This window comes from Micromonospora haikouensis, assembly GCF_900091595.1.
GTDB lineage: Bacteria > Actinomycetota > Actinomycetes > Mycobacteriales > Micromonosporaceae > Micromonospora > Micromonospora haikouensis.
The window spans coordinates 170,904-216,885 of sequence record NZ_FMCW01000012.1 but is presented as its reverse complement, the minus strand read 5'-3'; the positions used below and the strand labels follow the sequence as shown (position 1 = coordinate 216,885).

Here is a 45,982-nt window from a genome sequence, read left to right as displayed (position 1 = left end):
CGCGGGGCGGGGCTCGCCACCGTCTGGATCAGCAGAGGGCACACGTGGCCGGCGGAGCTGAGCCCGCCCGACCAGGTCTGTGGCGCCGTGGAGGGGGTCGAAGAGGTGCTGTTCGGTGCCGATCCGGCGGGCGTGGAGCGGGGCTGACTGCGGTCCCGGGGCGGTGAGGGGCATGGGTATCAGCCGTCGCCCCTCACGCTCCGGGCGGTAGACGCTGCGGATCTTGCGGTTGTCGGTTGTGGTGTGGCCTGTGCGGGGCGTCGGCCGTGGGGTGACGCCCCCGCTGTGTGTTGTCGGTTATGCGGCTGGTCGGCGTCGGCGGGGTACGAGTTGGGCGGCGGCTTCGGCTTTGGCGCGTTCGACGTCGAGTACGGTGGGGTCTGTCAAGTTAACGGCTCTGGCTCACTTTCGGTGGTGACATTCTGTAGCGGCATCGCAGGCGCATGCGGGAGCCCCTGACGTCGGAACCTCAGGGCTGGCCGGCTTCGTGTGAAGGCTGCAAGCCATGGATTCGCTACGCCTTTTGCCCCAATGATGCAGACTTATGCAGGGCTGCCGTCTAGCCGACTGGTCCGCTACTCTCTGCTACCACCGAATATGAGCCAGAGCCGTTATTTGTACAGTCCCCCTCCGGTTCGCCCGTCTGCCCGGCGCGCCCCACCGTCGGGTACGGCGACTCGGTCGGCGTGCTGGTTGGGGACGGGGTCGGGCCGGTCGGTGTGGGACCGCCGGACCCGGTCAGTTTCCCGAGGAGCCGAGCTGTCGCGCCTCGGCGATCGCCGCCTCGACATGCTGCCGGGCGGTGCCGGTGCGCGCGACCACCAGGACCAGAACCTGCCTGATGCCGTCGAGGGACTGGAGCAGCGGACCGGGCTGCCCACCCTGAAGGATCATCGCAACGAGCTGCTGTGCCTCACCGACCTGGGCGATGACGCCGGCCGTGACGTCGCGCGCGCTGCCCACCGCGGCCTGAACAGGGCCCAACCCGGCGATCGTCTCCTGCGAGGTGGCCTCGCGCGGCACCGCCGCAGTCGCCTTCGCCGCCTCCCCGATCGAAGCGGAAACACTGCCCAGGCCGCCCTGAACCGCCGCGATGGCGCTGCCGACCCGCGTCAGCCCCGCCGCCACCGCGACGAAACCGGCACCCGCAGCCCGCAGCGCCACCTCCTGCGCCTGATCACGGGCAGCAGCCACCAGACCCTGCGCACGCTCGACACCCGCCGAGAGCGCACGCAACTCACCGGTGATCCTCTCGATGTGCGACACGAAGCCGACTCCCCGATCAAAGACAGAAACCGCATTCGACCCGAAACTACCGGGACGTCACCGCGACCACCAGCCGCCACCGGTGGACCGGCGGGACGCTCCCTGTCCTCGACACGAATGACTCACCGCGCTGGAGCTCGATCTCGCCGTGTCGGGCGTCGCGTTGATCGTGCCGTAGCGGGGTTGTGGGCGGCAGCAGGGGGACGGCTTTTTGGTCGGAACCGGGCGTCGTCTCACCGTGCTGGCGACAGGACGGGTCGGGTGGCTTCCGGCGGGGCCCGGCTGTCCACGCCTGCCAGGGAGCCGCCAGCGTCCGGAGCGTCCCGAGTCGGATGTCTCTGGCGAGTCGTCGCATCGAGGGCGCTGGAAGGGAGTGTGCGCTGCCGGCCACGGCCGGCAGCGCACACGTAACGCGACCGCAGTAACTGCGTTGAATAGGCGGCAGCTTTTCAGGCCGTCCGAAGATTCACTAATAGATCAAGTAGGGCAAGCCGATGGAGGCGAACCACTTGTACCAGGATGATGAACACATTGAGGCTGTTCCAATCTAAAGGACTTCAGTCTGAGTTCGCTCAACTACTCTGAGTGAAGTGCCGATGATTCGATGACGAGTTTGCAACGGTGGCCGTGAAGCCGGTATTGAAACCACGGCGAGACTAGCTCCCTAGGAGTGACAATCGATCTTCGGGGTGCCTGGTCGCATTATGCCCGAAATGGCGTATTTCATTTAACCTAGGGCATATGCCGCATTAATTAGTTCTTGAGCGTTATGAAAGCTGGATGCAATGCGGTTGTCTTCGGCGCTTGTCGAAGGCTCGGGCTGTTGACTGAATGCGTTAGGCTGATCGAAACCTGAAACGCCTAACGTCTATGTGAATCCTGATTCGGGGGGCGCGTGTGGAGGATCAGGTAGTCCTTGCTGTCGCCACGGCGTTGTCGACCAAGGGGGCGGAGGTCCTCGCGGCCGGCGCCCGAAGTGCGATCAGCTCGCTGTTCCAACTGGTCCGCGCCCGGTTCGGGGCGGAAACGCAGGAGTCGGCTGTCCTTGATGCCGCGATCGAGCATCCGCAGGAGCGTTGGCGACAGGCCGCGCTCGCCTCGGCTCTGGCTGACGTGATGGCCCGGGATCCCGACTTCGCCGCTGCCCTCGACGAAGAGTGGCGCAGGCTGTCGCGGGCGGGCGTCGTCGCTGTTCAGGGCCAGGTGGTGAACCACTTCAGCGGGACGGCCGGGAAGGTCGTCCAAGCGCGTGACGTGCAGGGGGACATCATTTTCTAGGCATGCCCTCAATGGGTCTTCGGCGAGTCGTATGGGGGCGCGGCGATTGGGAACGGAATTCCGCGGGGCCGGGGAAGCGGTAACGTCCGCCACGTCCAACGAGCAGTCGGGTCACGTGTCCGGATCCAGCATCCAAGCCGGCGTGATCCACGGGGGTGTGCATTTCAACGGCGTTCCCGCCGATCGTTTTCCGGTTCCCCGGCAACTGCCTGCCCCGTCGCGGAATTTCACCGCCCGACTGAGTGAGTTGTCAGCACTGGACAGCCTGCTCGCTGAGGGCGCAAACAGCATCGCCGTGCTGTGCGGGCCCGGCGGCGTGGGTAAGTCGGCGCTGGCGAGACAGTGGGCCCACGGCAATCGGGACCGGTTCGTGGATGGTCAGCTCCATGCCGACCTGCGGGGGTTCAGCGGCGACCGGCCGCTGGATCCGGGGGTGGCGCTGGGCGCCTTCCTCCGGGCCCTCGGGGTGGCGCCGGACCGCATCCCCGTGGACCTGGCCGAGCAGGTCGCCCTCTACCGTTCGGTGACCGCGGACAGGTCGCTGCTGGTGCTGCTCGACGACGCGTTCTCGGCGGGCCAGGTCAGGCACCTGCTGCCGGCCTCGACGTCCGCGGTGGTGGTGGTGACCAGCCGGCGTCGGTTGACCGGGTTGCTGCCCGACGGGGCCTGCATGCTCGACGTGGGTCCGTTGCCGGCCGAGCAGGCGGTGGAGTTGCTGGGGCGGGCGGTGGGCCCGGAGCGGATCCTGCGGGAGTCCGGGCCGGCCGGGGAGTTGGCGGGGCTCTGCGGCGGGCTGCCCATCGCGCTCGTCGTGGCGGCCGGCCTGCTTGCCTTCCGTCCCAAGCTGACGGTGCGACGGATTGTCGCCGAGCTGGCCGACGAGGCGCAGCGGCTGGCCCGGCTCTCGACGGTGGACGGTTCGCCGATCAGGGCGATGTTCCAGTGCTCGTACCAGGCGCTGACGCCGGAGGCGTCGGTGTTGTACCGCAGGCTGGCCCTGCACCCGGGGACGGAGTTCGGGGTGGACCTGGTCGCGGCGGTGGCCGACGCGGGGCCCGGCGACGCGGCCCGGGTGGCGGCGCTGGTGGGTGAGCTGCTGGACGCGAGCCTGCTGGACGAGGTGTCCGAGGACCGCTTCCGGCTCCACGACCTCCTTCGGCTCTGCGCCCGCGAGGTGGCGGAGCAGCACGACCCGGAGGCCGACCGGCAGGCGGTGGTACGCACGATGCTGGAGTTCTACCTCGCCGCCGCGCGCCGGGCGGACCTGGTGGTGACCCCCTACCGGCGGCGGCTGCCGTACACCTTCCTGCGGCCCCTGGAGGGGCCGCCCGAGTTCGCCGACCGCGCCGCCGCCCTCGCCTGGCTGGATCGGGAGCGGGGCAACCTGATGGAGGCGGGCCGGGTCGCCTTCGGCCTGGGGCACCACGAGCTGGCCTGGCAGCTCAGCGACGTGATGTGGCCCCTGCTGCTCTACGTGAAGAACTACCGGGACCGGCTGGAAATCGATGATCTTGGCGTGCGGGCGGCCCGAGCCTGGGGGAACGTGTGGGCCGAGGCGGACATGCTCAAGCGGCTGGCGCGGGCCCGCAGCCGGGTCGGCGCGTACGACGAGGCCGAGCAGCACGGGCGGGCGGCGGTCGACCGGTACCGCCAGGCGGGTGACGCCCAGGGGGTCGTCGACGCCGAGGAGGGCCTGGCCACCCTCTACGCCGACACCGGCCAGGAAGAACAGGCGGCGGAGGCGTACGCCCGGGTGCTCGCCGGGCGGCGGGCGCTGCCGGACGCGCGGAGCGTGGGCCTGTCCTGCCTCAACCTGGGCATGCTGCTCACCCGGACCGGTCGACCCGCCGACGCGCTACCGCTGTTGACGGAGGCCGGGGAGATCTTCGCCGGGCTGTCCGACGTCGACCCGTACAACGCCGTGCGGGTGCTGTCCGGGCTGGCCGACGCCCACCTCGGCCTCGGTGACCTGGCCGCCGCAGAGCGCTGCGCCGCCGAGGCGATGCGCCGGATGACCGACCTCGGGTCGGACAACGAGCGGGCAGAGGCGGTGGTGCTGCTCGGCCGCATCGCGCGGCGGCGCGGCGACGACGAGGCCGCACGGCAGCACTACCGGGAGGCCGCCGACGTCTTCGACCGGCTCGCCTCTCCCCGGTTGCCCGCGGTGCTCCGCCTGCTCGACGAGGCGGGCGGCGGCGCGGGCGAGGCGTAGCGCGTCCGGTGCGGTCCGTCGGTGGTGGAGGGTTCCGGCGGCCCAGCGGGTGTGCAGCAGCCGGGCCGCCGTGGCGAGCAGCCCGACGGTCAGCCGGCCGGGCGGGGCAACCTGGCCGAGATCCAGCGGCGGGCCGTTGCGTACGCCGACGGTGACGTCGTCCGCCGGGGTGCCGACGACGGCGAGGGCGATCCCGGGGTATGCCGTGAGCAGGCTCGCGCCGACCCGGGTCGGATCGCCGCCGGTGATGGTCACCACGACGTCGGCGAGCCGTGCCGCGCGGGGCAGTGGGCCACCCGGCGGCAGCGCGACGACGACGGGCTCGGCTGCGGCGCTCATGCCCGGCCGCCCAGCGGCACCGGCATCGGCACCGGGGCGGTCTGCCGGTGCCGGCCCGGCTCGGCAAGCTCGAGCAGCCGGTACATGGTGCGCCGCAACAGCACGCCGGCCTCCCCCGGCCGGGCGGTCAGCGCGGCCATCACCGCCTGCGGGTCGACCGTCGCGGCCGGGACGAGCTGGGGTGGCAGCGGCCGGTGCGGGTCCAGGTGGGTCGCGTTGGTGGCGAGCAGGTGCTGGGCCGTGCCGGCGGCGCTCATCGACCGGGGACCGGGCAGCAGCAGGGTCGGGCGTCCGATGGCGGCGGCGTAGGCGGTGACGGAGCCGTGATCGCCGATGACGTGGTCGGCGGCGACCACGGGGCCGCGCCAGTCGACGGTCGGATCGGGCAGCAGCAGCCCGCCGTCGCGGCAGTCCCGGAGCCAGGCGCGGATCTGGCGGTGCCCGTGCGCGTCCCACACGGCCGGGTGCAGGAGCGCTGCGATCCGGTACCGCTGCGGCGGGAGCTGCGTCATCAACTGCGGAAGAAGGTCCGGCCAGCGACCGAAGACACCGTCCCTGCCCCAGGTGGAGGAGACCACGACGAGTTGTTGCTGCTCGTCGAGACCCATCTCCCGCCGGTAGTCCGAGCGTCGGGGGAGGCTGGCGACGAGCCGGTCGACGCAGGGGTCGCCGACGACCACCGCGGCCTCGACCGCCTCGGGGCACTGCCGGCGCAGCACCTCCAGTTCGCCGTCGTGGGAGAGGGCGAGGGCCGTCGGGAGCACCCGCCCGCCATGGGTCAGCCGCTGCGCGTCGAGGCCGTACACGGGCGGCTCCGCGAGCACCGGTCCGCCGAACGGCGCGGGGCGCACCCGTTTGCTGTGCCCCGCCCCGTGGGCCATCAGCAGCAGGGGCGCGTGCAACTGGTGCAGCCCGCCGTAGGCGGCGGCGAGGCCGAGGTCGAACCGCTCCCGGACGGCCTGGTGCCAGGGCACCACGAGCGCGCCGAGCCGGTCGAGGAACCGCCGCACGTACGGGTTGAAGACGTCCGGTGCCACCGTGAAGACCAGTTGCACCCGGGGGTCGCTCTCGACGAGCTCGATCACGTCCAGCAGCCGCTGGCAGCTCGTGATGGTGTGGGCGACGACGAGCACCGTGCGACAGCCTGATCGACTCACCCAGCGATCCGCGTCGATTCCGATCGGGCTGGTTGACCATTCCAATGACGTCATTTGCTTCCCCTCCGGTCCGCTGTCTGGACGGGAATCAGCGTCGAGTGGCCGGTTGCGGATCACCTTGTCGGTCGACTTGCAGTGGGCTTGCAGGAGGCTGGGAAGGGCAATGTCTGATTTTGGACTCTGTGGAGAAAGGTCTGTGGCTTTCGGCCGGCCGGATCAAGAATTGATAGGTGAACGTCGATCAAGATCTAGTGGGGGGCGAGAGCTGATGGAGTTCACGATTCTGGGTCCCACTGAACTCACCGTCGACGGTCGGGCGATCCCGCTGGGGGCGGCAAAGCAGCGCGGCCTGCTCGCCGTCCTTCTCTATCACGCCGGTGATCCCGTGCGGGTCGAGACCATCGTGGAGTTCCTCTGGCAGGATTCCGCCGTCCACGCCCGCCGTCCGCTGCTCTACACGCTGGCCAGCAGGTTGCGGTCGACCCTGCGGCTGGTCGGCCTCCAGGATGCCCTGGTGCGGGTGCCCGGCACCGGCGCGTACCGCCTGGCGGTGGATCCGGAGCTGGTCGATTACCACCGGTTCCTGCGATTGACCGCCGAGGCGCGGCAGGCAATTGATCGGCATCAGCATGATCGGGGAATTGCTCTGCTCACCAGGGCAATCGAGATGTGGCGGGACGACCCGCTCGCCGACCTGCGCGGCGCGCGTTGCGAACACCTGCGGCGGGATATGCGGGAGAAGCAATTCAGGGCGGAGAAACTTCTGGCGGAGAGTGAGTTGGCCACCGGCCGGCACGAACGGGCGTTGACCCGGCTCGAACCATTGCTGATCGAGAACCCGCTCGACGAGGGGCTGGCCCGATTGTGGGCCGCCGCACTGCAGGCGGCCGGTCGTACCCAAGATGCGCGGGACTTCGTCGCCGTCTACCGGCGACGCTATCGCCGGGCGATGCGAACCGACCCGGTGCTGTACATGGCGGCCCTCGAAACCGCCGCGCCGGCGCGGAGCCAACCCGCCGCCGCGGACGCAACCGCGCCGATGCCCCGGCAACTGCCGAACGACGTACCCGACTACACCGGGCACGCGGCACTGCTCGACGAACTGGACGCTCTCGCCACCGGCGACGGCATTGCGAAGGCGGTCGTGCTGACCGGGATGCCCGGAGTCGGCAAGACGACCCTGGCCGGGCACTGGGGGCACCGCCGGCGGGGCTGGTTCCCGGACGGGCAGCTCTACCTGAACGCGGAGGCGCACGGACCGGCCCCGCCGGTACGTCCGCAGGAGGCGCTGCACCGCTTCCTCGTCGCCCTCGGCGTCCCGGCCGAGCGGGTGCCCGCCGAGGCCGAACGACGCCTCGATCTGTACCACCGCCTGATGAGCGGGCGGCGGATGCTCGTCGTGCTCGACAACGTCGTCGACTCCGACCACGCGCGGCAGCTCCTGCCCCGCTCCGACACCGGTTTCACGGTCGTGATCAGTCGCAACCGGCTTCCCGGGCTGAGCGTCCGGCACGGCATCCGCAGCCTCACCGTCGCACCGCTGTCGCACCTCGAACGACAGCGCATGCTCGGCCGGATCGTCGGAGCAAGACGCACCGGCGTGGAGCCCGCGGCGCTGGAGACGCTGGCCCGACTGTCGGGCGGACTGCCGCTCGCGCTGCGGGTCATCGGCGAGCACGTGGGTTCCCGGCCCGATGCGCGGCTCGGCGACCTGGCCGACGAACTGGCCGGTCGGCTGCTCGACGTCGAGGGCGACGACACCGACGAGATGACCCTGCGGACCGTCTTCGCCTGGTCGGTCAACGCACTCGACCCGATGCCCGCGCGGCTCTTCCTCGCGCTCGGCCTCTTCCCGGGCAGCACCATCGGGGCCGAGGCCGCCGCGGCGATGCTGGCGGTGGACGTCGCCGGAGTCGAGCGGGCCCTCGACCGGCTCGCCCGCGCCCACCTCGTCGACCACGACACCGTCCGCCGGTACCGGATGCACGACCTGTTGCGCCAGTACGCCGCCGACCGGGCCGGGGAGGACGTGCCACCCGAGCAGCGCCGCCTGGCGCTCCGTCGGCTGTTGGACTGGTACCTGCACACGGCCGTCACCGCCGTCGGCCTGCTGGCACCGGACCGGCCGGCCGTTCCCGACCTGCCCGAGCCCGGCGAGGTGACGCCGATGACGTTCGGCTCGGACTGTGCCGCCCTGCGCTGGTGCGAGGCGGAACGGCCCAATCTGCTCGCCATGGTCCGTCGCGCGGCGGCCGAGGGCTTCCACCGGCACGCCTGGCAGATCGTCGACACCGTCCACGAGGTCTTCGACCGGTCCGGCGACCAGGAGGACACGCGGGAGATGTTGCGGATCGCCCTCGACACCGCGACTGCCGACGGTCATGACGTGGGCCGGGCCGGCACCCTCGTCAACCTCGGCGCCAGCTACTTCACCACCCACGACTACCACCGCGCTGGCCGCCTCCTCACCGAGGCACTGCGCCTCGCCCGGGAGAACGGCTGCGCCGACCTGCAGCGGGCCTGTCGGCACAACCTCGCCTCCGTACAACTGCGCACTGGGGCGATCCGCACCGCCATCGACACGTTCCACGAGGTGCTGACCGACTGCCGCGCGGTCGGGGAAGCCACCGGGGAGGCGTACGCCCTCCATAACCTCGGCGATGCGCACCACCGGCTCGGGCACCGCGACGAGGCGCGCGCGTTCTATCGACAGGCTCTTGTCGTCTGGGACCGGGTCGGCTCGCTGCGTGGACGAAGCCTCACCCACGTCCGGCTCGCCGAACTCAGCCTCGATGAGGGCCAGCCCGAGGTCGCCCTTGCCCAGGGCCGGGTCGCCCTCGGCCTGCACGACCGGGTCACCGACGACACCATCCGGTGCGACGCCCTCACCATCTCGGCGGAGGCGCAGTTGCGCCTCGGCCGGCACCGCGACGCGCTGGCCGACGCCGCCCTGGCCAGGGCCGTCGGAGACGAACTGGCCGACCCGCTGCGGCAGGCGCGCGCCCTGGTCGTGTCGGCGGAGGCCCTCAGCGCGGCCGGCGACCACGACGGCGCCCTCGTCCGGGGCCGGGAGGCCCTCGGCCTCCTCGACGACACGGACCACCCGCAGCGGCAGGCCGTCCGGGACCGGCTCGCCATGTACCACGACCACCCGGGACGGAGGGAGGAGCGGTCGGCGTGAGCCTCCCGGGCGGCGGCCCGGATGCCGTCGGCCGGCGCGTCGAACGGGCATGTCGACCGGATGCCGTCCGCCGGTCCGGCGACGTCGGGGCCGGGGAGCTACGTCGGCGACGGCCGGTGCCGTGCCGGTCGCCTGGTCACCCGCCCGCCGGCGCGGGACCGGTCGGGCGGGGACGGGAGGGCTCGGGGAACACCGCGGGCGTGCCGGTCACCGGATCGGGCATGATCCGGCAGCGCAGCCCGAACACGTCGGCGACGAGGTCCGGGGTGAGCACCGTCGACGGGTGACCGGTCTCGGCGACGTGGCCGTCGCGCAGCACCACCAGGTCGGTGGCGTAGCGGGCCGCCTGGTTGAGGTCGTGCAGGACGGCGACCACGGTCCGGCCGCCGGCGTGCAGGTCGGCGAGCAGGTCGAGGACCTCGTACTGGTGGGCGATGTCGAGGTAGGTGGTCGGTTCGTCGAGCAGCAGGATCGGGGTGTCCTGCGCCAGCAGCATGGCCAGCCAGGCGCGTTGCCGCTGACCACCGGAGAGTTCCGCGAGCACCCGGTCGCCGAACCCGGTGGTCCCGGTGACGTCCAGGGCCGAGCTGACCGCCTGTTCGTCCTGCGCCGTCCACCGGCTCAGCGGCGATCGGTGTGGGTGTCGTCCGCGCAGCACCAGGTCGGTGACGGTCATCCCGGCCGGTGCCTCGATGCCCTGGGGGAGCAGCCCGACGGTGCGGGCGTACTGCCGCCGGCTGTAGCCGCGGACGTCGCGGCCGAGGACGGCGACCCGGCCCTCGGTCGGCCGCAACACGCGGGCGACGGTGCGCAACAGGGTGGACTTGCCGCACCCGTTCGGTCCGATGAAGACGGTGAAGCTTCCCTCGGCGACCCGCAGGGAGACGTCGCGGCAGACGGTTCGGCGGTCGTAGCCGACGGTGACCGAGTCCAGCTCGATCGCGGGCGGGGCGGTCATGGTTGCCTCCGGGGCGGCGGGTGCGGTGCGGGACGGGGGCGGCTCACCTGGGCCTCCCCCGCCAGGTCCAGGCCAGGACGAGAGCGAGGTAGCCGCCGCCGAGGACGCCGGTGACCGCGCCGACGGGCAGTTGTTGCCCGGGGACGAGTCGTTGGGCCAGCTGGTCGGCGGCGAGCAGCAGGGCGGCGCCGAGCGCCGCGCTCGTGGTCACCAGGGGGGCGGCGACCCGGGTGAGCCGGCGGGCCAGGTGGGGGGCGGCCAGCGCGACGAAGCCGACCGGTCCGGCGCCGGCGACACCGACGGCGGTGAGCGCGACCGCCAGGGCCGTCGCGGTGAGGCGTTGCCGGCGGACGGGTACGCCGAGGCTCAGTGCCTTGTCCCCGCCGTTCTCGATGAGCCGCAGCCCCCGGGCCGCCAGCACGGAGAGCGGCAGCAGCGCGGCGAGCGCGCCGAGCAGCAGCGGCAGGTGGTGGCCGCTGCCGTTGAGGCTGCCGACGAGCCAGACGGCGGCGTTCTGCGCGTCGGTCACCTCGGCGCGGGTCAGCAGGTACGCGTTGACGGAGGTGAGCAGGGCGGACAGGCCGATTCCGACGAGGATGAGGCGCTGCCCGGTCCCGCCGAGCAGCAGCGCCGCCGCGGCGACGGTGGCACCGCCGAGCACCGCGCCCACCGCCGGGGTGAGCCGGGTGTCGTGCAGGACCAGCAGGACGACGAGCGCGCCGGTGGCCGCGCCGACGGTGAAGCCGACGATGTCGGGGCTGCCGAGGGGGTTTCGGCTGGCGCTCTGGAAGAGGGCGCCGGCCGCGCCGAGGGCCGCCCCGACGGCGAGCGCGGTGCCGATCCGGGGCAGCCGCAGCTCGAACAGGACGAACCGCAGGCCGGGGTCGCCGCCCCCGGTCAGCGCCGGCCACAGGTCGTGCAGCGGGGTGGCGTACCGGCCGCTGGCCAGGGCGGCGACGGCCAGGCCGGCGCTGAGCGCGAGCACGACGACGCAGGCGAGGGTGGCGCGGCGGGTCTGCCGACGGAGCGTGCGTCGGCCCGGACCGCTGGTGGGGGCGGTGGTCATGGTCGGGGGATCCTCCGGGCGCGGACCAGGGCGATGAACACGGGGGCGCCGATGGCGCCCATGACGATCGCGACCTCGATCTCTCCGGGGCGGGCCAGGAGCCGGCCGAGCACGTCGGCGGTGATCAGCAGGATCGGGCCGAGCAGACCGCTGTAGGCGACGACCCACCCGAGCCGGGGGCCGCAGATCGCGCGGGCGGCATGAGGGACGGCGAGTCCGAGGAAGCCGATGGGGCCGGCCACGGCGGTCGCGCCGCCGCAGAGCAGGGTGGTGGCGACCAACGCGAGCAGCCGGGTGCGGCCGGGGTTGACGCCGAGGGCGGTGCCGCCGTCGTCGCCGAAGCGCAGCACGTCCAGCGGCCGGATCACGGCCACGGTGACGACCAGGCCGGCGAGCAGCGCGGGTGCGGCCGTGAGCAGGGCTGACAGCGGCTGGTCGGCGAGGCTGCCGACGGCCCAGAAGCGGTACCGGTCGAACGCGGTCTGGTCCAGCAGGGTGACTCCGGCGACGGCGCCGGTCAGGCAGGCGCCGACGGCCGCGCCGGCCAGGACCAGCCGGCCGTCCTCGGCCGTACCCGGGCCCCGGGTGCCGCCGATGACGGTGACCAGGCCGGCGGCGACGCCCGCGCCGAGCAGGGCGAGCAGGAGGTGACCGCGCTGGCCGGCCACCCCGACGAGGATGCCGGCCACCACGGCGGCGGCGGCACCGGCGTTGACGCCCAGCAGCCCGGGGTCGGCGAGGGGGTTGCGGGTCAGCGCCTGCATGAGGACGCCGGCCAGCGCCAGGGCCGCTCCGACGCAGATCGCGATCGCCGTACGGGGTAGCCGGACCTCCCAGACGATCAGGCTCGCCTCGCTGTCGCCGCGGGCGACGAGTTCCCGCAGCACGGTGCCGGGCGTCAGGGGCAGGGCGCCGACGACGAGGCTGGCCGCGATCGATGCCAGCAGGGCGAGGGCGCAGGCGAGCAGCCCGGCGGCGAGCAGGCGCGGGCGGCGTAAGCCGGTGGGGGTGGCGACCGACACTGTGACTCACTTCATGGTGGAACGTTCCATCGCTGGCTAAGGTAAACCTACCCTAAGCCCCATGGGAATCTCGTTTCGCCGCCCCTCAGAGGATCGAATGCCATGTCACACACCCGCCCACGCCGGCTGAGCACACTCCTGACCGCCGCCGCACTGATCCTCGTCACGCTCGTGGCCGGCGGTTGCGCCGCAGGTGAGGCGGGCCCGGCCGACACGACGTCCGGATCGTCCAGCGCCGCGTTCCCCACCACGCTCACCCACGCCTTCGGCACGACCACCATCGCCGCCAAGCCCGAGCGGATCGTGGTGGTCGGCCTCAAGGAACAGGACTACTTCCTCGCCCTCGGCGAGGTGCCCGTCGCGATCCGCGACTGGTACGGCAACATGCCCAACGCGACCTGGCCGTGGGCCCGGGAGCGGCTCGGCGAGGCCAGGCCGGAGGTGCTGGCCCGCGCCGAACTCGACTACGAACAGATCGCCGCGCTGCGCCCCGACGTCATCGTCGGGCTCTCCTCCGGCATGTCCCGCGAGGAGTACGACCTGCTCGCGAAGATCGCCCCCACCGTCGCCCAGCCGGCGGGGGACGGCAGCTGGGCGGTGACGTGGCAGCAGATGACCAGGGCCGCCGGGCAGATCACCGGCCGCAGCGCCGAGGCCGAGACGCTCGTCGCCGACCTGGAGAAGCGGATCGCCTCCGTCGCCGGGGCGCAGCCCCGCCTCAAGGGCGCCCGCACCGTGTTCGCCTCCACGTACGAAGGCCAGTACTACCTGTTCAGCCCCGAGACCACCGCCTCGAAGGTCCTGCTCGACCTCGGCCTGACCATGTCACCCGAGGTCACCACGCTCACCGACAACGCCAACCAGTCCGCCACCATCAGCCGCGAACGGTTCGACCTGACGGACGTGGACGTCGCCGTCTGGTCCGAGGCGGCCACCGACCCCGGCGTGGCCACCCTGCTCGGCGACCCGCTCTACACCCGGCTCGACGTGCACACCCAACGCCGCGAGGTCTTCCTCGGCACCGAGGCCAACGGCGCGCTGGCGTTCTCCTCCGTGCTGAGCCTGCCGTACGTGCTCGACAGGATCGTCCCCGCGCTCGCCGCCGCCGCCGACGGCGACCCCGCCACCGACTCGGAGTACAGCGCGAAATGACCGACACGCTCACCCGGCCCGGCTTCTGGACCGCCACCGTGCACGAGACCCGGCGACTGACCCCGCACCTGCAGCGGGTCGTCCTCGGCGGCCCCGACCTGGCCCGCTTCCCCGCCCTGGGCGTGCCGGACGAGTCGGTGACGCTCTACTTCCCCCGCCCCGGCGAGCCGACCCCGCCGCCGATGACCCTGCGCGGCGAGGTGTGGGGCTATCACGACGAGCCGCACCCGCCCACCGGCCGCAACTACTCCATCCGGGCCGTCGACCCGGTCGCGGCGCGGCTGACCGTCGACTTCGCCCTGCACGACCACGGCCCCGCCACGTCCTGGGCGCGGCGGGCCGAAGCCGGCGCCGGTCTCCTGCTGTGGCGCTGCCGCGCCTGGTTCCGCCCACCGGCGGACACCCGGTGGCTCGTGCTCGCCGCCGACCTGGCCGGGCTGCCGGCAGCCACCCGCATCGTCGCGGAACGGACGCCCGGCGTCCCGGTGCGGGTGCTGGTGGACCTGCCGGACACGGCCGACGCCCGGGACCTGTTCACCGTCGCCGCTGACGATCCCACGGTGCACATCGACGTACGGGTCGGGGTGGGCAACGGCCACGGCCCGGGTAGCCTCGTCGACCGGCTGCGGGAGACGAACCTGCCCGACGGCCCCGGCTACGCCTGGGTCGCGGGGGAGGCCGGCGAATGCCGCCAGGCCCGGTCCGTGCTGCGTACCGTGCACCGCCTGCCCCGCGACCGCGCCGTCTGCGTGGGCTACTGGCGCACCGACGCGGCTGACTGGGAACACCGCTACGCCCGCTTCCGTCCCCTCCTCGACCAGGTCTACCAGGACGCCCTCGCGGCCGGGCTCAACCCGGTGGAGGCCGGTGACCGGATGGAGGAGGCACTGGAACGGATGACCCGGTGACCGGCTCCGACCCCCGGGTGGAGTCCCGCCACCACAGGTGGACCGGGTGCTCGTAGACCCCACCCGGGCCGCCACCGATCAGTTCGTCGAGCAGGTCGGCGCAGCGGCGTCCGGCGTCCAACGGCGACAGGTCGAGCGCGGTGATCGGCGGTTGTCCCAGCCGCAGGGCGCTCGACTCGGTGGCGCTCGCCAGCAGGACGTCCCGCCCGACCTGGCGGCCGAGCCGGTGCAGCACCTGCACGGCCAGCGGAGCGGTGTCCACCGAGGCGCACACCAGGGCGTCCACCCCCGGCTGGGCGAGCACCTGTGCGACCGCCCGGGACACCTCCGCCGGCGAGGGCACCCACGGATGCTGCGCCACCACGGTGGCGACGCCGTGTCGGGCGCACCAGTCGCGGTATCCCGCCGCGAGCTGGGCCGCCCAGTCGCCGGTCTCCGGCGGCACCACCAGGGCGGGACGCCGGGCACCGGCGGCGGCCATCCGGTCCAGCAGCCCGGTGAGCGCCCGGCGGTGGTCCGCCCAGAGCACCACCTCCGGGCGCATGCCGTCCGGGGGCCGTTCGAAGCACACGACCGGCATGCCGCCCTGCATCAGGACCGCCACGAACTCGTCGTCCTGGTGCGGGTCGGCCACGATCACCCCGTCGAGCGCCCGCGGCGACCGATGCTCGGAGGCGGTCAGGATGGTGACGTCCCGGTCGCGGGCGGCGGCGCGCTCCATGATGCCGAAGACGAACCGCATGTAGAACTCCGAAGTGGACGGCACGCCGGGAACGTAGACCCCGATGATGCCGGTGCGGCCACCCCGCAACTGCCGGGCCGCGCGGTTGGGGACGTAACCCAGTTCCGCCATCGCCGCGCGGACCCGCTCCCGGGTCGCCTCGGAGACCCGGCCGGAACGCGACAGCACATTGGAAACCGTGGACTTGCCGACTCCCGCCCGGCGCGCGACGTCGTGCAGCGTGACCGGACGGGGCATCAGCCCAGTCTAGGGAACCGGGCACCGGCCGGGACACGGCACCACCACACCCCCCACGGAAGACGGTGACCCTCATGTCCGACCACCACCCCGCCCCGCCGCGTACGACGTCGCCGGTCGGCAACGACCACCGGCAGCGACCCGCCGTGCTCGGCGCGGCCGGCGACGGTTGGGTCGAGTTCGACCTGCCCGGCGTCGGGATCGGCACCGCCGAGTATCCCGACGGGCCGACCGGCGTCACCGTGCTCAGCATCCCCGGCGGCGCACGTACGGCCGTGGACAGGCGGGGCGGGGCCGTCGGCGTCAGCGGCGGGTTCCCGTACCACCATGCGTTGTGCTTCGCCGGCGGGTCGAGCTTCGGTCTTGCCGCGGCCTCCGGCGTCTACGACGAACTGCTCCGCCGCGCCGGCTACGCGACCGACTTCGGCAGCCTGCCGGTGGTGTCCGGGGCCGTCGTCTACGACTTCACCCCCCGGGACAACGCCGTCTATCCGGATGCCCAGCTCGGCGCCGACGGGCTGCGCGCGGTACGCACCGACGGGGTGGCCGTGGGCAGGGTCGGCGCGGGGGTCGGCGCGACCGTCGGCAAGGTCGACAACACCCGAGCCGAGTGGGGCGGGCAGGGTGCGGCCTTCACCCGCATCGGCGCGGCCCGGCTGCTGGTGCTGACGGTGGTGAACGCGATGGGTGTGATCGTCGACCGGGACGGCGGCATCGTGCGGGGCAACCTCGACCCGGCGACCGGCCGGCGTCGCCACCCGGCCGAGGACTACGCCGAGCTGCTCGCGGCAGCCACGCCGGACCCCGCGCCGGCCGGCGGCAACACCACCCTGACCGCCGTGGTCACCAACGTCCGGATGACCGACACCGAGCTCGCCCAGTTCGCCACCCAGGTGCACAGCTCCATGCACCGGGCGATCCAGCCCTTCCACACCATCGCCGACGGCGACACCCTGTTCGCCCTGACGACCGACGAGGTGACGGTGCCCTCCCCGTCGCTCCGGCTGGGCACGGTCGCCGCCGAACTGGCCTGGGACGCCGTCCTCGCCAGCGTCGACACCCCGCGGCGGGCCCCCGCCGCAACGGCCGGGGTCGCGGCGGGATAGTTCGCGCCGGGTGGGGAACCTGGGGGCATGCGGATCAGCAGCGCCCCGGCGGTGGCGGCGTCGAGCGAGGAGACCGGCCCCGACGGGGTGCGCCGGCCCGGCGGCGAGGTGCACGCCTGGCTGCCCGGGCAGAACCAGACCCTGTGCGGGCTGCCCCTGAGCCGGACCAGGCTGCGCCGCTTCCCGCACGTCCGCTTCGACTACTCCTCGACCGACGTGCTCACCGAGGCCGACACCGTGGGCCACGTCTGCCCGCGCTGCCTGGCCGCCACCGGCGGCAGCCGGGACCGCCGGCAGCGGCAGAGCTGGGTACGCACCTCCCCCCGCCCCTGACGTCCCGCTGGCTCAGGCGTGGGAGAGCGCGAAGGCGGTCAGGAAGCCGGCGACCGTGATCAGGCCGACCAGCAGGTGGGCGTCCTCGAACGCCTCGGGGACCATGGTGTCGGTGATCATCGCGAGGATCGCGCCGGCCGCCAGGGCGGTGATCGAGGCCAGCACCTCCGGCGGCGCACCGCCCAGCAGCGTGTAGCCGGCGAGCGCCGCGAGGCCGCTGACCAGCGCGATCCCGGCCCACAGGGCGAAGACGTACCGGCTGCTCCGGCCCGCCCGGCGCATCCCGGCCGCGCTGGACAGGCCCTCCGGCACGTTGCTGAGGAAGACCGCGACGACCGTGACCAGGCTGACCGGGCCGCCGGTGAGCAGGCTCGCGCCGATCACCACCGACTCGGGGATCCCGTCGAGCAGCGCGCCCACCGCGATAGCCGATCCGGAACCGGGCGCCTCCTGCTCCGACGGCTGCGCGCCGGAGCGCTTGCGGTGCCGCGCGCCCCGCCGGGCCAGCAGGACGTTCGCCCCCGTGTATGCGAGCGCGCCGCCGGCCGCCCCGACCGCGGTGGGCAACAGCCCGCCCTGCTCGTGCGCCTCGGCGATCAGCTCGAAGGAGACGGCGGAGAGCAGCACCCCGGCCCCGAAGGCCATGATCGACGCGATGACCCGGCGCGGGACGGGCACGAACCAGCCCAGCGCCGCCCCGAGCAGCAGCGCCGACCCGGCCAGCAGCCCCCAACCACCCGCTTGCGACCACTCCGGCACCCGCAGGACGCTACCCGCGCCCCGGGATCGCGAAACAGCACCCGCTCGCCGCGGCCAGGGTCTAGAAGTCCGCGAAGAGGTATGGCCAACGGCGGGGGAAGAGGCGGCGCAGCTCGGCGGCGGCGTCCGCCGGCACCCGCCCCAGGCCCCGGACGTCGACCTCCGCCGGGTCCAGCACCCCGTACGCCAGGGCGGAGAGCCCGGCCGCCGTGAGCGTCGCGGCCGGCACGGACCCGGTGGCGTCGCCGGACAGCTCCAGGCGGCCGGTCGCGCCGTCGAGCAGATGGGTGCCGGCGAGCCACCGGTCCCCGGTCAGCTCCACCCGGACCCGGCCCGGCCCGGCCGGGAGACCGGCCAGCGCGTCGAGCGCGAGCAGCCGGGCCATCGGCGCGGACGAACCCGGCCGGGCGACCTGCGCCTCGACGTGCACGGCCAGGTCGGTCAGCCACAGCTCGGGCAGCTCGTCCGCTGCGATCCGCAGGCGGATCCGCTCCACCTGGTCGACGTGCCGGGCGAGGAACTGCAGGATCAGGGCCCGGGCGTACGGGTCGGCGACCAGCAGGTCGTCGCCGGCCAGCTCGCCGCCGTGGTCGTCGATCCGGTACGTCAGCACGCCGACCGTCTCGCCGTCGACGCGGGCGGTGAGCTGCCACCGGTCGTCGTCGTCGCGCTGCCGCACCGCCCGGGTCTCGGGGAAGATCGCGAACCCGTGCCGTTCGGCCAGGCAGCGCTCGGTGAAGGCGCGGTGGTCGGCGTACCCGGCGCCGCTGCGGCCCCAGGCCAGCTCGCCGGGCAGGTCCGCGCGCAGCAGCGCGGCCAGGTCGGCCGGAGCGAAGACGGCCGTACGCGCCCGGGGCAGGCCGACGTACCCGAAGCGCTCGTAGAACGAGGCGCGGAACGGGTACAGCGCGGTGAGCGGGCGCCCCTCGTCGCGCATCTCGTCGAGGAGCTGGCGCAGCAGTTCCCGGACGTGCCCGCGCCGCCGCGCCAGCGGGTGGGTGGCGACCCCGGCGACGCCGGCCATCGGCAGCACCGCCCCGCGCAGGTTCTGCCGCATCGGGATGGCCGACGCGGTGGCCAGCGTCTCGCCGCCCTCCTCGGCGACCAGAGTGCGGGTCGCCTCGTGGTAGGGCAGGTAGCTGCGGAACTCCTCGGCCCGCTCGGCCCGCATCGGGGACGCCTCGAAGGCGTACGCCTGGAGCGGGAAGGAGGTGGCCGGCCGCTCTGAGTTGGTCAACCGCCGGATGGTCATGAGAGCGCCGTGACGTCGGAGACGACGACGGTGACGTTGTCCGGCGCGCCGGCCTGGTGGGCGAGCTTCACGAGCTGCTCGCCGCACTGCTGGCGGTCGCCGTACATGGCGAGGGCGGCGGCGATCGCGGCGTCGTCCACGTAGTCGGAGAGCCCGTCGCTGCACAGCAGCAGCCGGTCGCCGGCGAAGACGGTGAGCGTGCCGACCGCCGGGGGCGTGTCGGCGCCCTGCACGGCTCGGGTCACCAGCGACCGCTGCGGGTGGTGCCGCGCCTGGTCCGGGGAGAGCGCGCCCTGGTCGACGAGCGCCTGCACGAACGTGTCGTCGCGGGTGAGCTGGGTCAGCTCGTTGTCCCGCAGCAGATAACAGCGGGAGTCCCCGACCTGCGCGAGGACCAGGACGTCCCCGGCGAGCAGGCCGGCCGTCAGCGTCGTACCCATGCCCTCGCGCGCGGGGTCGACGGAGATGGCGGCCCGGATCCGCTGGTTGGCGGTGCTCACCACGGCCCGCAGCGCGTCGGCGGCCCCCTCGGTGGTGGTGGGCGGGTCCAACTCGTCGAGGATGCGGATGACGATCTCGCTCGCCACCTCACCAGCCGGCAGGCCACCCATCCCGTCGGCGACGGCGACGAGGCGGTCACCGGCGAGGGCGGAATCCTCGTTGTTGGTCCGCACGAGGCCGACGTCGTTGAGGATGGCCGAGCGGAGGATCAGCGTCATACGACAAGCTTGCCAAGAAGACCCGCCCGGCGTCTCTACGCACTCCGGGGTCGGCCCGAAAAGAATCTTGTGTCGGCGCGGGTGGCCGACCGGCCGGCGGCCCGACCGGTCAGCGGCGGGGGTAGCGCAGCAGCAGGCTCGCCCACACCTCCTCGTCGCCGATCGCGGCGTAGCCGTGCGGCACGTCCGACGTCCAGCGCAGGTGGCCGCCGGGCCCGGCGGTCAGCGGGGCGTCCACCGGCCCGGCGCGGAGCTGCCCGGCGAAGACGGTGACGTGCTCGGTGACCCCCGGCTGGTGCGCGGGGGAGAGCTGCCCGACGCCGGGGGCGACCCGCATCCGGTACAGCTCGTACGTCGCCCCGGCCTCGGTGAACACCTCCAGCAGGGTCGCGCTCACCGCCGCCCCGCGCACCGTGGGGGTCGCCGCCGGCCCGGAGAGCGCCGCGGTCAGCGGCACCCCGAGCTGGGCGGTCACGGCGTAGAGCGTCTCCAGGGTGGGATTGCGGGTGCCGTTCTCCAGGCCGGAGAGGGTGGCCTTGCCCACCCCGGCGAGCCGGGCCAGGGTGGACAGTGACAGCCCGCGCTCCTCGCGCAGGGCGCGCACCCGGGCACCGACCGTGCCGGCGTCCGTGGCTGCCTGCTCCCGGGCTGGCTGCTCCCGGGCTGGCTGCTCCCGGGCCGCTTGCGGGGTTGGTGTCGGCGACTCCATCCCGCTATCGTGCTACACGCCAGCGTTCCGTAAACGGAACGGCGAAGGGGGAGACGTGGCCGGCCTGCTGCAACCCGTGCTCGCCGGAGTGGTGACCGCGCTCGTCGGCTTCGCCAGTTCGTTCACCGTCGTGCTCGCCGGGCTGCGCGCCGTCGGCGCCGACGAACGGCAGGCCGCCTCCGGGCTGCTCGCCGTCAGCGTCGCGTCCGGCCTCTGCGCGGTGTGGCTGGGGCTGCGGCACCGGCTGCCGATGGCCATCGCCTGGTCCACCCCCGGGGCGGCGCTGCTGGTGGCCACCGGCCCGGTCCCCGGCGGCTGGCCGGCCGCCGTCGGCGCGTTCATCGTGTGCGGGGCGCTGATCGTCGCCGCCGGGCTGTTCCCGGCGCTCGGCCGGGCGGTGGCCGCGATCCCCGGCCCGATCGCCGCCGCGATGCTGGCCGGGGTGCTGCTGCCGCTGTGCACCGCGCCCGTCCGCGCCCTGGTCGAGGTGCCGAGGCTGGCCGCGCCGGTGGTCGTCACCTGGCTCGTCCTGCACCGGTTCGCCCGCCGCTGGGCGGTGCCCGCCGCGCTCGTCGCGGCGGCGGTCGCCATCGCGGTGACCACGCCCGGCGGCGTCGGCGCGCACGGCCTGCGGCCGGTGCTCGTCCTCACCGCGCCCGAGTGGACGGTGCCGGCGGTGATCGGGCTGGCGCTGCCGCTGTTCCTGGTCACCATGGCCGCGCAGAACGTCCCCGGGATGGCGGTGCTCACCGGGTACGGCTACCGTCCCCCGCTCGGCTCCGCGCTGCGGGTCACCGGCCTGGCCAGCGCCATCGGCGCGCCGGTCGGCGGGCACGCGGTCAACCTCGCCGCGATCACCGCCGCGCTGGCCGCCGGCCCCGACGCCCACCCGGACCCGGAGCGCCGCTGGGTCGCCTCGGTCACGGCGGGGGTCGGGCTGGCCCTGCTCGGCCTCGGCGCGGGCGTCGCCACCGCCCTCGTGCTGCTCTCCCCGCCGGTGCTCATCAAGGCCGTGGCGGGGCTCGCGCTGCTCGCCGCGCTGGCCGGCGCGGTGTCGGCGGCCGTCGCCGACCCGGCGACCCGGGAGGCGGCCGTGGTGACCCTCGTCGTCACGGCCTCCGGGGTGAGCCTGCTCGGCGTCGGGGGCGCGTTCTGGGGGCTGGTCGCCGGCTGGCTGATGCTGCTCCTCCTGCGCCGCCGCCACGAGAGCGACCACGCCGCGCCGGCTGCGCCCGTCGAGCCGGCTGAGACTGTCGAGCCCGTCGAGCCCGTCGAGCCCGTCGAGCCCGTCGAGCCCGTCGAGCCCGTCGAGCCGGCGTCGGCTGGGCGGGCGTCGGCTGGGCGGGCGGGGCGCTAGATCGACTCCATGTCGGCGACATGGCGGGGAAACTCACCCCGGGATACCGCGATGTCGCCGACATGAAGTCGATCAAGAGGCCCCGCGTCGATGAAGAGGCCGGAGTCGATCAAGGGGCTCGCCTCGATCAAGGCCCGCGTCGATCAAGGCCGTGTCGGCGTCATTCCTCGGCGGGCAGGCTCGTCGCGAGGACGTCGAGGCGTACCCGGCCGTCGGCGACGGCGGCGATCTGGTCGGCTAGCACGTAGACCGCGCCGGTCGGGGCCTGGTCGGTGGAGACCTTCAGGTAGCCGGTGCGCAGCAGGCGGGCGGCCAGGTCGGCCGGGACGTCCGGCTCCTCGGCCGCCGCGGATTCGATCAACTCGTCGAGGCTGCCGCCCGGGTCGGCGGTCGGGGCGGCGGTCGGCGCCTGCACGGTCACCGCGTTCGGGTCGCCCCGCTGGACGAGGTCCACGGTGCCGACCTCGGCGCCGGTCACGTCGACCACGGGCATCCCGGTGGTGACGCGGGAGATGGCCGCCTGCTGATCCGTCCCCTGCTGCTCCATCCCGAGGCGGTTCCCGCCCCGCCACCCGACTAAACGCCGCGCCGGTCAGGCCCGACCAGATGCCGCGCCGACCCCGAACACCGCCCGGTCAGGCCCGACCGAACGCCGCGCCGAACCTCGAACACCGTCCCGGTCAGGCGCGGGTGTCCGGGGTCGGCAGCCACGAGCCCGGCGGCCGGGGGGACAGTTCCCGCCACCCGTCCGCCCCGGCGAGCAGCGCGCGGACGGTCTCCTCGGCCTCCTCCGCGCTCGGGTACTCGTAGAACTGGGAGACCCCCTCCGCGCCCCCGGCGCGCTGCTCGACGTGCCACCGGTCGCCGTCCACCCGGAGGAAGACGTCCCGCCGCGCGAGCCGCCCCCACTTGCCGTTCCACCAGTGCTTCCGCTGTTCCATGGCGGGACTCTATCGAACATGTGTACGACAAGACCCGGCCCCCACGAGAATCCCGCGAGGGCCGGTGTGCGTCGGTGTGCGTCAGCGCGCGGCCGGGGGCTCCGGGTTGCGGCCGAGCACGTCGTCCAGGGCGCCCCGCTGCTGGCCCGGGGTGGTGTGGCCGGCGGCCACCAGCGCGTCCCGGATCTCGGTGAGCAGCTTGACCTCCTCGCTGGGGGCGGCCGGCGGCGGCTCCTCGCCGCGCTTGCGCCGCTCGGCCAGCCTGTTCATCGGGTAGACGACCAGGAAGTAGAGCGCCGCCGCGGTGAGCAGGAAGGTGATCGCCGCGTTGACGAAGGCCACCCAGTCGAACGGGATGCCGCGAAACTCGGGAGCCGTGCCTTCCAGGCCCTTGTCGCTGCCGGTGATCAGCACCACGAGGACGCGGATCAGCGGATCCAGGAACGACTTGGTCAACTGGGTGACCACGCCCGTGAACGCCGCGCCGATGACGACGCCGACCGCGAGGTCGACGACGTTGCCGCGCATGATGAAGTCTTTGAAGCCCTTGAGCATCCGTTACTCCCGTGGTGTCCGGTTCGGTGTCCCGGGCAACCTATTCCCCCGGGGAGGGCTCCAGGAAAGCACCAGCCTCCCGGGCTGCCAAGGCCGGGTCGCCGAGGCGGATGGCGTCCACCAGCCGGGCGTGGTCGACGTACCGCTCGGGCTCCAGCGCGTCGCCCGTCGCCTGGCTGATCGTGCTGCGCAGCGCCGCGCCGACCGACGCGTACAGCTCGGCGAGCATGCCGTTGTGCGCGGCGTTCACCACCGCCGTGTGCAGGGCCGCATCGGCCTCGACGAACTCGTCGACCCGGCCCGCGCGCCAGGCGGCCTCCCGGGCGGCGAGCGCGCCGTCGAGGGCGGCCAGGTCCTCCGGGGTACGCCGCAGCGCGGCCAGCCGCGCCGCCTCCACCTCGAAGGCGCGGCGCACCTCGACGACCTCGGTCATCCGGTCGTCGGTGAGTCGGCGGGCCACCACGGGGGCCAGCTCGTCGGTCGACACCACGTACGTCCCGGAGCCCTGCCGGCACTCCAGCACCCCGGCGTGTACGAGGGCGCGGACGGCCTCCCGGACGGTGTTGCGCCCCACGCCGAGGGCGGCGACGAGCTGCGGCTCGGTGGGGATGCGGCCACCCACCGGCCACTCGCCGCCGAGGATGCGGGCCCGGAGCTGCTCGATCGTCTGCCGGACGCGCTGGCCCCGGGGCGGCGGGGGCGGGGACCCGGGCGGCGGTGCGGAATCAACCGACGGTGGCACTGGTTACATCACCTGCCCAGGATTCATCCCATGATTGTAGGTTGAAGGCCATGACCCCGCCACCGACCGCCGTCGCGGAACCTGCCACCGGGACCGCCCGAACCCGCCCGACCGTCGACGTGGCGCGCGCCCCGGCCCCCGCTTCCACCCTCGTCGACACGACCGAGGCCGAGAAGAACGGGACCGAGAAGGTCGAGGCCGAGAAGACCGGGCGGCCCGTGACCGGCGGGCTGCTGGTCCTGGTCGGGATGCTGCTGGTCGCCCTCAACCTGCGCGCCGCCGTGACCAGCCTCGGCGCGCTGCTCGGCGAGGTCCGCACCGGCCTCGGGCTCTCCGGGGCGATGGCCGGGCTCGTCACCACCCTGCCGACGATCGCCTTCGCCGGGCTCGGCGCGCTCACCCCCTGGCTGGTCCGGCGGTACGCCCCGGCCCGGGTGCTCGTGGTCGCCATGTCGGCCCTCGCCGTCGGGCAGGTGCTGCGCGTGGTCACCGACTCCGCGTTGGTCTTCGTGGCCACCAGCGCGCTCGCGCTGGCCGGCATCGCGGTGGCGAACATCCTGCTGCCGATGCTGGTGAAGCAGCACTTCCCGCACCGCACCGGCCTGGTCACCGGGGCGTACACGATGGCGTTGACGACGGGCACGACGGTGGCCGCCGCGTCGGCGGTGCCGGTGGCGCACGCCTTCGGGTCCTGGCGGGCCGGGCTCGGGGTCTGGGCCGGGCTGGCCGCGCTGGCCGTACTCCCGTGGGTGCCGCTGGCGCTGCGGGCCCGCGCCGCGCGGCGGGCCGCCACCGGCGCGGTGGCCGTCGCCGCCCCGGCCCGGGTGCGGCCGGCGCGGACGCGGCTCGGCTGGGCGATGGCGGTCTACTTCGGCGCGCAGTCGCTGAGCGGGTACGCGATCATGGGCTGGCTGGCCCAGCTCTTCCGCGACGCCGGCTTCCGTCCGGAGACGGCCGGGCTGCTGCTGGCCGGGGTGACCGCGCTCGGCGTGCCGGTGGCGCTGCTGATGCCGACGCTCGCCGGCCGGCTGCGGACGCTGCGCCCGCTGGTGTTCGGGCTGACCGCCTTCTCGGCCGCGTCCTACCTGGGGCTGGCGCTCGCGCCGCGCGACGGCGCGCTGCTCTGGGTGGCCCTGCTCGCTCTCGGCCAGGGCGCGTTCCCGCTGATCCTCACCACCATCGGGCTGCGCGCCCGCACGGCGGAGGGGACGGTGGCGCTGTCGGCGTTCGCGCAGAGCACGGGGTACGTGATCGCGGCGCTCGGGCCGCTGCTGGTCGGCGTTCTCTACGAGGCGACCGGCGGGTGGACCGCGCCGATCGGGTTCCTGCTCGTCGCCCTCGCCGTGCAGACGGGCGCGGGCCTGGTCATCGCCCGCCCCCGCTTCGTCGAGGACGAGCGCTGAGCGGGACGGTCAGGAGGAGGCCGGCGTGGGGTCGCCCGCGACGGCCTGCTCCACCGTCGGGTAGGTGTGCAGCACCTCGACGAGCCCGCTGACCTCCAGGATGCGCAGCACCCCGCGCTGCGGGGCGGCCAGCCGGACCACGCCGCCGGCCTCGTCGCAGCTGTTCTTGGCGCGCACGAACACCGACAGCCCGGTCGAGTCGCAGAACGAGACCTCCGCCAGGTCGAACACGAGGCGGCTGCGGCCCTTGTCCAGCAGGTCCGTGATCTGGTCCTGGAGCTGCGGAGCCGTCGCCATGTCCAGCTCGCCCGCGACCGACACGACGACCACGTCGCCGCGCTGTTCCGTCTGCACCGTCAAGGACATTCGCCGACCTCCTGCTGGTATCGGTGGAACCGTATCCCACGAGGGCGGTTCGGCGCAGAGCCGGGAGCGCCGGGGTGCCGGTCGTCATGTCGTTGCCGTGGGACAAGTAGTTTCGTACTACCCGGTGGTAGAGTCCGGCCGACCCAGCTCAGAGGGAGGAACCCGTGGCGTTGAGCGCGGAGGAAAGCGGTCGGCTGGCCGGTCTGCTCGACGAGCACGCCGAACGGACCATCCAGCGCTGGACGGAGCTGGTGGGCGCCTCGCTGCGCGGCCGGCTCAGCCAGGCGGAGCTGCGCCGCCAGGTGCAGGAGCTGCACCGCGCCGTCATCGAGGCCGCCCGCGGCGGCGGGTTCGACCTGGAGTCCGAGTCGGCCGGCGAGCTGCGCGCCGTGCTGGCCGAGCTGTCCCGGGGTCGGGCCCGGCAGGGCTTCACCGCCACCGAGACGGCGATCAGCGTGTACGCCCTCAAGGACGTCCTGCTGGAGCTGCTGGAGGCCGACGCCACCGACACGGCGCTGCGCGACTACGTGGCCTTCTCCTCCCTGGTCGACCAGATGGGGCTGTTCACCTTCGAGAGCTTCGTGCGCACCCGGGAGAGCCTGATCGCCGACCAGGCCGAGCAGCTGCTCGAACTCTCCACCCCGGTCGTCAAGATCTGGGAGGGCGTGGTCGCCGTCCCGCTGGTCGGCACGCTCGACTCGGCCCGCGCCCAGGTGGTGATGGAGCGGCTGCTGCAGACCCTCGTCGACACCGGCTCGCCGTACGCGATCATCGACATCACCGGCGTGCCGGCGGTCGACACCCAGGTCGCCCAGCACATCCTCAAGACCGTGGTGGCCGCCCGGCTGATGGGCGCCGACTGCATCATCTCCGGCATCCGGCCGCAGATCGCCCAGACCATCGTCGCCCTCGGCATCGAGTTCGGCGACATCGCCACCAAGGCCAGCCTCGCCGACGCGCTGCGACACGTGCTGCGGCTGACGGGCGTGGAGACGGCGCGCCGCCAACCGCGCCGGGAGTCCTGATGGAGCGGGTGCCGGTCCTGAAGATCGGCGACATCCTGCTCGTCTCGATCCAGGTCGACATGTCCGACCAGACGGCGGTGCAGCTCCAGGAGGACCTGGCCGAGCGGATCGTCGCCACCGGCTGCCACGGTGTGATCATCGACATCACGGCGCTGGACATCGTCGACTCGTTCGTCGGCCGGATGCTCTCCACCATCGCCTCCATCTCCAAGGTGCTCGACGCCGAGACGGTGGTGGTCGGGATGCGTCCCGCCGTCGCCATCACCCTGGTCGAGCTGGGCCTGTCGCTCAACGGCATCCGCACCGCCCTCAACGTGGAACGGGGCATGGAGCTGATCGCGGCGACCCGCGACGACGACTACGGCTACGACGACCTCGACGAGCCCGGCGACCAGTCCACGGACACGAGGTGACCGCGGGCGTCGACCTGGGCGACCCGCAGGCCCAGGCGATCCGCAGCGACGAGGACGTGGTGCGGGTCCGCCAGTTGGTGCGTACGGTCGCGGTGGCCGTCCGGCTCTCCCTGGTCGACCAGACGAAGCTGGTCACCGCCGCCAGCGAGCTGGCCCGCAACACCCTGGTCTACGGCGGGGGCGGCAGCGCCGAGGTGTCCACCGTGGACAACGGCCGGCGGCGCGGGGTGCGCATCGTCTTCGCCGACGACGGCCCCGGCATCGCCGACCTGGACCTGGCCCTCACCGACGGCTACACCACCGGCGGCGGCCTCGGGCTCGGCCTCAGCGGCGCCCGCCGCCTGGTCGACGAGTTCGACATCGACACCGGCCCGGGGCGGGGCACCCGGATCACGGTCACCAAGTGGTCCCGATGACCCTGGACGCCGTGTCCGACCACGGCCTGTGGTTCCGGGTCGAGAGCGGCAGCGCGGCCAGTTCGGTCCGGCGGGCCGCCGAGCGGCTGGGCGGGCAGCTCGGCATCGGCGACGCCCGCACCGCCGACCTGGCCATCGTCGCCGCCGAGCTGACCAGCAACCTGGTCAAGCACGCCGACGACGGGGTGCTGCTGCTGCGCCCCGTGCGCGCCGGCGACCGGGCGGGCGTGGAACTCGTCGCCATCGACTCCGGGCCCGGCATGGCCGACCTCACGGTCTCCTCCCGCGACGGCCACTCCACCGCCGGCACGCTCGGCATCGGCCTCGGCGCCATCATGCGCCAGGCGGACTGGTTCGACGGCTACTCCCGCCCCGGCCGGGGCACCGTGCTCGCCGTGCAGATCTGGCCGAAGGGGCCCGCCCCGGAGCAGTCCTGGGCCGGGGCGCTGACCCGGCCGCTGACCGGCGAGGCGGTCAGCGGCGACGGGTACGCCGTCCGCGTCGCCGAGGGGCGGCACCAGGTGCTGGTCTGCGACGGGCTCGGGCACGGGCCGCTGGCCGCGTCCGCGACCGACGCGGCGCTGGCCGCGTTCCGGTCCGCCCCCGCCGCCCCGCCCGCCGCGGTGGTGCAGCACCTGCACCGGTCGATGACGCACACCCGGGGGGCCGCGCTGGCCGTCGCCGAGCTGGACGGGCAGGCCCACCTGCTGCGGTACGCCGGGCTGGGCAACATCGCGGCGGCCGTGCTCGCCGAGGGCGAGCGGCGGCGCGGGCTCGTCTCCCTGCCCGGCATCGCCGGCCACCAGCGACCCGTCGTCCGCGAGTACGAGTACGCCTTCCCCGCCGGGGCGTCGCTGGTGATGCACAGTGACGGGGTGGCGGACCGCTGGCAGCTCGACGACTATCCCAGCCTGGCTGGGCGCGCCCCGCTGGTGCTGGCCGCGACCGTGCTGCGCGACGCCGGGGTGCGGCGGGACGACGCGTGCGTACTCGTCGCGAGGGCGCCCTGGTGACGGGCCCGGCCGGCGGCCCGTCGCTGCTCCAGCTGGCGCTGCGGGTCGAGCACGACATCTTCCTGATCCGGCAGCGGGGCCGGGAGGTCGCCGAGGCGGTCGGGCTGGAACACCAGGACCAGGTCCGGCTCGCGACCGCCCTCAGCGAGGTGGCCCGGGACCTGCTGCGTCTCTGCGGCGGGGCCGACGTCACCTTCGCCGCCGTGGTCGAGGTGCAGGGCCCGGTCCACCTGCGGGTGGACCTGGCCCCGGTGCGTCCGCTGCCCGACGGCCGGTACGAGCCGCAGTCCGGCGCGGTGGCACGCCTCGTGGACATGCTGGGCGTAGTGGGCCGGGAGGGCGATACGGTCGTGAGGATGTCCCGACGTGTCCCGGCCAACGCGCAGGCGCTGACCCCGGAGCGCCTCGCCGAGCTGCGCGCCGAGCTCGGCAGCTCCGCTCCGGCCAGCGCCGTCGACGAGCTGGCCCTCCAGAACGAGCAGCTCATCGCCGCCCTGGACGAGGTGCGCAGCCAGCGCGACGAGTTGGCCGTGCTCAACGAGGAGCTCCAGGAGACCAACCGGGGCGTGATGGCGCTCTACAACCAGCTCACCGAGGAGCTGGAGGAGACCAACCGGGGCGTGGTGGCCCTCTACGCCGAGCTGGACGAGAAGTCGGCCCAGCTGCGCACCGCCAGCGAGTCCAAGAGCCGGTTCCTGGCCAACGTCAGCCACGAGCTGCGCGCCCCGGTGACCGCGATCATCGGGCTGAGCCGGCTGCTGGCCGACTCGGCGTCCGACCCGCTCACCGCCGAGCAGGCCCGCCAGGTGGGGCTGATCCGGGACTCCGCCACCGACCTGCTCGGCCTGGTCAACGACCTGCTCGACCTCGCGAAGGCGGAGTCCGGGCGATTGGAGCCTAACTGGACCGAGGTCGACCTGCGGGCCATCTTCGGCCAGCTGCGCGGCACCCTGCGGGCGCTGTCCACCAAGCCGGGCGTCGAGCTGGTGGTGGAGGACCCGCCGCTGCCCGGCACGGTCCGCTCCGACGAGGTGCTGCTCGCCCAGGTGCTGCGCAACCTGCTGCACAACGGGCTCAAGTTCACCGAGCGGGGCGAGGTCCGGCTGCGCGCCGAGATCCGCGACGGGCGGTGGCGGCTGTCCGTCTCCGACACCGGGGCGGGCATCGCCCCGGAGCTGCACGAGCGGATCTTCGAGGAGTTCTACCAGGTGCCGGGGAGCACCCGCATCGGCGGCACCGGCCTCGGCCTGCCGTACGCCCGGCGGGTGACGCACCTGCTCGGCGGGGCCCTGGAGCTGACCAGCGAGCCGGGGCGGGGGAGCACCTTCACCGTCGTCCTGCCCGTGGGCGGAGCGTGACGGTGGACGGTCAGGGGACCGTGCTGGTCGTCGACGACAGCCGCACCAAGCGCTACCTGCTGGTGAGCTGGCTGAGCCGGGCCGGCTTCGCGACGCTGGAGGCGGAGAGCGGCGGCGAGGCCCTGGCGCGGGTCGGGGTGGACCCGATCGACCTGGTGGTGCTCGACGTCCGGCTGCCCGACCTGACCGGGTTCGAGGTCTGCGAACGGATCAAGAAGGCCCACCCGGCGATGCCGGTGATCCACGTGTCGGCGCACGCCGTCGACGTCAACGACCGGGCGCAGGGCCTGACCCGGGGCGCGGACGCCTACCTGGCCGAGCCCATCGAGCCGGACGAGCTGGTCGCCACCACCCACGCGGTGCTGCGCTACTACCGGGCCCGGCAGCGCGCCGAGCTGCTCGCCGACCGGCTGAGCCGGCTCGCCGAGACGACCCTCGCGGTCAACTCCGCGCCGAGCTTTCCCCGGCTGATGGTCGCCGCGGCGAAAGGCGCGGCGGAGATGCTCGCCACCCCCGTCGTCGTGCTGGCCGAGACGATGGACGGCACCACGCTCGCCGCCGCCACCGCCGGCCCCGGCGCGGAGCCCGAGGTGCGCCCCTGGCCCATGCCGACCGAGGACGTGCCGATCGGGGCGATCCTGCGGGAGCAGGTGGACCCGGCCGAGTGGGCGGTGCACGACTGGGGCGGCGAACCGGAGCTGGTCGTCGCGATCGCCCGGCTGCGCGCCGACCGGTCCCCCATCTACGTGGCGGTGCCGCCCCGGGCCCTGCTCCCGGACGCCCCGGTGGTGCGCCAGCTCGCCCAGGCCCTCGCGGCGGCCGTGGAGGCGCAGCGGACCCTCGACGAGGAGCACCGGATCGCGGTGACCCTGCAACGCAGCCTGCTGCCGCGCCGGCTGCCCGAGGTGGCCGGGCTGGACCTCGCCGTCCGCTACGAGCCGGCCAGCGCGCAGACCGAGGTCGGCGGGGACTTCTACGAGCTGGTGATGCTCGGCGACGAGCTGCTGGTGGCCATCGGCGACGTGGCCGGCCACTCGCTGCACGCGGCGACGGTGATGGCTGAGCTGCGGCACGCGGTGCGGGCGTACGCGGTCGAGGGGCACCCGCCCGGCATGGTCCTGACCCGGGTCGACGAGCTGATGCGCGCGCTGCTCCCCGGCGAGCTGGCCACCCTCTGCGTGCTGTTGCTTCACCCCGGCACCGGCCGGGTCCGGCTCGCCAGCGCCGGTCACCTGCCGGCGCTGATCAGCCGCGCCGGCAAGGTGGAGTACGTCCAGCACTCGGCGCCGCTGCTCGGCGTGCGCGTGGACCGCCCCGCCGACCTGGAGTTCGTGCTGCCGGCCGGGGCGACGCTGGTGCTCTACACCGACGGGCTGATCGAGCGGCGGGACGCCACCATCGACGAGGGGCTGGCCGCCCTGGCCCGCTGCGCCGAGACGGTCGACGACGACCTGGACGGCTTCTGCCAGCGGCTGGTGGTCGAGCTGGCCCCCACGGAGATCCAGGACGACGTGGCGGTGGTGGCGGTCCGCCGCATGTAAGGAAGGGCACCTTGTTAACGCTTTCTGTTGTACAGGGGCCCCTTCCTAACGCCCGTCGCGCAGCCAGCCGAGGAAGCGGCGGTGCAGCGTTTCGGGCGACGGCGCGGTGTACGGGTATGCCTGGTTGAGCTGCTCGCCCGCCTCCAGCATCAGCCCGGCGAGGTGGACGGCGAGCGTGACGGGCGCGTCGGCGTACTCGTGCAGGAGCCGGCGGCGGGCCGGCGAGCAGGGCCACGGCCCGCCGCAGACCCGGCAGAGCCAGATCGGCCGGGCCGGCAGATGCTCCCGGGCCGGCGGGCGTTCGCGAGCCTGCGTCGCGTGTTCGCGGGCCGGGTCCCGGGGTCGTTCGTCCACTGTGGCTGTCCCTTCTCGACTGGTGCGGGGGCGTGCCGCCGTGCCCGGCACGCCCCCGCGCGGTCCCGCCCGGGCCGGGGAATCTCGGGGGAAGACACCCGAACGGACCCGCTGGGGTCACATTCTGCTGATGCTGCGGTTACTGTGTGAATGGTCGCGGCCCGGACCGTCCGGGCGTCCGGGCCGCGATCCCGCAGGTCCCATGGGTGTACGGAGGCTGTCCGTGGAGCGATCGTCGATGCTCGACCACTTCGCCGAGGAGTTGCGCCTCGCCAGGTCGACGGCCGGGCTCTCCCAGGCGGCGTTGGCCGAGGCGGTGAGCTATTCGGCGGCGCTGATCGCCAAGATCGAGACCGGTGACCGCCGGCCCAGCGCCGACCTGGCCAGGCGGTGCGACGCGGTGCTCGGCGGGGGCGGCCGGTTCGTCCGCATCCAGCGCCGGATCAGCCGGGAGACCGTGGTGCCCTACTTCCGGGAGTGGGCGGGGATCGAGCAGGAGGCGACCGCGCTGCGCGGCTACGAGCCGCTCTACGTCCCGGGCCTGCTCCAGACCGAGGGGTACGCCCGCGCGGTGCTCTCCGGACCCAGGCTGCTCTCGGCGGAGGAGGTCGAGCGGCAGGTCGGCATCCGGCTCGACCGGCAGGAGATCCTGACCCGGGACCGGCCGCCCACGCTGACCCTGGTGATCGACGAGTCGGCGCTGCGCCGGCCGGTCGGCGGCCCGGAGGTGCAGCGGGAGCAGTTGCGCCACCTGGTCAAGGTCGGCGAGGGGACGCCCCGGGTGCGGCTGCACGTGGTGCCGTTCGCGGTGGGGGCGTATGCCGGGCTGGACGGCTCGTTCGTCATCGCCACGCCGCCGGTCGGCGAGGATATGGTCTATGTGGAGACTCAGCTCGGCGGGCACGTCGTCGATCGCCCGGCCGACGTGCGTCAGGCGATCGACGTGTGGGAGTCGATCCGGGGCGAGGCGCTGCCCCACCAGCGGTCGATCGAGCTGATCGCGGAGATCACGGAGGCGGGACCATGGACCTGAGCGCTGCGCGGTGGCGCACCAGCAGCCGCAGCAACAGCACGGGCGGCAACTGCGTGGAGGTGGCGGGCAACCTGCCCGGCGTGGTGGTCGTGCGCGACTCGAAGGACCGCACCGGCCCGGTGCTGGCGTTCGCCCCGGCGGCGTGGGGGGCCTTCCTCACCCGGCTCGCCCCGGCCGACTGACCCGCTGCACCCCCGCTGGCTGATCCGCTTCACCCCGGCCGGCTGAGCGAGGCTCCCGCCGGTCGGTTGAGCGACCGGGCGTACGCGGCCGGGGTGAGGCCCGTCGCGGTGGCGAACTCGCGGATCAGGTGGGCCTGGTCGGCGTAGCCGAGGTCGGCGGCGACGGCCGCCCAGTCCACCGGCCCGCCGCCGGCGGCGTGCTCGATCGCCTCCTGGATGCGATAGCGCCGGATCACCCACTTCGGGCCGACGCCGACGTGGTCGAGGAACAGCCGTTGCAGGCGTCGGGTGGTGGTGCCGTGCCGGCGGGCCAGGTCGTCGACCCGCAGCACGCTGCGGTCGGCGCGGATCTCCCCGGCCAGCGCCATCGCCTCCGCCGTCAGCGCGGCGGGGCGGGGGTGCCAGGCGAGCAGGAGGGCGTCGAGGGTGGCGGCGCGCTCGTCGTCCGTACCGTCGCAGGGGTGCCGGCCCGCGACGAGCCCGGCGGGCAGCGGGCGGCGCTCGCCGGTCAGCTCGGCGACCGGGCGCGGCCAGAACGGGCGGAACCCGCCGGGGCGGAACTGCACGCCGCTGACCCGGCCGGTGCCGGCGAGAATGATCCGGAACAGGTCCCGCCCGACGCCGGCCACCTCGGCGGACTCGGCAACCACCCTGCCCGCCGGCTCGCGGCGGAAGACCAGGTTGACCGCCGGGTGCGGCAGCACCCGCTGCTCGAACGGCGCGTCGAGGTCCCAGTCGACCAGCCAGTAGTGCTCGACGTACGGGAGCAGGGCCGGGGTCGGCGGCAGGCGACGGAAGCGGACCTCGCGCCGCAGCCGCGCCGGGTCGAGGATGCCCCGGTTGTCGGCGCGCGGGCCGGTGTCGCATTTCTTCAAGCTTGTCCTTCCGGGCTGCCTACGCTGCCCCTATGACCACGAAGACTAGTGACCTGCTGGCGGATGCCGCGCCGCGTGCCGTGGCGGTGGTCCGGGCTATCTCCGACGACCAGTTCGACCTGCCGACCCCGTGCGCGGACTACACCGTGCGGGACCTGCTCGGGCATCTCTTCCAGGTGGTGGTCAACTTCCAGGCGCTGGCCGCCCGGCAGCCGGCGGACTGGGCGGACAAGACCGACCTGCTCGCCGACGGCTGGCGGGACCGGTTCGCCGCCGAGACGGAGCGGCTGGTGGCGGCGTGGGCCGACCCGGCCGCGCTGGAGGGCGTGTCGCCCGGGATGGGCCTGCCGCAGGAGACAGTCGGCGACATGGCGCTGATCGACCTGACCGTGCACGCGTGGGACCTGGCGCGGGCCACCGGCCAGCCGTACGACGCCGCGCCGGCCGTGATCGCCACGCTGAACGCGTTCATGGACCGGATGGGCGAGATGGGCCAGCAGCAGGGTGCCTTCGGTGCCCCGGTCACCGCCCCGCCGAACGCCACCGACCTGGAGCGCGCCGTCGCCCGAATGGGCCGAAACCCCAACTGGTCACCGAGCTGACCGGGCCCAAGGGGCTACACTTGTACAATATCTTGTACGTGAAGGTCGGGAGGCGTCATGCGCACCGTTCCCTACTCGGAAGTCCGGCAGAACCTGGCCAAGATGCTCGACCACGTCGTGGACGACGCCGAGGAAGTGGTGGTCACCCGCTCCGGCCGTGAGGCCGCCGTCATCATCTCGCTACGTGAGTACGAGTCGCTGAAGGAGACGGCGTACCTGATGGCCAGTCCCGCCAATGCCCGCAGGCTGAACGAGGCCGTCGAGGAGTTGCGCAACGGGGGCGGGGAGATGCGCGACCTGATCGACCCCGAGGCCAGCCCAGGCGAGGCGTCGGCAGCGTGAAGGTCCAGTTCGCCAGCCGGGGCTGGGAGGACTACCTGGCCTGGCAGCGGGATCGTCAGATGCTCAAGCGGGTCAACACCCTGATCGAGGACATCCGCCGCAACGGACACCAGGGCATCGGCAAACCTGAGCAACTCCGTGGCAACTGGGCGGGGTTCTGGTCGAGGCGCATCGATCAGGAGCACCGCCTGGTCTATCGAATCGTCGATGACACCGTGCAGATCGCTCAGTGCCGCTACCACTACGAATGAACCGCCGACTGCCCCGCGCCTTGCCGCGGTGATCAAGAGGAAAGCGTCAAAGTCGATCTTCGCCATGACGCAAATCTCTTGATCACCGGGGCGGGCGGGGGTGCGCGGGCGCGCCGGGGGGCTGGCTTGACTCTGCTATTCGCTCAGTGAATAGTTGGTCGTGTGTCCACTCCGCACGTGCTGCTCGGCCTGCTGGCCGAGGGCGACAAGCACGGCTACGAGCTGAAACGCGCCCACGATCGGCGGCTGCCCCGGGCGCGTCCGCTGGCGTTCGGGCAGGTCTACGCCACGCTCGGCCGGCTTGAGCGGGACGGGCTCGTCGCCCCCGCCGGCCAGGACCGCGACGCCGGCCCGGACCGCACCGCCTACACGCTCACCCCCGCCGGGCGCGACGCCCTGGCCGCCTGGCTCGCCGAGGTCGAGCCGCCCATGCCGTACGTGGCCAGCACGCTCTTCGCCAAGGTGGTGGTGGCACTGCTGGTCGCCGACACCGGCCACGTCCGGTCGTACCTCGTCGCGCAGCGCCGGGCGCACACCGACCGGCTGCGCGAGCTGACCGCAGTCAAGACGGACCCCTCGGCCAGCCTCGACGACGTCGTCGCGGCCGACTACGCCATCGCCCACCTCGACGCCGACCTGAGGTGGCTGCACACCACCCTGGAGCGGGTCGCCGACTGGCACCGGGAGGTGCACTCGTGACGGAACTTCAGGCTCGCGGCGTGGTGAAGGCGTACGGGCCCACACCCGCGCTGCGCGGGATCACCCTCGACGTCGCCGAGGGGGAGATCGTCGCGGTGACCGGCCCGAGCGGCTGCGGCAAGTCCACCCTGCTGCACTGCCTGGCCGGCATCCTGCGCCCGGACGCCGGTCAGGTCTTCTGGCGGGGCGAGCGGATCGACACCTGGTCCGAGGCGGCCCGGTCGAAGCTGCGGCGCACCGAGTTCGGGGTGCTGTTCCAGTTCGGCCAGCTCGTGCCCGAGCTGACCGTGGCGGAGAACGTCGCCCTCCCGCTCCTGCTCGCCGGCACGGGGCGGCGAGCAGGGCGGACGGTGGCGACGGCCTGGCTGGCCCGGCTGGGCGTGGCGGACCTGGCCGACGCCCGGCCGGGCGAGCTGTCCGGCGGGCAGCAGCAGCGCTGCGCGCTGGCGCGGACGCTGGTCACCGAGCCCCGGGTGATCTTCGCCGACGAGCCGACCGGCGCGCTCGACACACTGGCCGGCGAGCAGGTGCTCACCCAGCTCGTCCGGCTGGCCCGGGAGCAGCGTACGTCGGTCGTGCTGGTCACCCACGAGCCGCGCATCGCCGGGTACGCCGACCGGGAGGTGGTCCTCCGCGACGGCGCGGTCGACGGGGCCGGCCTGGGGCTCGACCTGCCGGCTGCGGCCGGGTCCGGCCTGGGGCTGCGCGCCACCGGGGCACCGGCGGGCGAAGCACTGGCGAACGCGGCACCGGCGGGCGGGGCACCGGCGGGCGAACGGCCGGCGGGTGGGGCGCGGTGAGGCCCGGCACCCTGGGCCGGCTGGCCCTCGCCGGCACCCGCACCGACGCCGTCCGGGTGGTGCTGACCGCGCTCAGCGCCGCCCTGGCCGCCCTCGCCGGGCTGGCCGCGCTGACCGTGCTGGCCATCCCGACGCCGCCGGCCACCGACGACAACGAGGTCCGCTGGTCCCTCCAGTACGCCACGGCGCTGCTGCGCGAGCCGGGCCTGCGCGGCGGCACGGCCTTCGCGTTGCTGCTGCTCGCCCTGCCGGTGCTGGCGCTGGCCGGGCAGTGCGCCCGCCTCGGCGCGCCGGCCCGCGACCGCCGGTTGGCCGCCCTCCGGCTGGCCGGCGCGACCCCGGGCCAGGTGACCCGGCTCGCGGCGCTGGAGACCGGGGTGGCCAGCCTGCTCGGCACCGTCGGTGGCCTGGTCGTCTTCCTGGTCGCCCACGAGCTGCTCGACCGGCCCGGCGCGGACGGCCGGCTCGCGTTGCCCACGGACGTGCTGCCGTCGCCCGTCGCGCTGGCGGCGACGGTGCTCGGGCTGCCCGCCGTCGCGGCGGTGGCCACCGCGCTGCTGCTGCGCCGGGTCGTCACCACGCCGTTCGGCGTGGTGCGCCGCGCCCGGCGGGACCGCCCGCCCCGCCCCTGGTTCGCGCTGCTCGTCCCGGCCGGCGTGGGGTCGTTCGCCGGCTACTTTCCGCTGCTGCACTGGCTGGAGCGCCACGAGGTGCAGGCGCTGCTGCCGTACCTGCCGATCCTGGTCGCCGTCGGAGGGCTCGCCGCCCTGGTCGGAACGGTGCTCGCGGCGGGCTGGTTCTCGTACGCCGCCGGCCGGCTGCTGCACCGCCTCGCCCAGGGGCCGGCCGCGTTGCTGGCCGCCCGCCGGCTCGCCGCCGACCCGTGGGCCGGCAGCCGCACCTTCGCCGCGCTGCTGGCCGCCGTGCTGTTCGGCGGGGGCGCGGCAGCCTTCCGGGCCCACTTCCAGGCCCGGTACGCCGCCGAGCTGGCCGAGGCGCGGACGTTCGGCGACGTGACCTCGGCGGGGGACACGTTCTACCTGGACACGATCGGGCTGGTGGACCTCGCTGTGGCGGCGGCCGTCACGATCGCCGCCGGTGGGCTGCTGGTCGCGCTGGTGGAGGGGATCGTGGCCCGCCGCCGGGCGTACGCGGCGCTGGTCGCCCAGGGCGTCCCCCGGGGCGTGCTGGGCCGCTCGGTCGCCTGGCAGGCGCTCGCCCCGGCGGTGCCGGCGGTGCTGCTCGCCCTGACGGTGGGGCTGCTGCTCGGCCGGTTCCTCTCGGGTCCGGTACGCACCGGAGGCAGCGGCTACGTCTGCGAGGCAGCGGCCGCGATCTGCGCCGACCCGGCTGCCCGGGGCCCGTACCTGCGCCTCGTCGAGGCCCCCGAGCGGTACGTCATGCCCGGCGTACCCCTGGAGCAGCTGGCCCTGGTCGGGGCCGGCGCGGTCGCCGCGGTGGCCCTCACGGTCGCGGTCGGGCTGCTCTTCCTGCAGGCCAGCACCACCGTCGAGGAGCTGAGGGCGACCTGAATAGAGTGGCGGCGGCCCGATGCGGAGCGGCAGGATGGCCCCCGTGGACCTTGTGACGCTCGACGACATCCGGGCTGCCGCCGCCGACATCGCGCCGACCGTCCTGCGCACGCCGCTGCTGGCCGCGCCGTGGGACGACGGGCTGTGGCTGAAGCCGGAGAGCCTGCAACCGGTCGGGTCGTTCAAGCTGCGCGGAGCCACCCACGCGGTCGCCCGGCTCGACCCCGGCGTGCGGGCCCGGGGGGTGGTCACCCACTCGTCCGGCAACCACGGCCAGGCCCTCGCGTACGCGGCGCGGGCCGCCGGCGTGCCGTGCACGGTGGTGGTGCCCGAGGGCGCGCCGGAGGTGAAGGTCGCCCGGATGCGGGCGTTCGGGGCGGAGGTGCTGCTCGTCCCGCCGGCCCGGCGGCTGGCGGAGGCCCAGCGGATCGTCGCCGAGACGGGGGCGACCCTGGTGCCGCCGTTCGACGACCGGCGGATCATCGCCGGCCAGGGCACCGTCGGGGCGGAGATCGTCGCCGACCTGCCCGACGTCGACGTGGTGCTGGTGCCCGTCGGCGGGGGCGGCCTCGCCTCCGGGGTCGCCACGGCGGTGAAGGCGCTGCGCCCGTCGACCGCCGTGTACGGCGTCGAACCGCTGCTCGCCGCCGACGCGCGGGACTCGCTCGCCGCCGGGCGGGTGGTCACCTGGGACGTGGAGCTGACCTACCGCACCTGCGCGGACGGGCTGCGCACCAACCTGTCGGAGCTGACGCTGGCCCACCTGCGGGACCGCCTCGACGGCATCGTCACGGTGACCGAGGAGGAGATCCGGGCCGCCGCCGGTCGCCTGATCCGTGAGGCCCGACTGGTCGTCGAGCCCAGCGGCGCGGTGGCCACGGCCGCCCGGCTGTTCCGCGCGGGCGAGCTGCCGCCGGGGCGTACGGCCGCGGTGGTGACCGGCGGCAACGCCGACCCGCAGGTGCTGGCCGCCCTTCTCACCACCGCGTGACCAGTGGTGAGAAGGGTGCCCTTCTCGACCGTATGCGTTAACAGGGGGCCCTTCCTTACGCAGCGCCCAGGCGGTCGAGGATCCAGGCGTTGACGAACGCCTCCTCGCGCCACGAGTCGTACCGGCCGCTGGGGCCGCCGTGCCCGGCGCCCATCTCCGTCTTGAGCAGGTAGTCGCCCTGCGGGGCGACCGCCCGCAGCCGGGCGATCCACTTGGCCGGCTCGTGGTAGAGCACCCGGGTGTCGTTGAGGCTGGTCACCGCGAGGATCGCCGGGTAGTCCACCGCCGCCACGTTCTCGTACGGCGCGTACGACTTCATGTACGCGTAGACCTCGGGGTCGTCGAGGGGGTTGCCCCACTCCTCCCACTCGGTGACGGTCAGCGGCAGCGACGGGTCGAGGATCGAGGTGAGCGGGTCCACGAAGGGCACCTGCGCGACGACGCCCGCGAACGCGTCCGGCGCGAGGTTGGCCACCGCGCCCATCAGCAGGCCGCCGGCCGACGCGCCCCGGGCCACCAGCCGGTCGGCCGACGTCCAGCCCGACTTGACCAGGTGCCGGGCGCAGGCCACGAAGTCGGTGAACGTGTTCTTCTTGGCCAGCATCTTGCCCTGGTCGTACCAGCGCCGGCCCAGCTCGCCGCCGCCCCGCACGTGCGCGACGGCGAAGACCACGCCCCGGTCCAGCAGGGAGAGCCGGGCGACGGAGAACCACGGGTCCATGCTCGCCTCGTACGAGCCGTAGCCGTAGATGACGCAGCCGGCCGAGCCGTCGCGGGGGGTGCCGGCCCGGCAGACCAGCGAGATCGGCACGCGCGTGCCGTCGTCGGCGAGCGCCCAGTCCCGGTGCTGCTCGTAGTCGGCCGGGTCGTACTCGCGCCCGTCCGGGCCGGGCAGGACCGGCTTGCGGCGGCGCAGGGTCAGCTCCCGGGTGACCAGGTCGTAGTCGTACACCGACTCGGGGGCGACGAGCGAGGCGTAGCGCAACCGGACCTGCCGGGTGCGGTATTCCGGGTTGCTGTCCAGCCCGACGCTGTAGAGCGGCTCGGGGAAGTCGATGTCGTGACCGTCGCCGCCGCCGACCGGCAGTACCCGCAGCCCGGTCAGGCCGTTGGTGCGCAGCGACACGACCAGGTGGTCGGCGAACGCGTCGACCGACTCCAGCCGGGTCCCGGGGGTGTGCGGGATCAGCGGAACCCAGTCGCCGGGCGCGTCCGCCGAGGTGTACGCGAGCGCGAAGTCCTCGGCGTCGTCGTTGTGCAGGATCAGGAAGCGGTGCCCGTGGTGCTCGACGCTGTATTCCACGCCCTGCCGCCGGGGCGCGACGGACGCCGGCTCGCCGGTGGGGTTGCCGGCGGGGATGACCAGCACCTCGCTGGTGATCTTGCTGTGGATGTCGATCAGGACGAACTTCTCCGACCGGGTCAGCTCGACGCCGACCCAGAACCGCTCGTCGTCCTCCTGGTGGACCACCACGTCCTCGGTGGACGGGGTGCCGATCCGGTGCCGCCACACCCGGTGGGGCCGCCAGGCGTCGTCGACGGTGACGTAGAACAGCACCGAGGCGTCGGCGGACCAGGCCGTGCCGTAGAACGTGCCCGGCACCTCGTCGGCCAGCACCTCGCCGGTGGTCAGATCCTTGACCCGCAGCGTGAACCGCTCGTCGCCGCTGAAGTCCGTCGAGTAGGCCAGCCAGCGCCCGTCGGGGCTCACGTCGAACGCGCCGAGGGAGAAGAAGTCGTGCCCCTCGGCGAGCAGGTTGCCGTCGAGCAGCACCTCCTCGCCGTCGAGCGGGGCGCCGTCCACGCTGACCGGCGGGTCGGTCTCGCCGTCGCGGACCGCGCGGCGGCACTGCACGCCGTACTGCTGGCCCTCGACCGTGCGCGTGTAGTACCAGTGGTCGCCCTTGCGGGCCGGCACCGACAGGTCGGTCTCCTGGGTGCGCCGGCGCGTCTCCTCGAACAGGGTGGCCCGCAGCTCCGCCAGGTGCGCGGTGCGCGCCTCGGTGTGCGCGTTCTCCGCCGTCAGGTGGGCGATCGTCTCCGGGTCGTCCTTGGCGGCCAGCCAGGCGTACTCGTCGACGACGGTGTCGCCGTGGTGGGTGCGCTCGCTGGGGACCCGCTTGGCGACGGGCACGGGAGTCTCGGTGGTCACGCCGGTCAGGTTACCGTCCGTCGGGACCCCGGCACCCGCCCGGCGAGATCGACGCCCGGTGCCGGCCCGGCGGCGCGACCGGTTGTTCGAACACATGTACGATTGCGGCCATGGCGACAGCAGCGGGGTCCATCGATCGGTCCGGTGCAGTGGACATCACCCGACGGCTGGCGGAGATCTGCGGCCCGCCCTTCGCACGGTTCGCGGGGGCGGCCGACGAGGTCGCCGGCGCACAGGCCCGGTGGGTGGCCGTGCCCGGTGCCCCGCAGGCCGCTGCCGAGGTGCTGCGGCTGGCCGCCGCCCACGACCTGACGGTGGTGCCCCGGGGCGCCGGCACGAAGATCGACTGGGGGGTCGCCCCCGCGCACGTCGACATCATGCTCGACACCGGGCGGCTGGCCGGCATCTGCCACCGGCCGGCCGACGGCGGCGTGGTCGAGATCGGCGCGGGCACCCCGCTGCGGGCCGCCCAGGCCACCCTGGAACGGGCGGGGCTGCGGCTGGCCCTCGACGCGCCCTCGCCCGGGGCCACCGTCGGCGGGGTGCTGGCCGCCGACGAGTCCGGCCCGCTGCGGCACTGCCACGGCGGCCCCTGCGAGCAACTGGTCGGCATGCGCTACCTGGACGCCGCCGGCGAGCTGATCAGTGCCGGCGGCGGCGCGCCCGGCCTGGAGCTGGCCCGGCTGCTGTGCGGGTCGCAGGGCGGCCTCGGCGTGCTCCTCTCCGCCACCCTGCGGGTGCAGCCGGTGCCGGCCAGCCAGGCCTGGGTCACCCGTCCGGTGTGGAGCCCGCTGGAGGTCGACGGCCTGGTCCGGGAGGTGCTCGCCGCCCGGCTCGACGCGGCGGCCGTGGAGCTGGACCTGCCGGCCCGCGCCAACCGGGCGCGCCCGCCGCTGCACCCCGACGCCCCGGAGGCCCTGGCCCGGGCCCGCCACCCTTCCATGTTCCGGCGCACGGTGACCCCGGCCGGCGCGGGCAGCCTGACCGTGCTGCTGGAGGGCGACCCCGCCGACGTCGCCGAACGCGCCGACGGCCTGCGCGGACTGTTCGGCGACGAGGCCAAGATCGAGCACTCGGCACCGCAGTGGTGGCGGCGCTATCCGTTCGGCCCCGGCGAGACCGCGCTGCGCATCGAGGTGCCGGTCGGCAACCTGCACGCCGCCGCCTACGCGCTGCGCGACGCGGCCGGCGGCCCGGTGCCGGTGCGCGGCTCGGCCGGTCAGGGCGTGCTGCACGCCGCCCTGCCCGGCACCCTGCCCGTCGATCGGGTGGCGTCCATCGTCGCCGGGGTGCGCGCCGTCCTGCTCGCCCGACGGGGCCGGTGCGTGGTGGTCGCCGCGCCACCTCCGGTGCGGGAGGCCGTCGACCTGTGGGGCGAGCTGGCCTCGCTGCCCCGGCTGCGGGCGGCGAAGGAATACCTGGACCCGCACCAGCGGCTCGCCCCGGGGCGCCTCCCCGGCGGCCTCTGACATCCACCCCGCGCAGGGCCGCCCCGCCTGCCGCGCGTGGGGGCGGGTCGCCGGGGGCGGCTGGGCGTGGGGGCGGCTCGCTGGGCGTGGGGCGGCTCGCGATGTCGGCGACATCGCGGTATCCCGGAGGCCGGGATACCTCCATGTCGCCGACATTGTGGCGCGGCCCCGCCCGGCGCAGGTCCGCGCCGGGCCGGGTGTCAGCGGCGGTCGTTGCGCAGCACGAGGATCGCGATGTCGTCGCGGGGCGTCTCGGCCGAGAACCCGATCGCCGTCGACCGCAGCCGGGCGGCCACCACGTCGGCCGAGTATCCGGCCAGCGGCGCGGCGGACTCCCGCAGCCGCTCCGTGCCGAACAGCTCCCGGCCGCGCCGGCGCTCGGTCACGCCGTCCGTGTAGAAGATCAGCGAGTCGCCGGGGGCCAGGGTCAGCTCGGCGGCCGGGGAGACGATCGCGTCGAGCAGGCCGAGCGCGGTGCCCCCGGCCCCGACGAACGCGGCCCCGTCGCCGGCGCGCAGCAGCACCGGGCGGTCGTGGCCGGCCAGGTGCAGGGACACGTCGAGCTGGTCGCCCTCGCCCGGCCCGACGGCCGCCAGCGCCAGCGTGCAGTAGCGCCCGCCGCCCCGCTCGACCAGCGTGTTGTTGAGCCGGCCCAGCGCCTCCGGCAGCGGCTTGCCGTCGCTGACCAGCACCCGGATGACGTCGCGGACCAGCCCGGTGACGGCCGCCGCCTCGACCCCCTTGCCGGACACGTCGCCGACCACCACGAGCCAGCGCCCGTCGGGCAGGGGGAGCACGTCGTAGAAGTCGCCACCCACCTCGGCGTCGTCGCCGGTCGGCACGTACTCGGCGGCGAAGCCGATGCCGTCGACGACCGGCAGGACCGGCGGCAGCAGCGACCGCTGGAGCGTCTGCGCCACCCGCCGCCGCTCGGCGTGGATGCGGGCGTTCTCGATGGCCAGGGCCGCCCGCCGGGCCACGTCCTCCAGCACGGCCACCTCGTCGGGGTCGTGCCGGTGCCGCTGGTGGCGGCCCACCGCGAGGGTGCCCAGCCGCTGCCCGCGCGCCACCAGCGGGACGGCGAAGCCCTCCATCGGCCCGCCCAGCGGCACCTGCGACCCGATCCGGGACGCCTCGCGCAGCCGGGACTGCACCGAGTCCGTCCCCGTCTCGCGGAGCACCTTGTGCAGCTGCGGCAGCACCGACTCGTCGGCGTGGGTGGCGGCCGCGAGTCGCAGCCGCCCCCACTCGTCGGCCGTGTGCACCGCGCACCACTGGCCGAGGCGGGGCACGACGAGCTGCGGGATCAGCACCATCGTCAGCTCGACGTCGAGGGACTGGGCGAGCAGCTCGCCCGCCTCGGCCAGGAACGTCAGCCAGGCCTGCCGGCGTACGTCGGCCCGGCGCAGCCGGTCGTTCTCCAGGTGCAGCGAGAGCCGTTCGGCGGTCAGCACCGCGAGCGGCCGCGCGTACGTCGAGGGGGCCGCGTCCAGCTCCAGCTCCCCGGTGTACGGCCGGTGCACCGCCAGCGGCACCCGCAGCAGCTCGTTGCCGGCGCGGGGAGTGCGACCGTAGCGGGCCAGCACCTGCCGGCCCAGCCCGTCGCCCCGGTCGAGCCGGACGAGGCCACCGGCCGCGCCGACCATCTCGGCGAGCCGGGTGAGCAGGTCGGTGGCGAAGTCCGGCAGCGGGTCGTCGGCGTACTGGTCGGGGGCGGTCTGCATCAGCTCGCTCATCGCCCCGGCGCTGGGCCCCGCGTGCTCCCCTCCGGCGGTCGACGTCGGCGTGCCCCCGGCGGCACCGGCCTGGGGGCCGGCGGCGACCGGCTGCCCGTCGGCGGCGCCGGAGCGGTCCAGCCGGAACCACACCCCCTTGCCGGTGGGCAGGTAGGTCGTGCCCCATCGACTGGCGAAATGGTCCACCAGCAGCAGCCCCCGGCCCCGCTCGGACACCTCGTTGATCTCCGAGGTGTCGTTGCGTACGCCGACGGTCAGCTCGTCGACGGATCCGGCGGCGAAGTCGGAGACCGTCACGGTGAGGCCGACGTCGTCGCCGACGACCTCGATGTCCAGTTCGGTGCGGGCGTGCTCGACGGCGTTGGTGGTCAGCTCGGTGGTGAGCAGCAGGGCCTCGTTGAGCAGGTCGTCGAGGCGCGCGGCGGCGAGCACGGACCGGACCAGGGCGCGGGCGGCGGCAGGTGTGCGCCGGTCGGCGGGCAGCCGGACCCGCCGGACGCGCTCGTCCGGACCGTCGAAGGCCGCCGGCCCCGCCTCCGCTGACACCTTCGTATCCTCCACCGCCGCCGGGCCCCGCGCCAAGCTGATCCGGCGGTCGGCCCGCCGCGCCGCGCGGGCCGGCGTCGGCGTCGACGGCGGTGTCGCCGGGCGTGGCGGGCCGGCGGGCGGCGCGTCCCCGGAGCCCAGCCGGGCACAATGAGGGAACGGCCGGTGCGTTCGACGGGCGCCGGCGGCCCCCGGAACTCAGCGAGGAATGCGATGACCACGGCGAAACACCCGGTAGCCGCGGACCCGTCCGCGCCGGACCAGGCCGCTCTGCTCGGCGAGCTGGCGGAGGCGCTGCGGCGCGTGCGTGGGGGTGACCTGAAGGTGCGGCTGCGGCCCCGGGCGGGCGCGGCCGGCGAGGTGGCGGACGCCTTCAACGAGGTGGTGGCCCTCCAGGAGCGGCAGCACCGCGACCTGCTGCGGATCAGCCGGGTCGTCGGTCGGGACGGCCGGCTCAACGAGCGCCTGGAGGAGGAGGGGCTGGAGGGTTCCTGGGCGGAGGACCAGCGGGCCGTCAACTCGCTGATCGACGGCCTGGGCCGGCCGACCACCGAGATCGCCCGGGTGATCGTGGCGGTGGCCGACGGCGACCTCTCGCAGCACATGGCGCTGGAGATCGACGGCCGCCCCCTGCGCGGCGAGTACCTGCGGATCGGCCGCACGGTCAACACGATGGTCGACCAGCTCTCGTCGTTCTCCAACGAGGTGACCCGGGTGGCCCGGGAGGTGGGCACCGAGGGCAAGCTCGGCGGCCAGGCCGACGTGCGCGGGGTGGCCGGCACCTGGAAGGACCTCACCGACTCGGTGAACACCATGGCGTCGAACCTGACCGGCCAGGTGCGGTCGATCTCCCAGGTGGCGACGGCGGTGGCCCGGGGCGACCTGTCGCAGA

Annotated in this window: 45 protein-coding genes (1 of these 45 running past the window's edge); 26 read left to right on the top strand and 19 right to left on the bottom strand. The window is 74.2% G+C overall.

What is annotated here, in order from left to right; genetic code table 11:
• Positions 1-738: 738 nt before the first annotated feature.
• Entirely contained in the window at positions 739-1,266 is a 528-nt protein-coding gene (locus GA0070558_RS14650; RefSeq protein ID WP_091279754.1) for a DUF6244 family protein, read from the bottom strand.
• An 897-nt stretch (positions 1,267-2,163) separates the two neighbouring features.
• On the opposite strand from GA0070558_RS14650, the gene GA0070558_RS14645 reads away from it, so the two are divergent.
• Both GA0070558_RS14645 and GA0070558_RS14640 read left to right on the top strand, forming a co-directional pair.
• Positions 2,164-2,544, top strand: a complete 381-nt coding sequence (locus tag GA0070558_RS14645; protein WP_091279750.1) for a hypothetical protein — start codon at positions 2,164-2,166, stop codon at positions 2,542-2,544.
• A 247-nt stretch (positions 2,545-2,791) separates the two neighbouring features.
• Positions 2,792-4,756: a tetratricopeptide repeat protein gene (locus tag GA0070558_RS14640; RefSeq protein ID WP_141722213.1), complete on the top strand. Its 1,965-nt coding sequence runs from the start codon at positions 2,792-2,794 to the stop codon at positions 4,754-4,756.
• A 335-nt stretch (positions 4,757-5,091) separates the two neighbouring features.
• Here GA0070558_RS14640 and GA0070558_RS14635 read toward each other — a convergent pair whose 3' ends face one another.
• A complete protein-coding gene (locus GA0070558_RS14635; protein WP_091279742.1) occupies positions 5,092-6,228 on the bottom strand; it encodes a hypothetical protein in 1,137 nt (378 codons plus the stop codon).
• A 292-nt stretch (positions 6,229-6,520) separates the two neighbouring features.
• On the opposite strand from GA0070558_RS14635, the gene GA0070558_RS14630 reads away from it, so the two are divergent.
• Positions 6,521-9,433: an AfsR/SARP family transcriptional regulator gene (locus tag GA0070558_RS14630; protein WP_176734212.1), complete on the top strand. Its 2,913-nt coding sequence runs from the start codon at positions 6,521-6,523 to the stop codon at positions 9,431-9,433.
• Positions 9,434-9,569: 136 nt separating this feature from the next.
• Here GA0070558_RS14630 and GA0070558_RS14625 read toward each other — a convergent pair whose 3' ends face one another.
• Genes GA0070558_RS14625 through GA0070558_RS14615 form a run of 3 tightly spaced genes read right to left on the bottom strand, consistent with a single transcriptional unit; the run spans position 9,570 to position 12,479 of the window.
• Positions 9,570-10,391 carry an ABC transporter ATP-binding protein gene (locus GA0070558_RS14625; RefSeq protein WP_091279736.1) on the bottom strand — a complete coding sequence of 274 codons (822 nt, stop codon included), beginning with the start codon at positions 10,389-10,391 and terminating at the stop codon, positions 9,570-9,572.
• 43 nt (positions 10,392-10,434) lie between these two features.
• Positions 10,435-11,457, bottom strand: coding sequence for a FecCD family ABC transporter permease (locus tag GA0070558_RS14620; protein WP_091279734.1), 1,023 nt, complete (start codon positions 11,455-11,457; stop codon positions 10,435-10,437).
• On the bottom strand, positions 11,454-12,479 hold the full coding sequence (locus GA0070558_RS14615) for a FecCD family ABC transporter permease (RefSeq protein WP_091279730.1): 1,026 nt from the start codon (positions 12,477-12,479) through the stop codon (positions 11,454-11,456). The genes GA0070558_RS14620 and GA0070558_RS14615 overlap by 4 nt, the downstream gene beginning before the upstream one ends.
• Before the next feature lie 102 nt (positions 12,480-12,581).
• Here GA0070558_RS14615 and GA0070558_RS14610 point away from each other — a divergent pair, with 102 nt between their 5' ends.
• On the top strand, positions 12,582-13,631 hold the full coding sequence (locus tag GA0070558_RS14610; RefSeq protein ID WP_091279727.1) for an ABC transporter substrate-binding protein: 1,050 nt from the start codon (positions 12,582-12,584) through the stop codon (positions 13,629-13,631).
• Entirely contained in the window at positions 13,628-14,539 is a 912-nt protein-coding gene (locus GA0070558_RS14605; RefSeq protein WP_091279724.1) for a siderophore-interacting protein, read from the top strand. Before GA0070558_RS14610 ends, GA0070558_RS14605 begins: the two co-directional genes overlap by 4 nt.
• On the opposite strand, the gene GA0070558_RS14600 is transcribed toward GA0070558_RS14605, so the two are convergent.
• On the bottom strand, positions 14,481-15,518 hold the full coding sequence (locus GA0070558_RS14600; protein WP_091279721.1) for a LacI family DNA-binding transcriptional regulator: 1,038 nt from the start codon (positions 15,516-15,518) through the stop codon (positions 14,481-14,483). The genes GA0070558_RS14605 and GA0070558_RS14600 overlap by 59 nt on opposite strands.
• Positions 15,519-15,592: 74 nt before the next feature.
• On the opposite strand from GA0070558_RS14600, the gene GA0070558_RS14595 reads away from it, so the two are divergent.
• Entirely contained in the window at positions 15,593-16,624 is a 1,032-nt protein-coding gene (locus GA0070558_RS14595) for a P1 family peptidase (RefSeq protein WP_091279823.1), read from the top strand.
• A gap of 27 nt (positions 16,625-16,651) precedes the next feature.
• The gene (locus GA0070558_RS14590) at positions 16,652-16,957 is read left to right on the top strand and encodes a hypothetical protein (RefSeq protein WP_077935575.1); all 306 of its coding nucleotides are present in this window, start codon (positions 16,652-16,654) and stop codon (positions 16,955-16,957) included.
• Positions 16,958-16,969: 12 nt separating this feature from the next.
• On the opposite strand, the gene GA0070558_RS14585 is transcribed toward GA0070558_RS14590, so the two are convergent.
• The 4 genes from GA0070558_RS14585 to GA0070558_RS14570 form a co-directional block, all read right to left on the bottom strand.
• Positions 16,970-17,716, bottom strand: coding sequence for a ZIP family metal transporter (locus GA0070558_RS14585; protein WP_043961283.1), 747 nt, complete (start codon positions 17,714-17,716; stop codon positions 16,970-16,972).
• Positions 17,717-17,777: 61 nt separating this feature from the next.
• On the bottom strand, positions 17,778-18,968 hold the full coding sequence (locus GA0070558_RS14580) for a GNAT family N-acetyltransferase (RefSeq protein ID WP_091279718.1): 1,191 nt from the start codon (positions 18,966-18,968) through the stop codon (positions 17,778-17,780).
• On the bottom strand, positions 18,965-19,687 hold the full coding sequence (locus tag GA0070558_RS14575; protein ID WP_043961285.1) for a PP2C family protein-serine/threonine phosphatase: 723 nt from the start codon (positions 19,685-19,687) through the stop codon (positions 18,965-18,967). The genes GA0070558_RS14580 and GA0070558_RS14575 overlap by 4 nt, the downstream gene beginning before the upstream one ends.
• Positions 19,688-19,796: 109 nt before the next feature.
• Entirely contained in the window at positions 19,797-20,396 is a 600-nt protein-coding gene (locus tag GA0070558_RS14570; RefSeq protein ID WP_256091940.1) for a helix-turn-helix domain-containing protein, read from the bottom strand.
• Positions 20,397-20,451: 55 nt separating this feature from the next.
• Between GA0070558_RS14570 and GA0070558_RS14565 the strand changes: the two genes are divergently transcribed.
• Positions 20,452-21,753 carry a benzoate/H(+) symporter BenE family transporter gene (locus tag GA0070558_RS14565; protein ID WP_091279713.1) on the top strand — a complete coding sequence of 434 codons (1,302 nt, stop codon included), beginning with the start codon at positions 20,452-20,454 and terminating at the stop codon, positions 21,751-21,753.
• A 160-nt stretch (positions 21,754-21,913) separates the two neighbouring features.
• Here GA0070558_RS14565 and GA0070558_RS14560 read toward each other — a convergent pair whose 3' ends face one another.
• The 4 genes from GA0070558_RS14560 to GA0070558_RS14545 form a co-directional block, all read right to left on the bottom strand.
• On the bottom strand, positions 21,914-22,300 hold the full coding sequence (locus tag GA0070558_RS14560) for a hypothetical protein (protein WP_077935588.1): 387 nt from the start codon (positions 22,298-22,300) through the stop codon (positions 21,914-21,916).
• Between the two features lie 133 nt (positions 22,301-22,433).
• Positions 22,434-22,694, bottom strand: a complete 261-nt coding sequence (locus tag GA0070558_RS14555; protein WP_091279710.1) for a hypothetical protein — start codon at positions 22,692-22,694, stop codon at positions 22,434-22,436.
• Between the two features lie 81 nt (positions 22,695-22,775).
• A complete protein-coding gene (gene mscL / locus GA0070558_RS14550; protein ID WP_091279707.1) occupies positions 22,776-23,249 on the bottom strand; it encodes a large conductance mechanosensitive channel protein MscL in 474 nt (157 codons plus the stop codon).
• 40 nt (positions 23,250-23,289) lie between these two features.
• Positions 23,290-23,991: a FadR/GntR family transcriptional regulator gene (locus tag GA0070558_RS14545; RefSeq protein WP_091279704.1), complete on the bottom strand. Its 702-nt coding sequence runs from the start codon at positions 23,989-23,991 to the stop codon at positions 23,290-23,292.
• Between the two features lie 248 nt (positions 23,992-24,239).
• On the opposite strand from GA0070558_RS14545, the gene GA0070558_RS14540 reads away from it, so the two are divergent.
• Entirely contained in the window at positions 24,240-25,394 is a 1,155-nt protein-coding gene (locus tag GA0070558_RS14540) for an MFS transporter (RefSeq protein WP_091279820.1), read from the top strand.
• Between the two features lie 9 nt (positions 25,395-25,403).
• Here the strand turns inward: GA0070558_RS14540 and GA0070558_RS14535 are convergent, their stop codons facing one another.
• Positions 25,404-25,760 carry an STAS domain-containing protein gene (locus GA0070558_RS14535; protein WP_043961290.1) on the bottom strand — a complete coding sequence of 119 codons (357 nt, stop codon included), beginning with the start codon at positions 25,758-25,760 and terminating at the stop codon, positions 25,404-25,406.
• A 164-nt stretch (positions 25,761-25,924) separates the two neighbouring features.
• Here GA0070558_RS14535 and GA0070558_RS14530 point away from each other — a divergent pair, with 164 nt between their 5' ends.
• Genes GA0070558_RS14530 through GA0070558_RS14505 form a run of 6 tightly spaced genes read left to right on the top strand, consistent with a single transcriptional unit; the run spans position 25,925 to position 31,526 of the window.
• Complete coding sequence (locus GA0070558_RS14530; RefSeq protein WP_091279701.1) at positions 25,925-26,785, top strand: STAS domain-containing protein; 861 nt, start codon at positions 25,925-25,927, stop codon at positions 26,783-26,785.
• A complete protein-coding gene (locus GA0070558_RS14525; RefSeq protein ID WP_077935593.1) occupies positions 26,785-27,198 on the top strand; it encodes an STAS domain-containing protein in 414 nt (137 codons plus the stop codon). The genes GA0070558_RS14530 and GA0070558_RS14525 overlap by 1 nt, the downstream gene beginning before the upstream one ends.
• A complete protein-coding gene (locus GA0070558_RS14520) occupies positions 27,195-27,614 on the top strand; it encodes an ATP-binding protein (RefSeq protein ID WP_091279698.1) in 420 nt (139 codons plus the stop codon). The genes GA0070558_RS14525 and GA0070558_RS14520 overlap by 4 nt, the downstream gene beginning before the upstream one ends.
• A complete protein-coding gene (locus GA0070558_RS14515) occupies positions 27,611-28,627 on the top strand; it encodes an ATP-binding SpoIIE family protein phosphatase (protein WP_091279817.1) in 1,017 nt (338 codons plus the stop codon). The genes GA0070558_RS14520 and GA0070558_RS14515 overlap by 4 nt, the downstream gene beginning before the upstream one ends.
• On the top strand, positions 28,624-29,985 hold the full coding sequence (locus tag GA0070558_RS14510; protein WP_091279695.1) for an ATP-binding protein: 1,362 nt from the start codon (positions 28,624-28,626) through the stop codon (positions 29,983-29,985). The genes GA0070558_RS14515 and GA0070558_RS14510 overlap by 4 nt, the downstream gene beginning before the upstream one ends.
• Positions 29,982-31,526, top strand: a complete 1,545-nt coding sequence (locus GA0070558_RS14505; protein WP_439709599.1) for a SpoIIE family protein phosphatase — start codon at positions 29,982-29,984, stop codon at positions 31,524-31,526. Before GA0070558_RS14510 ends, GA0070558_RS14505 begins: the two co-directional genes overlap by 4 nt.
• Before the next feature lie 45 nt (positions 31,527-31,571).
• On the opposite strand, the gene GA0070558_RS14500 is transcribed toward GA0070558_RS14505, so the two are convergent.
• Positions 31,572-31,880: a hypothetical protein gene (locus GA0070558_RS14500; RefSeq protein WP_091279689.1), complete on the bottom strand. Its 309-nt coding sequence runs from the start codon at positions 31,878-31,880 to the stop codon at positions 31,572-31,574.
• Positions 31,881-32,103: 223 nt separating this feature from the next.
• On the opposite strand from GA0070558_RS14500, the gene GA0070558_RS14495 reads away from it, so the two are divergent.
• A complete protein-coding gene (locus tag GA0070558_RS14495) occupies positions 32,104-32,913 on the top strand; it encodes a helix-turn-helix domain-containing protein (protein WP_091279686.1) in 810 nt (269 codons plus the stop codon).
• Positions 32,904-33,095 (top strand): DUF397 domain-containing protein, encoded by a 192-nt coding sequence (locus GA0070558_RS14490; protein WP_043961296.1) that lies wholly within the window; start codon positions 32,904-32,906, stop codon positions 33,093-33,095. The genes GA0070558_RS14495 and GA0070558_RS14490 overlap by 10 nt, the downstream gene beginning before the upstream one ends.
• Before the next feature lie 29 nt (positions 33,096-33,124).
• Here GA0070558_RS14490 and GA0070558_RS14485 read toward each other — a convergent pair whose 3' ends face one another.
• On the bottom strand, positions 33,125-33,970 hold the full coding sequence (locus GA0070558_RS14485; RefSeq protein WP_091279684.1) for a helix-turn-helix domain-containing protein: 846 nt from the start codon (positions 33,968-33,970) through the stop codon (positions 33,125-33,127).
• Positions 33,971-34,002: 32 nt separating this feature from the next.
• On the opposite strand from GA0070558_RS14485, the gene GA0070558_RS14480 reads away from it, so the two are divergent.
• The 7 genes from GA0070558_RS14480 (at position 34,003) to GA0070558_RS14450 (ending at position 39,187) form a co-directional block, all read left to right on the top strand.
• Entirely contained in the window at positions 34,003-34,572 is a 570-nt protein-coding gene (locus GA0070558_RS14480; RefSeq protein ID WP_091279681.1) for a TIGR03086 family metal-binding protein, read from the top strand.
• Between the two features lie 57 nt (positions 34,573-34,629).
• Positions 34,630-34,914, top strand: a complete 285-nt coding sequence (locus GA0070558_RS14475) for a type II toxin-antitoxin system Phd/YefM family antitoxin (RefSeq protein ID WP_091279678.1) — start codon at positions 34,630-34,632, stop codon at positions 34,912-34,914.
• Positions 34,911-35,165, top strand: a complete 255-nt coding sequence (locus tag GA0070558_RS14470; RefSeq protein ID WP_091279674.1) for a Txe/YoeB family addiction module toxin — start codon at positions 34,911-34,913, stop codon at positions 35,163-35,165. The genes GA0070558_RS14475 and GA0070558_RS14470 overlap by 4 nt, the downstream gene beginning before the upstream one ends.
• A gap of 162 nt (positions 35,166-35,327) precedes the next feature.
• The gene (locus GA0070558_RS14465; protein WP_091279673.1) at positions 35,328-35,864 is read left to right on the top strand and encodes a PadR family transcriptional regulator; all 537 of its coding nucleotides are present in this window, start codon (positions 35,328-35,330) and stop codon (positions 35,862-35,864) included.
• Positions 35,861-36,664, top strand: a complete 804-nt coding sequence (locus GA0070558_RS14460; RefSeq protein WP_077935601.1) for an ABC transporter ATP-binding protein — start codon at positions 35,861-35,863, stop codon at positions 36,662-36,664. Before GA0070558_RS14465 ends, GA0070558_RS14460 begins: the two co-directional genes overlap by 4 nt.
• Positions 36,661-38,196, top strand: a complete 1,536-nt coding sequence (locus GA0070558_RS14455; RefSeq protein ID WP_091279669.1) for an FtsX-like permease family protein — start codon at positions 36,661-36,663, stop codon at positions 38,194-38,196. The genes GA0070558_RS14460 and GA0070558_RS14455 overlap by 4 nt, the downstream gene beginning before the upstream one ends.
• A 43-nt stretch (positions 38,197-38,239) precedes the next feature.
• Positions 38,240-39,187: a threonine ammonia-lyase gene (locus GA0070558_RS14450; protein WP_091279666.1), complete on the top strand. Its 948-nt coding sequence runs from the start codon at positions 38,240-38,242 to the stop codon at positions 39,185-39,187.
• Positions 39,188-39,242: 55 nt separating this feature from the next.
• On the opposite strand, the gene GA0070558_RS14445 is transcribed toward GA0070558_RS14450, so the two are convergent.
• The gene (locus tag GA0070558_RS14445; protein ID WP_091279662.1) at positions 39,243-41,339 is read right to left on the bottom strand and encodes a S9 family peptidase; all 2,097 of its coding nucleotides are present in this window, start codon (positions 41,337-41,339) and stop codon (positions 39,243-39,245) included.
• A 110-nt stretch (positions 41,340-41,449) separates the two neighbouring features.
• Between GA0070558_RS14445 and GA0070558_RS14440 the strand changes: the two genes are divergently transcribed.
• Positions 41,450-42,808: an FAD-binding oxidoreductase gene (locus GA0070558_RS14440; protein ID WP_091279658.1), complete on the top strand. Its 1,359-nt coding sequence runs from the start codon at positions 41,450-41,452 to the stop codon at positions 42,806-42,808.
• Positions 42,809-43,008: 200 nt separating this feature from the next.
• Here the strand turns inward: GA0070558_RS14440 and GA0070558_RS14435 are convergent, their stop codons facing one another.
• Positions 43,009-45,090, bottom strand: coding sequence for a SpoIIE family protein phosphatase (locus GA0070558_RS14435; protein ID WP_091279654.1), 2,082 nt, complete (start codon positions 45,088-45,090; stop codon positions 43,009-43,011).
• Between the two features lie 213 nt (positions 45,091-45,303).
• Between GA0070558_RS14435 and GA0070558_RS14430 the strand changes: the two genes are divergently transcribed.
• A protein-coding gene (locus tag GA0070558_RS14430) for a HAMP domain-containing protein (RefSeq protein WP_091279651.1) crosses the window boundary here: on the top strand, positions 45,304-45,982 show its 5' portion. Its footprint extends 3,689 nt past the window's final position; the window shows 679 of its 4,368 coding nt (coding positions 1-679); the start codon lies at positions 45,304-45,306; its stop codon lies beyond the right edge, outside the window.

Excerpts from the sequence above, each read along its gene's own strand:
- GA0070558_RS14480 (WP_091279681.1), top strand. The coding sequence starts at position 34,003 with ATGACCACGAAGACTAGTGACCTGCTGGCGGATGCCGCGCCGCGTGCC.
- GA0070558_RS14570 (WP_256091940.1), bottom strand. The coding sequence starts at position 20,396 with ATGGAGTCGCCGACACCAACCCCGCAAGCGGCCCGGGAGCAGCCAGCC.
- GA0070558_RS14610 (WP_091279727.1), top strand. The coding sequence starts at position 12,582 with ATGTCACACACCCGCCCACGCCGGCTGAGCACACTCCTGACCGCCGCC.
- GA0070558_RS14625 (WP_091279736.1), bottom strand. The coding sequence starts at position 10,391 with ATGACCGCCCCGCCCGCGATCGAGCTGGACTCGGTCACCGTCGGCTAC.
- GA0070558_RS14440 (WP_091279658.1), top strand. The coding sequence starts at position 41,450 with ATGGCGACAGCAGCGGGGTCCATCGATCGGTCCGGTGCAGTGGACATC.
- GA0070558_RS14590 (WP_077935575.1), top strand. The coding sequence starts at position 16,652 with ATGCGGATCAGCAGCGCCCCGGCGGTGGCGGCGTCGAGCGAGGAGACC.
- mscL (WP_091279707.1), bottom strand. The coding sequence starts at position 23,249 with ATGCTCAAGGGCTTCAAAGACTTCATCATGCGCGGCAACGTCGTCGAC.
- GA0070558_RS14620 (WP_091279734.1), bottom strand. The coding sequence starts at position 11,457 with ATGACCACCGCCCCCACCAGCGGTCCGGGCCGACGCACGCTCCGTCGG.
- GA0070558_RS14580 (WP_091279718.1), bottom strand. The coding sequence starts at position 18,968 with ATGACCATCCGGCGGTTGACCAACTCAGAGCGGCCGGCCACCTCCTTC.
- GA0070558_RS14600 (WP_091279721.1), bottom strand. The coding sequence starts at position 15,518 with ATGCCCCGTCCGGTCACGCTGCACGACGTCGCGCGCCGGGCGGGAGTC.
- GA0070558_RS14595 (WP_091279823.1), top strand. The coding sequence starts at position 15,593 with ATGTCCGACCACCACCCCGCCCCGCCGCGTACGACGTCGCCGGTCGGC.
- GA0070558_RS14490 (WP_043961296.1), top strand. The coding sequence starts at position 32,904 with ATGGACCTGAGCGCTGCGCGGTGGCGCACCAGCAGCCGCAGCAACAGC.
- GA0070558_RS14555 (WP_091279710.1), bottom strand. The coding sequence starts at position 22,694 with ATGGAACAGCGGAAGCACTGGTGGAACGGCAAGTGGGGGCGGCTCGCG.
- GA0070558_RS14560 (WP_077935588.1), bottom strand. The coding sequence starts at position 22,300 with ATGGAGCAGCAGGGGACGGATCAGCAGGCGGCCATCTCCCGCGTCACC.
- GA0070558_RS14535 (WP_043961290.1), bottom strand. The coding sequence starts at position 25,760 with ATGTCCTTGACGGTGCAGACGGAACAGCGCGGCGACGTGGTCGTCGTG.
- GA0070558_RS14630 (WP_176734212.1), top strand. The coding sequence starts at position 6,521 with ATGGAGTTCACGATTCTGGGTCCCACTGAACTCACCGTCGACGGTCGG.
- GA0070558_RS14605 (WP_091279724.1), top strand. The coding sequence starts at position 13,628 with ATGACCGACACGCTCACCCGGCCCGGCTTCTGGACCGCCACCGTGCAC.
- GA0070558_RS14540 (WP_091279820.1), top strand. The coding sequence starts at position 24,240 with ATGCTGCTGGTCGCCCTCAACCTGCGCGCCGCCGTGACCAGCCTCGGC.
- GA0070558_RS14575 (WP_043961285.1), bottom strand. The coding sequence starts at position 19,687 with ATGACGCTGATCCTCCGCTCGGCCATCCTCAACGACGTCGGCCTCGTG.
- GA0070558_RS14525 (WP_077935593.1), top strand. The coding sequence starts at position 26,785 with ATGGAGCGGGTGCCGGTCCTGAAGATCGGCGACATCCTGCTCGTCTCG.
- GA0070558_RS14515 (WP_091279817.1), top strand. The coding sequence starts at position 27,611 with ATGACCCTGGACGCCGTGTCCGACCACGGCCTGTGGTTCCGGGTCGAG.
- GA0070558_RS14475 (WP_091279678.1), top strand. The coding sequence starts at position 34,630 with ATGCGCACCGTTCCCTACTCGGAAGTCCGGCAGAACCTGGCCAAGATG.